Here is a 57314-nt window from a genome sequence, read left to right as displayed (position 1 = left end):
GTTTCTGGTCGCCTCGCTTCTGTGCGGGGTGGCCCAGAGCATGTGGCAGCTCATCTTCTTCCGGGGGCTTCAGGGCATAGGGGCCGGCGGGTTGATGACGCTCTCGCAAACCGTCATTGGGGATATGGTAACGCCGCAGCAGCGCGGCAGGTATCAGGGGCTTTTCACCGGCGCGTTTGCGGTCAGCAGTGTTACAGGGCCGTTTCTTGGCGGTGTGCTGACAAGCGCTCTTTCATGGCGGTGGGTCTTTCTGGTTAATCTGCCGGTGGGGCTTCTTGCCTTCACCCTGATCATGCTCAGCCTTCCCGCGGGTGGGGCGGAATCAAAGCCCCGCATTGATTATCTGGGTGCCATACTGCTCAGCATTGCAACGGCGGGTTTTCTGCTTCTGTTCAACTCGCTGGGCACGTCTCTCTCATGGACATCCCCTCTCACTTTTCTTCTGCTGGGGGGTAGTCTGGCCGTTTTCCTGCTGTTCATCCGGCAGGAACGGCGCGCACCGGAACCACTGGTCAGCCTCGGTCTGTTGCGGATTGCCGATTTCTCCGTGTGCGTTGCCGCCACGGGCGTCATGTCATTTGCCATGATGGGATCAATGATTTTCCTGCCATTGTATTATCAACTCGTTCTGGGGGAATCTCCCACCACCTCCGGCCTCATGATGTTGCCGCAGGTGGGCACAATGATGATCAGTTCAATTCTGGGCGGGTATGTTTCATCCAGAACGCAGCGTTACGAACTTCTGCTTGTCATTGGGGTGGGCATTGAATTCACGGCCCTGACCCTCATTGCGTTATGCGCTCACCATGGCGCGCCGCCTCTCCTGTTTCTGTTCAGTCTGGGGTGCCTCGGCGTGGGGATGGGTATCGGCATGCCCAATGCAACCGTCATCATTCAGAACGCGGTGCCCGGCAACATGCTGGGCATTGCCACCGCCATGATGTCTTTCATCCGGTCTTTGGGGGGATCGCTGGGCGTGGCGCTCTCCGGTGGGGTAATGGCGCTCACATTGCAGCACCGCCTGTATGCCCTGCCGGAAAAGATCGATGTGCCCGCATTCCTGGAAAAAGGCATGGTCGCCCTTCAAAGACTCTCGCCTGCCATGCATGAAGAAGTAAGGGAGGCGTATAAAGGCTCAATCAGCGCCAGCCTGAGCGTGAGCAGCAGCTTCATGTTTCTGGCGTTTCTGATGATTGTCGGGCTGATGGTGCGTAAGGCGCGGGCAGGAAAAGCGAAATGAAGCCGGAAAGGTACATTTGTTCCCGTGCAGGCTTTCAGGTTTCGCCAGCGCAAGGGCGCGCCCCTATGCCTCCCCGCGTGCTCCCTCATGGGCTATGGACGCGCCAGAAGCAGACCCAATGCGCGGGGGTGTCAGGATGACCGTCATCAGGTTCGCACCCCTCTTTTTCTCACGAGAAAAGGAAAGGAAGCGGCAGCGGGTTTTGGATGCATGCTGCAAAACGTCAAAAGAGGGCATTGGAAGATGAACGAAAGATGCCCTCCATCCGGGTATCCCTGCGGCACAGTAGGGGGGCGTCTGTGTGGCGGTTCTGGTGTTGGGTCTCTGACTGTTAGCGCTTTCTGGTGAAACGCGGCTCCACGGAGAACGCACCTTGAATTTTTGGAATTTCCTCCATCTTGAACGGAAGGCGAAACTTTGACGAATCTATCCAGACGAGACTTTGTAGCAGGTGGTGCCGTTCTGGCGGGCACCTTTTCCGCCATTGGTCTCGCAAGCCCGGAGGTCCGCGCAGCCAGCGGCGGTCAGGGTTTTATGGCAGCGTCCTCTCCCATGCCTGATGATGGACCAGGCGGACACAAAAAGCGTGTTCCGGGCCTTCAGGGTATCCTTGCCCTTTGCGAAGTGACGGGTGGTGGTCAGAAAGTTTACGGCATTGCCGTCGAATATGATGCCGCGATAGACCCAGCCAGCCTCGCCCCGGATACATATGCCACGGCTGTGTTCCCGGCCGCCAAGGGCTTTTTTGCTGGCATGCCGCAGGAACCTGACAAGAACGCCACAACAGCAGCCGCCCAACCGCGTGCTGTTCAGGCGCTTTATACTAACGCCGAACCTGCTCTCCGCCCGGATGGGAAAAGTGTGGCTGGTCGCTACGTTATTGCCGAATTCCATCATGACCCTGATCTCAGCCTGCCCACGACGGATAGTGATAAAGTCACGCTGACACAGACCAAAAATGTGCGGACAGCAAGCGGTGCTGTCTATGCTGCCAGCAAAACGGTCTGGAGCAACGCCGGGCACCGTGGCAACAGCGTGGTTATCCGTGGGGTAGATGCGTGGGAGCAAAGCCATTGGTGGTGGGATGATACCCGTTCCGCATGGCTTGAATACAGTATCTACCTGCCAAAATCATTTCTTGAAAAGGGTGGTGAAAACAAGGCTTATCCGCTTGTTCTGGCGGTCACCCATTCCGGCACCAGCTATGACGGCACCTGTGCCCAGACGCTGACAGAACAGTGCATTGCCAGTATCTGGAGCCTGCCTGAAGAGCAGGACCGGCACGAATGCGTGGTTATCACGCCGCGCTACGAACGCACGACAATGAACGATTACTGGGAACACACGCCCGATATTGAAAACACCTATAAGCTTGTTCAATCCTTTTTGCAGAACACGTGGAATTACGGAAACCCCAATCTGGATGATCGCCGGGACAAAGTTCTCAAGATCGACCCCAAAAGAGTTTATTGCACGGGCTGGTCCATGGGGGCCATGACCTCCCTGTGGTTGATGGCCAAACATCCGGGAACATTTGCCGCAGGGCTTATCATCGCGGGCCAGCAGCGACCATCCGATGTTGTGGCGCTGGCTGATCAGAAACTTCTGATCATCACCGGCTCGGAAGATAACAAAGCGACCCCATGGAATGAAAAATGCGTACCGGTATGGGAGCAGGCGGGGGCAAAAGTCACGCGCCCTGCCGAACAGCTTGATCCTGCTCTTATCTTCCCGGTTGATAAGCAGCAGAAATTGACAGATCAGGTCAACGGTTATCTGGGTAAAGGCGGCAACATTACCTTCCTGACCTTTGAAGGTGTGGACCATATGGGGTCTGCCCGAAAGTTCTTCTACATCAACGCAGCACGAGACTGGCTCTTCAATCAGGTCAAAGCGTAAGGCGCACGGCCAAACGCAAACAGGCCGGAGCCAGTCATTGAGTGAAATGCCCCGATACATCCATGTCAGGGCATTGCACTCAATATTTGCTTCGCACAGCAGAAGAGTTTCGGATTGCTCCTCTTCTGTTGTGCTTCAATAGTCCGGCTTTTCAGGCTTGCTTACATATATTAAAGAGATACGCAGCAAACTGCGGCATTGAACGGGGGAGAGCAGCCAAAAAATCCACAACGCGCGAACACTCAAAATTTGTCTTGCTTTGAGACCCAGATATCCCGGACTATTCGGCATGACGTTCCCTTTTGCAAGGATGGGACATGCCCGAAGATGTTTCAGAGGCGACGATAAAGGCTCAAGCATATTCCTACATCATGCTTTGCCTTTTGCAGAGACTGGAAAGAAGAGAGCCCGGTCTGATCAATGATCTTCTGGACGGCATAAAAGCGGATTATGAGGCATCAAAGACCCACGCCCAGAATCGACCGCCCGTTTCCCTGATTTTTGAAGAGGCGATCTCGTTTCTAGCCCGTGCCAAGCAGGGGGCAGAATCATGAGAGTGCTCTCTTCCCGTTTCAAAGCCTTCTTCAAGACAAGGAACGTGACATGACGTGGCACCTTCACTGGCTAGAGGCGAGCGGTGATCTTGCGCCGTGGCGGGAAAAGATTGCAACCGAGATAGAGGGCGCGCGAACAGCATTATCTCAGCTTCTGCCGCCACCTTCGTTGGATGTGCTGATACAGCGGCTCCCGAACGTCGTGATCCCACAGATCGGAATGCTGGGGCGTGCCTACCGTAAGAACCTGTTTGCTCTAACACTTGATCCAGACAACAGAAATTTCGAACGATGCCTGCATGATGGCACGTTGCGCCGTCAGGTTATCCATGAAGTGCATCATTGTCTGCGTATGGGGGCGGTCGGTTATGGTCGCACATTGGGCGAAGCTCTGGTGAGTGAAGGGCTGGCCGGGCGCTTTGTGTCGTACCTGTTCGGCACACCGCCAGAACCTTGGGAATGTGCGGTCGATGATGCAACACTTCGCAAGCATCGCCCTGAGGATGCTGATCTGGTTGCATCGCCCTATGATCATAAAGGATGGTTCTTTGGCGGCGGTGGGCTGCGTCCGTACTGGTATGGATACAGTCTGGGCTACCGCCTTGTTGGTGACTGGCTGGCAACTGTTCCGGAACCGACAGCACGCCTATGGGTCGATGTGTCAGCAGATAGCGTTCTTGCTGCGGGCCGCAGGGGTATTTTGTCTTCCCACCCGGATCAATGAAAATGTCAGGGCTGACGGATCGCCCGCTTCTGCTAACACAGGCACTCTGCTCCGGCGTTAGAAGAAAGATATTGCCGCGTGTCGATAAATTTTTGCGTATCGGTAAATCAATGAAAAGAAAGACACTTTTTGAGGAAAGCGACCTTCTTTTGTGTGAAGGGTGATCTGTAAGGGAGAAGCGTCTTTTCCCCCAAAGCCCTCAGGGGGCCAGCCGTCCTTTGCGGGACATCAGCACCATAAGGGCACCAAGCAGCCCCAGACCAAGCCCGGCAACGGAAACCATGGGGTATCCATACCCAAGTGACAGCACGGTTCCGCCTAGTGCTGCCCCCAAGGCATTGCCCAGATTGAACGCACCAATATTCACGGCAGAGGCCAGTGCCGGCGCATCATGGGCTGCTGTCATGGTGCGGATCTGCAAGGCCGGGGTTAAAGAGAAACTCGCAATGCCCCATAAGAACACGCCAATTAACGCGCCTGCGGGTGTTTGTGCCGCAAACGGGAAAACCAGCATGATAATCCCCAGTAGTGGGAAAACGGTTAACAATGTGCCTACCAGAGATCGGTCTGCTGCGCGCCCGCCAAGACTATTGCCAATACTGAAGCCAACACCAATCAGCATAAGGGCCGCCGTGGTTAACGCATGGCTGGCTTTGGTAATGTGCTCCATCATGGGCACAATATAGGTGTAAAGCTCAAACATGGCCCCGGCACCGACAACTGTAACACCCAGCGCCATCAGGGTGTTGGGCCGCAAAATGGCTTTCAGTTCAGCGCGAACATCTGGCCGAGGCCCGGCTTCCGCCAAAGGAAGAACCGCCACCAACGCCACGGCGGCAATCAGCCCAAGGGAAGAAATGGCGGCAAAAGCAGAACGCCAGCCCAGCGTATCCCCCAACCAGGTGGCTGCGGGCACCCCAAAAATATTGGCCACTGTCAGGCCCATGAACATGCTGGCCACAGCACTGGCCTGCCGGTTGGGTGCTACAAGACTGGCGGCTTCAACAGCGCCAAGCCCAAAAAAGGCACCATGCGCCAGACTGGTCAGCACACGCGCCAACAGAAGCTGGCCATAAGTTGTGCTCATGGCGGATGTCAGATTGCCTATGGCATAAAGTATCATCAACCCGATCAGCGCATACTTCCGTGGGTAGCGCGCCAGAAAGAGCGTGATGACAGGTGCCCCGCCCATAACCCCAAACGCATAAGCGCTGACCAGACTTCCCGCTTTGGGCACACTGACATGCACCCCTTCCGCCAGAACGGGGAGAAGCCCCATGGGTGTAAATTCCGTCACACCGATGGCAAAGGCACCACATGCCAGAGAAAGCAAAGCCAGACCGGCGGAACTTTGCCCTCGTGCCTCTGCATTGATCGTCTTTTCCACGCATATTTCCTTACTGAAGCACAGAGCGCATAGTGATAAAGCAAAACATTCTAATTTGTGAATATTTTAAAACTGTCATGGCATGACGCCGGGACATTTTCCTTACAGTCTTTCAGGCGCTGGCGCTTTTGCAAAGCAAGTTTCATATTATAGTTTGACTGAGGGAAGGGAGTGTCTTCCTGACAGACAATATCAGCCCGAAAAAAAGAAACGACCCTCTCGGTAGCCCAACTGCATGTCTGCCGAAGTACTACCAAAAGGACCGTTTTTAAAACAACCAAGATTTAAAGATTATTTTAGATACAATTTAAGAGACAGTGTCAGGTTTCAGGGGGATGCCCTGAAACCGTGTTGGATCACGCCGCCGTGCGTGCGGTTACCCCAAGGCGATACCCTTCGCCCTGTAAGACCTTGATTGATGATTCGGAATATTTTGCAACCAGTCCCGCAACATCACCGGGCACACACCAGAACCCCAGCGTTACCTGAATGTTTGCAGGCTTTGGCAAAAAGGAAACAGAAGGGCCGGGGTCTTTCAACACATGCGCGTCATTTTCAGTCAGACCAAGCAGCAGGCTCCGTGCCTTGTCCAGATCATCGTTATAATCAATCAGCAGGCTGACAGAACCCAGAAGTCTGTCTGACTCTGAACTGTTGATCACAATGTTGTTTGATAATGTCCCGTTGGGAACATAAATGATCTCATTATTGGCGTCACGCAGTACGGTGCGGAACATCTCGATTGAGGTCACGGTGCCAGAGCTTCCACCCGCTGTAATGGAATCCCCTACCTTGAAGGGGCGGAACAACAGGATCAGCACACCGCCCGCAAAGTTGGCAAGGCTACCCTGCAACGCCATGCCAACCGCCAGACCGGCAGCACCCAGAACAGCAACAAAGGATGTTGTCGCAATCCCGACCATAGAGGCCACACTGATCAGCAACAGTGCTTTCAGAAACAGGCCGACAACACTCAGCAGAAACCCGCGCAATGTTGGTTCTATATGGCTGGCCTCCATCATGCGGCCCATTGCCCGCGTTACCGCGTTGACAAGTTTCCAGCCCACAAAAAGAACAACCAGCGCCAGCGCAAACTGACTGACATATCCCAGCACAACCGGCAGCAATCCATTCAGTTGCGACCAGAATGAATGAACCTGATTTTCCATGACCATCCTTGCGTTATCTTTTGCGTCCACTACGTGGCAGTACGCACCGTCCGCTTCTGCAAGATATAATAGGATATTTTGCCCCCATCCGTCACGCCCTTGCGCTCACAAGATAACTGAAGGGGCTTTTGTTGCGGCTCTACAAAGCGGAGCGTCCTGTAAGGCCTAAGGGTGCTCTGACCAGCTCTATCTACTAAAGTTATCTCTCTGCCCCTTTTGTGTTGCGTTACAACAACGATCGTGCCACTTTTATTGTATTGAAAAAGACATATTACAGATGCGTTTTCGTGACTGAATTGTGAGAGGCTGGCTGAACACCTTACGTTGCAAATTTATGCAGAAAAATGTCAATCGGAGCGTTGATACCTTCCTCTGTAGAAAGCCAAAACAGGCAGGCGCATTCGTGGATGAGGGTGAAGTCGCCCTGCCTATCGTCCTTGCAATCCGACCATTGGTTTGAAGCGGTTATGTTTGGATAAGTATTCTCAGGCGTATAACATATTTTCAATAAGGTGCATGAGGGGAATAGCGCATGTGTTCTCTCTGGCTGGCGAGTTCGGCTGCTCTCGCCGGATGGCTTAAATTTTCAAGGAAAAAACTGGGTGTTGACGCAACCATTATAGATATGACGGCCATCCCTATATTGTTTCACCAGCAGCCAGTGCCTGAGGAGAATGCCTTTTCGATTCCGATTATGATTACAAAAATAGCCGATGTTTCGTAGGATTTCTTGGTGATCCGTTCGTGGTCAGTCATGGCCTCATTATGCCGTTGGTGGATGCTATCCGTTCGTCTGATCGGACGTTTCTTTGGTCCGCGGATAGCGTATTGGAGACAATGGCTCTGGTAAAAATTCTCTCATATATCTCAAAATATCCGGGTAATATGGACAATGTAAAAGTTACCCTGGTTCCTTATGATCGTCACGGAGAGCACCCAGATCCGCATGCAGTGCGTGTTCCCCTCTCGTTTGTGCATAATCAGAACGGTGAGCGTGGCAGTGATTTCCCTGCGGTGACTCTCATGATAGATGGCGAACCCGTTCCTCTGTTGTTTGATACGGGGGCAACAGCGTTTCCCACACCTGCCGGGCTGACTGCACAGCATATCCCCACCGTAAAAGGCGAGGGCGTAACATCATATATTATCAAAAGCGTTTTCGAAAAATGGCATGCCCATCATCCGGAATGGCGGATTGTCGAGAAGGGTGACAGCCTGATACAGGGGACGCGTCTGATTGAGGTGCCGGAAATCACATTGGGCACACAGCGCGTTGGCCCTGTGTGGTTTACGGAACGCCCTGATAGAAATTTCGGGCCGGAAAGAATGAGCCTCTGGATGGGGCAGACGGTAGTAGGGGCTGCGGGGGCAAACATCTACGGGCGCTTCCGTATTACGATTGATTACCCGCATGAGGCATTATGGATTGATCCATCTTGCCAAACCAGCGGCAGCACTTACATCTGTCAGCACGGATAACGTCTGCGTTGCTGTGCGCCAACGGTGTACCGGGTATCGCTTTTCTATTCCTCAACTGGTGTCGGGCTGAAAAATTGTCTGCGTGTCATCACGCTGCACGCTGTCACGCACCAGCGGAGGAGGGCGGCATGAGAGCATCAGCAAAAACCCGCGGTTCAAACATAGGCGCATCTCGCGCGTTCGGGGTTTCAGGGCAGGCGTTGCGGCAGTAGGGTAGAGGCTGTGCAGCCCAAGGGTGCGTGCAAGCAGGACACAACGCTGGGTGGTCAGAGTCATGAACAATTTTTCTCTCGAACAAACGTACGCCAGCCTGCCGGAGCGGTTTTACGCTCAGGTAGAACTTTCCCCCGTGGCGGCGCCACAGCTTATAAAGCTGAATGAAAAGCTGGCGGAGGCGCTGGGGCTGGATACCGCATGGTTGGCCAGCCCGGCGGGTATCGCCATGCTGGCGGGGCAGGCCATGCCCGAAGGCGTGCAGCCGGTGGCGCTGGCCTATGCGGGCCATCAGTTCGGTAACTTTGTGCCCCGGCTGGGGGATGGTCGCGCCCTGCTGCTGGGGGATGTCACGGATAGCGCAGGCAAAACATGGGAGATCCAGCTTAAAGGCTCCGGCCGCTCCCCGTTTTCCCGCCGGGGGGATGGCCGCGCGGCCTTAGGCCCCGTGCTGCGTGAATATGTGGTGAGCGAGGCCATGGCCGTGCTGGGCATTCCCACCACGCGCTCTCTTGCCGCCGTGCGCACGGGCGAGACCGTGTTGCGCGAAACACCATTGCCCGGTGCGGTGCTGACCCGTGTTGCCGCCAGCCATATCCGTGTCGGCACCTTCCAGTTTTTTTGCCGCGCGGGAGGATGAGGCCGGCCTGCGCCTGCTGGCGGATTACGCCATTGGCCGCCATTATCCGGACGCCGCGCAGGCTGAAAACCCGTATCTGGCCCTGCTGGAAAGCGTGATTGCTGCACAGGCCCGGCTTGTGGCGCAGTGGATGCTGGTGGGCTTCATTCATGGCGTGATGAACACGGACAACATGTCCATCTCCGGCGAGACGATTGATTACGGCCCCTGCGCCTTTATGGAGCAGTATGATACCTCAACCGTGTTCAGCTTTATTGATGAACGGGGCCGCTACGCTTACGGCAACCAACCCAGCATGGCGCTGTGGAACCTGACCCGTCTGGCTGAAGCCCTGTTGCCTCTTCTGGCTGAAAATGATGATACGGCGGTCGAGATAGCCCAGACCGCGCTGGGGGCTTTTGAACCGCAGTTCCAGACCGCCTATCTGGCTGGCCTGCGCGCCAAGCTGGGGCTGAAGACAGAGCGGGAAGGGGATATCGCCCTTGCGCGCACTCTGTTGGAAACCATGAAGAACGACCAGCTTGATTTCACCCAGACCTTCCGGGCACTCAGCCAGACAGAGCTTCAGGAAGGGTTGGCCAACACGCCAGATGCCGTGTTGCTGCCCGATACGCTCACTCCACTGGGCGCGTGGCTCAAACATTGGCAGGCCCGGCTGGAACAGGAACCGTCATGCACGCCAGCGCAACGCGCCGCCACCATGCGGCGGGTGAATCCCTGCTACATTCCGCGCAATCATCTGGTGGAAGAAATGATTGTGCAGGCTGTTACCGAGGACGATTACACCCTGTTTGAGACATTGCAGAGCGTGCTGGCCAATCCCTATCAGGAGCAGCCGGGCCGGGAACGCTACGCCCTGCCAGCAAAACCTGCCGAGCGCGTGCGCCATACCTTCTGTGGCACGTAGGTTGCTTTTCTCAGCCTTACGCAATGCCGTCCACGCTGACAAAGCTGCGCCCATCCGCACCGTGCTCAATCCGGGCACGGATGCGATAGGTCTCGCGCAGCAGGGCAGGGGTCAGCACATCCGCTGGCGGGCCGGAGGCCATGATGCGCCCCTCGTGCAAAACCGTTACGGTATCTGTCAGGTTCAGTGCAATATTCAGGTCATGCAGCACAATAACCGTTACAAGCTGGCGGGCGGTGGTCTCCCGCCGCAAAACGGTCATCACGGCAAACTGATGGTGCAGATCAAGCGCGCTCAGCGGTTCATCCAGTAATACCGCTTCCGGAGTACGGCTGAACGCCTGCGTCAGCCCCACCAGTTGCCTCTGCCCACCAGAAAGCTCATCCAGCGGGCGTAACGCCAGCGGGGCAATGCCAAACTGGGTCAGCCGGTCCAGCGCGTCCCGCACGGCATCATCCTGCTGTGGGGCCTGAAACCCGCCGCCGGTATGGCTGGCGGCCATCAACGCTTCCAGCACCGGCAAATGCACGGGGGCTGGCAGATCCTGCGGCAGATACAGACATTTGCGCGTGCGTGCGGTGAGGGACATGGCGGAAAGATCCTCGCCATTCAACGTCACGCAGGCAGAAGACGGCAACAGCCCAGCCATGGCGCGCAGCAGGGTGGATTTGCCACTGCCATTAGGCCCAAGCAGGGCGTGAATGGTGCCGCGTGTGAAGGGCCCTGCCGTAACATCATGCAGCACGGTGCGCCTGCCAAACCGCACGGTCACATTCCGCGCTTCAAGCCCGTTGCGGTCTGATGCCCCCGTCTCTGGTGCCCCTGCCTCTGGTCCTTCTGTGTTCGGGCACGCCATACCCACATTTGCTGTGGCAGCGTTGCCAGTGTTTGGTGAGGCGCTCGCGCTGTGTGCTGTGCCCGGCTGTGCCTTGGCAGACGTGGACGCCGCAGGGGCGGAGAGCGCGGCCTGACAGTTCTCCCCGGCCCCAGCTTCAGTTTCAGGCGAGCGGGAGGATGATTGCCTGGGCGCGGGCGGATGTTCCGGGGAAGGACGCATGATCAGGACATCCCCTGCCGCCGCAGCACAATGGCCACAAAAAACGGAATACCCACCAGTGCCGTCACAATGCCGGTAGGCACCACAACCCCCGGTGCCAACACCCGCGCCACAGTGGAAGATAGCGAGAGAATAAGGGCCCCCGCCAGCATGCTGCCCGGCAGGTAAAATCTGTGGTCTTCCCCCAGCAGACGGCGGGCGATATGCGGGGCCACCAGCCCCACAAACCCGATAATCCCCACAAACGCCACGGCTAACGCGGAAAGCAGACTGATGCGCAACAGCGCCGCCCGGCGGATCTGGGGCACGTTCACGCCAAGGCTGGCTGCCCGTTTTTCCCCCATGCGCAGGGTGGTCAGGCTCCATGCGGAGCGAAAGGAGAAGGCAGCCACCACCGCGCCCACGCCTGCCAGCAGGCCGAGTTTGGGCCATGTGGTGCGTGTCAGATTGCCCATGGTCCAGAAGACCAACTCCTGCAACGCGTCCTCATTGGCGACAAACTGAATAAGGGAGACCAGCGCCTGAAAGGTGAACACCAGCGCAATGCCAAACAGCACCACTGTGCCCGTGCTGGCGTGGCGGCGGTGGCTCACCACATCCAGTAACCCTACGGAGCCAACAGCAAACACAAACGCATTTGTGGCAATCAGCCAGCTTTCTCCAATACCGGGCAGATGCCAGCCCAGCACAATGGCCAGCGATGCACCAAACGCGGCGGCAGCCGAAACACCAAGCGTAAAGGGGCTGGCAAGGGGATTGGCCAGCACGGTCTGCATTTCCGCCCCCGCCAGCCCAAGGGCCGCGCCCACACATACCGCCATCAGTGCGTAAGGCAGCCTGATCTGCCACACAATTACCCGCTCCATGGGCGGCGCAGTCTCAGGGTGCAGCAGAATATGCAGCAGATGCCACGGGCTCAGGCCAGAAGGCCCCACCGAGAAATCCAGCGCCAGAGAGACAAGAATGGCCACCGCCAACACCGCCAGCAGCACCACGCGCCTGCGCACCATGGCGGCATAGGCCACCTGCAGGGCTTCCACCGGGTCAGGCGGGGCAACGGCACGGGCGGGGGTGGGCAGATCACTCATGCCGGGAGTGTATCCCATCAGACATGGCCCAGCCATAGCCCCCTGCCGCAAATGCTTGACGCCGCCCAAGTGAGTAGGCTTTGTGCAGGACTCCCGCTTGCTCCTTAGGACAGGATGAGTTTTTGAAGCACCCCGGCACGCCTGCTCCCACGCCAGACCAGACACCCGATAAGACAAAAGCCTCTCACGCTGCCCGGACCACGGAGCCCGCACCCGGCGGCGCACGGTCATCCCGGCGGCGCACGAACGTGCAGGCAGAGGATGATGATGCGGATGCAGGCATGCCCGGCCCCAGAAAAGCAGGCCGGAGCAGAAAAGGCGGCAAGGACGTAAAGCGCGAGGCCCCCGCCCGAGCCGAAACCAGCCAGCCAGCGTCTTCACCACAGGAAGAGGGCGCCCCGCCGCAAGGCGCGCCACCGTCACGCGCCAGCCATGCTCCCCATCCGGCGGGTGGGTCTATGCTTACATTTGTCGTGCAGCCCGAACAGGCAGGCGAGCGTGTGGACCGCTATGTGTCCGCGCAGTCCGGCACACTCTCGCGTTCTCGTGTGAAGGGGCTGATAGAAAGCGGCCATCTCCAGTGCGGCTCAAAACAGATTACGGAACCGGCGGAAAGCGTGCGGGCCGGTATGGAACTGGTGCTGCACATTCCCCCCGCTACCCCCGCCGTACCGCAGGGCGAAGCGGTGCCGTTCGAGATCTTTTACGAAGATGATGATCTCATTGTGCTCAACAAACCTGCCGGGCTGGTGGTTCATCCTGCGCCGGGCAATGAAACCGGCACATTGGTGAACGGCCTGATCGCCCATTGTGGCGAGAGCCTGAAGGGCATTGGCGGGGAGCGCAGGCCCGGCATTGTGCACCGGCTGGACAAGGATACATCCGGCCTGATGGTGGCTGCCAAAACAGAAAAGGCACATCTTGCCCTTTCGGATGATTTTGCAGCCCGCCGTATAGACCGCGCCTATCTGGCGTTCTGCTGGGGCTGCCCCAACCCTGCGGAGGGCGATTATGAAGGGGATATCGGGCGGGACAAGCGCGACCGCAAACGCATGACTATCACCACCCACGGCGGCAAGTGGGCGCTGACGCATTACCGCACCTTGCAGGCGTTTGAGATGGGGGCCGCCCTTGTCACCTGCAAACTGGCCACGGGCCGCACCCACCAGATCCGGGTGCATTTTTCAGCCAACGGGCACCCGCTGATAGGGGACCCGGTCTATCTGCGCCGCGTTCCTGCCGCTGCCAAACTGCTCACGCCGGAAGGCCGCGCCGCCGCGCTGGATTTCCCCCGGCAGGCGCTGCATGCCACCCGTCTGGGCTTTACGCACCCGCGCACAGGCGAGGCCCTGCTGTTTGAAGCCCCCATGCCGGAGGACATGCAGGCGCTGGGGGAAGCCCTGGGCATGACACCGCTGAAAAAGGCAGGGTGAAAACTCTGAAAGGCTGGTCGGGCGAGTCTGTGAATGCAGGCGGAAGGCTCGGTTTCGCAGCCTGATGGCTTTTCCTCACGCGCTCCCAAACCCGTCTTTTCAGGCCGCTCGTCCCTTGCCAGCCCCCGTAGGCTGAGGGTTCAAGCCGCCGCTGAAAAGCTGGAAGAGCGAGCAGGAAAAGAGAAGCCTTTCTGTGGCCACGAGTCCCGCGCAGTTAGGCAGGGAACGCATACCTCACATTTGCGTTAAACAGACTGAAACGTCCGATTTTCTTGACAGTGTGGTGATTCGGGCGCACCCTAGCTCACCATTCTCATGCCTCTGTGTCAGCAGATGCCGGAGCGGGCGTCTCTTCCCTCGTGCTGCCCATGATGGGGGGCGAAGGAAGAGGATGTAAGTTTCTTTTTCACTTGTTGGCCGGAACTCGCCTCTTTCCAAACGGTTCTTTAATGGGCTGCCCCCAGTCCACTGCACCGCAGGGAGCTTTCCGGTTCAAGGGAGTGCCGACCCATGGTTTCCTCAGTCATCAATGTTGGTCCTGAAAACAATCTGTCAAGATACCTTCAGGAAATCCGTAAATATCCTATCCTTACGCCGGAAGAAGAACTGCGTCTTTCCCATCTGTGGCGGGACAAGGGGGATGTAACAGCCGCGCATAAGCTGGTTACGTCCCATCTCCGTCTGGTTGCCAAGATTGCCATGGGTTACCGCGGCTACGGCCTGCCGGTGAACGAGCTAATCAGCGAAGGCAATGTGGGCATGATGCAGGCCGTGCGCCGGTTTGATCCGGACAAGGGCTTCCGTCTTGCCACCTACGCCATGTGGTGGATTCGTGCCGCCATTCAGGAATACATCCTGCATAGCTGGTCGCTGGTTAAAATGGGCACCACTGCCGCGCAGAAAAAGCTGTTCTTCAATCTGCGCCGCCTGAAAGGGCAGATGCAGGCCATTGATGATGGGGATCTTCAGCCGGAGCAGGTGAACAAGATTGCCACCACGCTGGGCGTGCCCGAGCAGGATGTGGTGAACATGAACCGCCGCATGGCGGCACCCGATCACAGCCTGAACGCCCCCATGCGCACGGATGAAAGCAGCGAGTGGCAGGACCGTCTGGTTGATGATCAGCACAATCAGGAAGAAGTCTACGCCGAGAACGAGGAGCTTTCAGGCCGCAAGGCGCTTCTGGCTTCTGCCATGGATACGCTGAATGACCGTGAAAAACATATCTTCACGGAACGCCGCCTGAAGGATGAGCCGTCTACGCTGGAAGACCTTGCGCATGAATATGGCATCTCCCGTGAACGGGTGCGCCAGATTGAAGTGCGGGCCTTTGAAAAAGTGCAGGCAGCCATGAAAAAAGAAGTGGAAGCCCGCCGCAGCGCCGCGCAGGAAGCCTGATAAAGCCGCTTTTACAAAGATGTTTGGAAGCAGGGCCGGATAACCTCCGGCCCTGTTTTTTTACAGAGGAAGGTTGTCCCCTCTTGCAGACAAGACGGATGTGTTGTCTGCGTGAGCCGTGAGCCGTGAGCCGTGAGCCGTGAGCCGTGAGCCGTGAGCCGTGAGCCGTGAGCCGTGAGCCGTGAGCCGTGAGCCGTGAGCCGTGAGCCGTGAGCCGTGAGCCGTGAGCCGTGAGCCGTGAGCCGTGAGCCGTGAGCCGTGAGCCAAATGGCTTTGGCGTGGACACGCGAACCGGGCGCCTGCTTACGCCATCACTTGATCTTGCAAGCAGAAAAAAGATGGTCCTGACCAGCCCCGTATTCTGCTTGTGGAAAACAGACAGGTTCAGTCAGGACCATGTCCTCGATTGACCAATCATGTGTGTGTTGAATGGCCAATCGCGCTTTTACCCAGAGACCCTGAGTGATCAGGCAGATTGCTCCAGCGTGGCCGTCTGCTCTGCGGGCTCCACACGGTAGGGGCCTGCGGCGTGAATGGTCAGGGAGAGCAGGGCCATTGCATCATTGGCCAACAGGTCTCCCAAAGGCAGAACCGCATTTCCGTTTGTCCAGACGCATTCCGGCGTGCCCGTTTCGGCTTCCCTATGCCAGCCTGCGGGTTTGTTTTCCTGAAAATGCGCCGTAAGAGCATGCATTTTTTTGGCTGTCAGGCAGCTTATTGCACCCACTGCCACACCCAAATGACGGCGATCATCCACAAACGGTCCGATTACATCTGCCGGACGGCTGGCGCGTGAAACAATGCGGACAGAGTGCGTGGCAGGTGGCAGCATGAAGCTGTAAGTCTGCCCCGTGTGCCGCACCGGACGAATCTGAACACCTGTTTCTGTTACCAGATGCAGATCAGGGTCATCCGTCAGCACGGCATGTTCCACGTAGGGCCGGTTGGTGTTGGCATGGTCATGCCGGGCCTTCAGCGCACGGAACAGGGGTTCTACAAAAGCGCGGTCCACACAGAGCGGTGCGTCGGCATGTTCAGCCCAGTTCTGCAGGCCATTGCTGCGCAGGCCCGCCACATTGCCTGGCTGGCGGAAGGCACGGCGGTTGCCGGTATCCAGATAGCTTTCTGTCAGCATGCCATCGGCAATGATAACCGCGTGCTGTTCAGTTTCCACATGGTAATAGGTGTAGGACGGAACGGAGGTATCGTAAAAAACGGAGGCCCCGTTTACCAACATGCGAACAGGAATGAATTTGTTCTCAAAAAACAGGCAGTGTTCGGGTGTAATCAGCATATCGCGGGACGGCACGCCATCTGCCACGGCGTTCTTCAGAACGCGCACAGGATAGCCTGCCTCGTCAACCGGCAGATCGGGGCGGGCTATGGTCTCTGCCTTGCCAACCCACACAACCGGACGCGTGATATCCTGATTGTTCTTCCAGTCCCATGTGACAATCTGGTCGCCTATCTTGATGTCTTCAACAGCAATATCACCATCTGGCGTACGGATCAGGGTGCCGGTCAGGAAGCAGGCGGTGATATAGGTGTTGTCGTCCGAATAGGTGATCTGTAACGGGTTGGAGGCCGCATCCGTAGAACTGGTGGAATAGTCGCCTGAAGGAAGGGTCACGCCATCGGCCAGATTAACAGCGTATTCCGCCACTGTTTCTCCGCTGTCATTCAGCAGCGTAATCACTTTGCTGGAGGACGATCCATCCGTGATGGTATAACTGGCGACCGCGCCAGTTGTGTCCTGAAGTTCAATGGTATCCTGGCTTGGATCATAATTGTTGATGGTTGTGGCGCTTAGTGTGCCGGAGGCCAATAGGCTGATGGCAGTGCCCCCGCCGTTCAGGATCAGTGTGCCGCCACCCGTGCCAAAATTGACGGTACCACCTTCAAGTACGCTGGCCAGTGCCGCCCCTGTGTTGAACGTTCCGCCATATTCAATATTGACAGTGGAGCCTGTCAGAAGCCCGACCAGAGAGCCGCCAGTATTGCCCGAAAGGGTTGCCGTTCCGCCAACAACATTGATGGTTGTGCCCGCAATGGCGCTGACAAGACCGGAAATAGTGTTATCACCACCAATGTAATAAGTATTTGCTTCTGCTGCGCCAACACCAATAATAATACTGCCTGTAGAGCCGGGAGCGGTGACAATAGTTTGAGCGCTGGCAGCACTGATAAGTGTTGTATAATCGTCAGTTCCAGTAAGAACATACCCTGAAGCAGCAAGTTGTAATAAAACCAGGTCAATGCCGGGGTTAAGGTCTGTACCCGTGTAAATACTTGTGCCGTCTGGTGCCGTTATAGTGACATCCCAGTCAGAGATTGCTGAGCCATAAGGCTGCGTAATATTATAAACAACGCCGGATGCGGTTGTATATTTTGTCATTTCTGTTTCCTTCACTTTCTGGGGGGACGACTGTTCAGGAATTGAATCGCAAATAAATTTAAAGAAATCACGGATACAAATTCTAAATACACAGCGAATCGAAAATAAAAAAGAAAATTAATCTGGTTGTTATGGTTAGTTTAATGAAAACTAATAAATAAAATACAAAAACAAAAAAGTAATTATAAATTTGTATTTGTGTTCTGTAAGCGTGTGCGGGGTTTTAAAAAAATAATAACGTAGAGGAAAAAATGTGAGGGTAGGTAGATGCGTTAAATTTATCCGCACTCATTCGTTAATTTCTTACTGACCGTGCAGGAGGGGTGGTGAGTTTTATTGCTGAAAGGCTTTTGAACACCTGCAAAAAAGTGAATAGCGCGCCTTGCATTCCACGCATTGCTGACACGCTGTCGCCATTTTCAGAAAAAATGAGCTGACGCCATTCGGCCTGGTTTCGCCCGGCCCATGATGCCTGCATGATCAGAGTTTGCCCGATCTGGGGCAGCCGTATGCATGACGCAGGCGCGAAGTGTCGCAAACCTGCCGAGGCCCTCAGGCAGAGGGCGGGAAGAGAGCTTTGTGAAAAACCAGCCAGCAGTGATAAACAGGTGCAGGGTGTTTGCTCCCGGAGGGGAGAGAAGGGGAGAGCAGGACGTGGAACTCTATATTTTTTATCTAGGCGGTGCCGCCCCCGGCGCGAATATCGAAGTGCATGATGTGCAGTTTGCCGTGGCGCACAAACCGGAGGATGCGTATCCATCCCTTGCCGCCCGGTGGTTTGGAACGCGGCAGTCCCTGCATCTTGATGCTTACGGCAGCATCACATGGGCGGATGGGTATGCCGTTACCCTCAGCCCGGATAAACCGGTTTCCGGCAAAAAACTCTATTTCATCAATATGGGCGGCTATCTGGAAGGAGCCCTGCGGGAGGAGCATGATTTTACTTTTCTTGTTGCTGAAACGGAGGAAGAGGCAAAAGCCCGCGCGAAGGAAGAGCTTCTGCTGGGTTACCAACACCAGCACCGCGATAACCTGATGGAAGTGGATGATTGTCTGCCTCTGGAGCAGATTGACGGCCTTTATATTCACCTTACGCCACAGGAAAACGGTCAGCCCATAAGGGCTACGTGGCAGGGATACCGCAGAATATAGAGGATATGGCAGCCACAGATTATCGGGTATATGGCATACGATTTTTTATAAAAATAATAAAGAAGGAAGACGATTTTTAAAATTATGCCCGATATGTCAACAGCCCCCGTTCTCTACAGTTTTCGACGCTGCCCTTACGCCATGCGGGCACGGCTGGCACTTGTTGCCAGCCAGACGGAGTGTGTGGTGCGGGAAATCAGGTTGGCTGCCAAACCAGAAGCCATGCTGACAGCATCGCCCAAAGGAACAGTTCCTGTTCTGGTGCTGCCAGACAACATCGTGCTTGATGAGAGTCTGGATATCATGCGCTGGGCGCTCTCTCAGGCTGATCCGTCTCACTGGCTGGACCGTGTGAAACTTCAGCTTATTGAGCAGAATGATACCACATTCAAATATCATCTGGACCGCTACAAATACGCCACCCGTTACGGCTCTGACCCTGCATACCATCAGGCAGAAGCGGTCAGCATTCTTCGTAACCTCGAAAACATCCTTTCTGTAGAAGAATTTTTACAGGGCGATCATTTTGGTCTGACAGATGCCGCTATTGCGCCCTTTGTCAGGCAGTTTGCCGCCACTGATCCTGCATGGTTTCAGGCGTTGCCTCTTCCTGCCGTGCAGAATTGGCTCAACCGCTTTCTGACATCCCGCCTTTTTGAACAGGTCATGGTCCGTTATGCTCCGTGGCACCCGGAAGATGCGCCCGTCTGGTTGTTAGCGGCTGTCTGAGCCGTGCGATGACACTTGGCGCCGCGTAAACGCCATCCCGATATCAGGCCAGATCCTGAATGTAATGCTGATAGCTGCTCGGAAACAGCACCATGCCAACAGTGGAAAATGTATTTTTGGGCAGGCCGGAGTGGCAGGGCTGGTTTTTATCACGGAACCGGCTGCATGGTGGGTTGTTCCTGACCAGCGGGCATGACAGTGCGCGACATGATGATGTTTATGGGGTAAGGCCGGTTTATGATGTTTTTCTCTCGCTCTGCCTGGTTTCTAACAGCGGCGCTGGTGCTGGCCCCAGCCTGTGCCGCCCTGGCTGACACAATTGATGTGGTGGGTGCGCGGTCTGTTCTGGTGCAGCATTATCAGAAAGTGGCCAAGCTTTACCGGCGCTTCAATGCCCTGCCTGCGGAGGACCGGGCCGGTCTTTCCCTGCATGTGGTGGGGCGGGAACAACCGGATGACAAACCCCTGCACAGCACCGGCCTGCATCTGCAAACTCAAAACGGAGCCATTCCGCTGACACATGCGGGCAGCGATGACATGGTTTTTCCGCTATCGGATGCCCTGTGGCAGGAAAACCCGCCGCTGATGGCAACCTTGCAGCCTGACCACTATATCCGCTTTATTTTCCAGATCGCCATAACGCCTCCGCAGCAGGATGGCTTTACCAATGCGCAGGCCACGCACTGGCTGAAGCAGATGGATAATTGTGTGGAGGATGTGGTGGGCTTTGTGTTTGCCTTCCTGATGCCGGATGCCCACAAGCTGACACTTACCTTGGCCCCGCATAGTCAGCTTCTGGTGACAGAGGCCGGGCAGAACCGCACCTTATTTGATAATACGGCCGGCACTGCGGCTGATTACACCATCAGGCCGCAGGATTACGCAGCGGACGCTACGTTTCACAGCACGCAGCCGCTTGAGCGGGTGGTGATCAAACTGCCAGTGCAGATTCATGCGGACATGAAACGCAAGGCAGCCTGACCCAAACCCGCGTCGGCCCTCAGGCGCTGGCGCGGCCGGTGTTGGCCTTCACCAGACCGGATACAAACTGCCAGCCGCGGCCCACATCACGGATCACCCGCGCAATGGCTGGCGCCGTGGTGGGGCGCAGCAGGCGTTTGTCATACCCTGCAAAGCGGCGGTCATCTTCTTCCAGACACAGATCCATGAAGTCCGGCAGGCTGAGCTGCACGCTGGCAATATCCTTGGCACCAGTGACGGTGAAGTTGTTGTCCTGCGTGTGGACTTCGCCTTTGTCATCCACATCCTTGGCAAGGCTCAGACGTTCATAGCCAAGGAAGGCCCACACGGCCCACACCTTCAGTTCAAACAGCGGACGGCGATACCACGGCATGACGGCCCGGTACCATGCCAGCCAGTTGGCAAACAGCAGAATGTGACGACATTCTTCCTGCATTACCGGCTCGAACGTATCAATCAGTTCAGGCGGGAAGAAGCCGGAGCGCTTGGCCAGTTCAAACAGCCCGAAAGCGAAGAAACTGTCCACACATTCTGAAAAGCCTGTGACCAGATAGGCCCACTCAACATCCTTGGGCTCAATATACGGGGGTTCCGGCGCCATGGGGATGTTGTAGGCCGCCACCATTTTGGACAGCACTTCCTTGTGGCGGTTTTCCTCCCACGCATTGCGGGAAATGGCATCCTTGATGTCCGGGTCCTGCACCAGCCGGGCATAGGCGGCCATACGCAGACGGGCCTTGCCCTCCGTCTGTACCGCAATATCCCAGATGGGCAGGGAGGTCACGCGATGCAGCGTTTCCGGGTCCAGCTTGGGCCAGTCGATTACGGACGGTTTGTAAGGGTTGAACGTATCGCGGAACATCTGGGCAATGGCGCGCTTGTGTTCAGCAGAACCGGGCGTAAGCGGCCCTTTATCCTGACTGACCCAGTGCCGGGCCCTGTAATCGGCCTCTACCACGGCTTCCTTGTTGGGGGGCGGTGGCAGGTCATCAATGCTGTCTGGCAGGCGGGAATAGATATCAGAGAGAGAACCCATGGTAGGAACCCGTTTGCTGGGAGCGCCTCCCCTTCCTCGCGCAAAGGGTGCGCAAGGCAGGAGAAAAGCCCGGTAAAACAAAACATGCTGCTCCCCACCCCGCAGGGTGAGGAGCAAAGCCGTTCCCCGATTTAGTGAAGATCAGAAAGCTGGGAAATGATCTTTGTCACTAAGCCGTATTCAATCGCTTCCTTGGCGGACATCCAGTAGTTGCGGTCCGTATCCTTGGCGATTTTTTCGTAAGACTGGCCTGTTTCACGCGCAAACAGGCGGTTCAGACGCTCACGCATCTTGATGATTTCGCGTGCTTCAATGTCGATATCGGTGGCCGGGCCACGCACACCACCCATCGGCTGATGCAGCAGGAAGCGCGTGTTGGGCAGGCAGAAGCGGCGGTTTTTCTGGCCGGCGGCAAAAATCAGCGCGCCAGCAGACGCCACCCAGCCGGTGCCAATCATGTTGACCGGTGCAATCGAATCGACAAAGCGGATCATGTCATGAATGGTGTCCCCGCTTTCAACGTGGCCACCGGGGGAGTTTACATACACATCAATCGGCTTGTCAGACTCGCCAGCCAAAGCCAGCAGGCGGCCGGTGACATCACGGGCTACCTTGTCGTTAATACCGCCAAAAATCAGCACTTTGCGCTGTTTGAACAGCTTGTGCTCAAGCTCGCCAGCCGGTGCGCCGGGGGCTTTCACATCGTCTTTTTCCGGTGTTTCCGGCGCGTCCGGGCCATCCGGCCCTTCATCATCCAGTCTGATGGCGTCGCGGGAGAAAATACCCGTCATTCGTGTCTCCGCATGGTCTGTGTCACGGTTCATGCTTCTTATCCTGCGCCGCCTGCGCGCCCCTGCCAAGGGGCAATCCTATAATGCAGGTGCAACAGGCACGCCTGATCTCGCCACAACGGCGGGAAGACGGTAAGGTGCGCGCTGTTTATCAGCCCAGCGGAGCACCCGTCCCACCATGCAGCAAATGCGTCCTGAACAGAACCGGCCCTTCTGGCGGCATGGTCGCCCCGTTTCTGGCCAGACGGACGCAGCGTGGACGGAGGATACCCCGGCACACGCACCCCTTGCCCATGCCGGGGAAGACCAGCCGCAAACCCGCCGCACCGGGCAACGGCATGCCACCGGCTTCCGTATGGGCGTGGTGCTGACAGCGGGCGTGCTGGTGCTGGCGGGGTGCCGCCATCAGGATGCGATCGACAGCACGCTAGAATGGACCCAGAACATGCGCGGGGGCGTGATCTCCCAGCAGCGGCCACCGCCGCCCGGCCGGTATGATCCCTACCCGCATGTGGGGCTGACCCCTACTCAGGCACCGGCTCTGCCCTCCGCGCAGGCACGGGCCATGCTGACGGAACGGCTGATCCGTGACCGTAACCTGACCTACCGCACGGTTGCCGCCAACGGCACGCTCACGCCCGATATTCCGCCGCCGCCCAACGCCGCAGCGGCACAATCTGCGGCAGGTAAGGGGAGTGCGGATAAAGGCGCAGGCACCCCGGCTGCTGGCGCTGGCGCGAATGCGGCCAAGGACAAAGCCGCAGCGGGGCAGCAGGCAGCCAGCCTGCCACCGGATGCCGCCGGGGCCATTATGGATGCCGCGGAAGCCCCACCCCAGCAGCCCACCACGCCACCACCTCCTGCCAAACCCGCGCCCTCCAAGCCGGCGGCAAAAGACACCAAAAAGGACGCCGCTGATGCGGAAGCCGACATGCCAGAAGTGGCCATGCCGGAAGTGAAGAACGGTGCGCAGAAGCCCCCCACGCCCGAAAGCGCCATTCCGCAGATTCCCGAGGGCCCGCCCGCGCCGCCATCCTTCCCCGGATTTGATGTGCCGTCTGACGCCCATCTGCCCGATGGCGTGCAGCCCAATTATGATCTGAGCGACGCCAAAGGCACGGCCCTGCATTTCATGCCGCAATCTGACCAGCTTTCCGCCGGGCAGGAGAGCACACTGGCCAAACTGGTGCAGAAAACGCCGCACGGGCCGTTCTTTGTCCGTGGCTTTGGCAATTCCCCCTCACTCAGCCCGCAGGATCAGGCGGATGCCGTCCAGCTTGGCCTCTTGCGGGCGCAGCGCGTGGCTCAGGAACTGATCAAGCTGAATGCGCCGTCTGATGCCATTCATATCCGGGGGGATGCGTTCGGCACGGGGGCACGAATAGCCAATTCACCCTGATGCGGAGCGGGGGGCACGGGCCTGTGGCACGCACCCCTCGGCCAGCCATGCGGCGGAAAGACGCTGGCCGCACGGCAAGAAGAGTTGCCTGATCCGTTTCTGCCATTACTATGTTTTTCCTCCGTAATCGTGCGGAATCTGAACCCCCTTATTTTCAGGGTCCTTTACGTCCATGACCGAAGATTTCCATCGCATTCGCCGCCTGCCGCCTTATGTCTTTGCCTCGGTAAACCAGGCCAAGGCGGCAGCCCGAGCGCGGGGCGAGGATATTATTGACCTTGGCATGGGCAACCCGGACAGCCCCACACCGCCCCACATTGTGGAAAAGCTGGTGGAAACGGTGCAGAATCCGCGTGCGCATGGCTATTCCGTCAGCAAGGGTATTCCGGGCCTGCGCCGGGCACTGGCGGGCTATTATGAACGCCGCTTCAACGTGAAGCTGGACCCTGAGCGGGAAGTGATCGCAACGCTGGGCTCCAAGGAAGGGCTGGCCAATCTGGCCTCCGCCATCACCAGCCCCGGTGACACCATTCTGGTGCCCAATCCGTCCTACCCCATTCACCAGTTCGGGTTCATTATTGCGGGGGCGTCTGTCCGCTCCATTCCCGCCACGCCGGATGATAACATGCTGCGCGCGCTGGAACGTGCCGTGCGTCATTCCGTGCCCAAGCCCACAGCGCTGATTGTCAATTTCCCGTCCAACCCCACCGCGTATCTGGCCGATCTGGATTTCTATAAGGAACTGGTGGCCTTTGCCCGACGGGAGGAAATTTTCATCCTCTCGGACCTCGCCTACGCGGAAATCTATTTTGGAGATCTGGTGCCCCCGTCCATTCTGGCCGTGCCGGGTGCCAAAGATATTGCGGTGGAATTCACATCGCTTTCCAAAACCTACTGTATGGCTGGCTGGCGCATGGGGTTTGCCGCGGGCAATGAACGGCTGATTGCCGCGCTGACGCGTATTAAATCCTATCTGGATTACGGGGCGTTCACCCCCATTCAGGTCGCCGCCGTGGCCGCGCTGAATGGCCCGCAGGACTGCGTGGCCGATATCCGCGCCCTGTATAAAGAACGGCGTGATGTGCTGATCCGTGGCCTGCATGCCGCCGGGTGGGATGTGCCGTCTCCCGAAGGCTCCATGTTTGCGTGGGCCCCCATTCCTGAACCGTTCCGTGAAATGGGCAGCGTTGATTTCTCCAAGCTGCTGCTGAAAGAAGCCGGTGTGGCGGTGGCCCCCGGCCTTGGCTTTGGCGAGCATGGGGAAGGTTATGTGCGCATCGGGCTGGTGGAAAACACCCAGCGCCTGCGGCAGGCCACCCGCGCCATTCGTGGTTTCCTTGCAGCCCATGGCGTCAAGCCTGCGGCTGTGTCTTCTCCTTCCTCTGCAAGCAAGCCGGAGCCTGTCCAATCGTGAGTGTCTCTTCCTCCTCTTCTCCTCTTCGTCTCGGTATTGCTGGTCTTGGCACGGTGGGGGCGGGCGTTATCCGCCTGCTGGAAACCAATGCGGACCTGATTACCGCCCGCGCTGGCCGTCCGCTGAAAGTTGTGGCTGTCAGCGCGCGGGACCGCACGCGGGACCGTGGGGTGAACGTCTCCGGGCTGCGGTGGTATGACAACGCAGTTGATCTGGTGACAGACCCCGAAGTGGATGTGGTGGTGGAACTGATTGGCGGGGCCGAAGGGCCGGCCCGGGCTCTGGTTGAAGCCGCACTGCAGGCAGGCAAGCCAGTGGTTACGGCCAACAAGGCGCTGCTGGCCATTCATGGCCCGGCGCTGGCGCAGGTCAGTGCGGAAAAATCTGCCCCGCTGCTGTTTGAAGCGGCGGTTGCGGGCGGTATTCCTGCCATCAAGACCGTGCGTGAAGGGCTGGCGGCAGATCGCCTGCTGCGCATTGGCGGCATTCTGAACGGCACCTGCAACTATATCCTGACCGTCATGCGCGAAACGGGGAAGGATTTCGGCTCCGTTCTGGCAGACGCCCAGCAGCTTGGTTACGCCGAAGCTGATCCCTCCACGGATATTGACGGGCTGGATGCCGCCCACAAACTGACTATTCTGGCCGGGCTGGCCTTTGGCCGCCCCGTGGCGTTTGACAGTGTGCATGTGGAAGGCATTCGCCGGATTGGCGCGGCGGATCTGAGCTTTGCCCGCAAGCTGGGCTACCGCATCAAACTGCTGGGGCTGGCCCGCGTGGGCGATGCAGGGCTTGAAGCCCGCGTTACCCCCTGCCTTGTGCCGGAAGATGCCCCCATTGCGCAGGTGGATGGCGTGTTCAATGCCGTGGTGGCCGAAGGCGCATTTGCAGGCCGCCTGATGATTGAAGGCCGTGGCGCGGGCGCAGGCCCCACTGCCAGCGCCGTGACGGCCGACCTGATTGATATTGCCCGTGGCAGCCACATCCCGGTGTGGGGCGTTCAGGTATCTGATATGCAACCTGTGCGGGCCTGCCCTCTTTCTGCCGGAAAGGGCGCGTTTTATCTGCGCCTGCGGGTGGAGGACCGACCCGGCGTGATTGCGGATATTACCGCCGTGCTGCGTGACTGTGGCGTTTCGCTGCGCAGCATGCTTCAGCCCACGCCGGAGAAGAACGACACCGCCCCGCATGTGCCCCTGGTGCTGGTGACGCATCAGACATCCGAGGCGGCCATGCAGGACGCCGTGACACGCATTGACCAGCTTGATGTGGTGACGGACACCCCGGTGATGATCCGGATTGAAACGGACTGAGCCTTCCGTGCGGAGCCAGTTCAAGCCTTAAGAAAGAGGATTTCCCCCTGATGTCTGACACTCGTGAGCCTAAACAGTTTGTGGTTTCTGACCGCAATCTGGCGCTTGAACTGGTGCGTGTTACTGAAGCCGCCGCCCTTGCATCCTCTCACTGGACGGGCCGTGGCAAAAAGAACGATGCCGATGGCGCGGCTGTGGAAGCCATGCGCATTGCGTTTGACACCGTGGCCATTGACGGCACCGTGGTGATTGGCGAAGGCGAGATGGACGAAGCACCAATGCTCTACATTGGTGAAAAGGTGGGCGCTGGCGGCCCCGCCATGGACATCGCGGTGGACCCGCTTGAAGGCACCAATCTGTGCGCCAAGGACATGCCCAACGCCATTACCGTGGTTGCGCTGGCGGAAAAGGGCAACTTCCTGCACGCGCCAGACGTGTATATGGACAAGATTGTGGTTGGCCCCAACCTGCCCGATGGCGTGGTGGACCTTGAAGCCTCCATTGAGAACAATCTGCGCAATGTGGCCCGCGCCAAGAACAAGCCGATTGAAGACATTGTTCTGTGTACGCTCGACCGCGAACGTCATGAAGAACTGATTGCCAAAACGCGCGAAGCCGGTGCCCGCGTGCGCCTGCTGAGCGATGGTGACGTTGCCGCCGCCATTGCCGCCTGCATGGATAACAGCCAGGTGGATATTTATGCCGGTTCTGGCGGCGCGCCAGAAGGCGTGCTGGCCGCGGCTGCCGTGCGCTGCGTGGAAGGCCAGATGCAGGGCCGTCTGCTGTTTGAAGATGACGCCCAGCGTGAACGCGCCCAGAAAATGAACCCCGGCAAGGACCCGGACCGCAAGCTCGGCCTGCATGATATGGCGGCTGGCTCCGTGCTGTTCTCCGCCACGGGTGTCACCTCTGGCACGCTGCTGCGCGGTATCCGCCGTCTGCCCACACATGCCGTGACGCATTCACTGGTCATGCGCTCCAAATCCGGCACGGTGCGGTTTATTGAAGGGCACCACAACTTCTCCACCAAAACGTGGACGCCGCAATAATCCTGTGTGCCTTACCCCGCTTTGCCAGAAATGACTGCTTTTTCAGAGACAACCATGCTTCTGCCCCCTGATGACGCCGCGCCCCCGCAGGCCCGCGCCGCGCTGGGGGTGGAGGCCAGCCTGACAGGCCGCCGCTGGATGTGGCGGCCGGGGGCTGACAGCCCGGACCTGATGCGGCTGGGCGCAGCCATTGCCCAACGGGCCGGGCTGCCTGAAATTGTAGGCCGCCTTCTGGCATTGCGGGGCCTTTCTCTTGAAACCGCCGCAGATTTTCTGGACCCGAAGCTACGGGCACTGATGCCCAATCCGTCCGAACTGCGGGATATGGATGTGGCAGCCGCCCGCATGGCTCAGGCCGTGCAAAAAGGCGAGACCATCGGTATTTTTGGCGATTATGACGTAGATGGCGCCTGCGCCTCCGGCATTCTGGCTTCTTTTTTTGAAGAACTGGGCTGTGCGGTGCACACCCATATTCCTGACCGCATGACCGAAGGCTACGGCCCCAATGTGCCCGCCCTTGAAGGGCTGGTGGCGCAGGGGGCCTCGCTGCTTGTGTGCGTGGATTGCGGCACTGCGGCCTCTGATATTCTGAACCAGATGGCGGGCAAGGCAGATCTGGTGGTGCTGGACCACCATAAATCCGAAGATGCGCTGCCTGCCATTCTGGCGACCGTAAACCCCAACCGGCCGGACTGCACATCTGGCCTTGGGCATGTGTGCGCTGCCGCACTGGCCTTTCTGGCCGCCGTTGCCACTGCACGCGATCTGCGCGGCGCAGGCTGGTTTGAAGCGCACCCCGCGCCAGACCTGATGCGCCAGCTTGATCTGGTGGCGCTTGCAACGGTGTGTGATGTCATGCCCCTGCAAGGGCTGAATCGGGCTTTTGTGGCGCAGGGCCTCAAGATCATGGCGCGTCGCCAGCGCACCGGCTTGGCCGCGCTGATGGAAATTGCGGGTGTCACCAAAGCGCCAGATGCGTTTTCCTGCGGGTTCGCCATCGGGCCACGCATCAACGCCGGGGGCCGCATTGCCGAGGCAGCACTGGGCCTGCGCCTGCTACGCAGTGAAGATGCGCATGAAGCCAAAATCATGGCCGAACGGCTGGATGCCGTAAACCGCCGCCGCCAGGGGGTGGAAGCGGACATTCTTGATCTGGCCATGCAGCAGGCCGCCGCCCAGCGTGAAGCCGGGCATCCTGTCATTCTGCTCACAGGCAAGGACTGGCACCCCGGTGTGGTGGGCATTGTGGCAGGCCGCATCAAGGAACAGTTCAACCGCCCGGCTCTTGTGGGCGCTGCGCAGGATGATGGCTCCATCAAAGGCTCTGGCCGTTCCGTGCCGGGGCTTGATCTGGGCACGGTGATTATTGCCGCACGTCAGGCCGGACTGCTGACAACAGGTGGCGGCCACGCCATGGCAGCCGGTTTCTCCCTGCCTGCCGAGAAAGTGGACGCCTTCCACACTTTTCTGGATGAACGGCTGGCTGGTGCCGCGCAACTGCCGGATGCCGTTGATCTGGAAATTGACGCCGCTCTCTCCGTTGCCGGTGCCACGGTGGAACTGGCACAGAACATGGCCTCTCTCGCCCCGTTTGGCGCGGGCAATGCCGAGCCTCTGGTCGCTCTCTCGCATGTGCAGATTATCAAAGCCGACCGCATTGGCCGAGATGGCAACACGCTGCGTCTGCTGCTGAAAGGCGCTGATGGCGGCCGCCTGAAAGCCCTGCTGTTCCGTGCCGGAGACAGCCCACTGGCCGCCACGCTGGAAGACACCACACGCCCCCCCATCCATCTGGCAGGCTATCTACGCGCCGAAAGCTGGAATGGCCGCACGGATGTCACCTTCTTCATTCAGGATGCTGCGTTGGTGTGAGGCGCTTGGATCAAGACATCTCAAGATGCAGCGAGACCAAGAATAAATCTTTGTGAGATGTTGGAAATTGCTTCTCTGCAAAAGATATTTTCATGTTGGCACAGATTCTTTCTGCCTAATGCGATAGAGGTCCCGCGTCCTCGCCGATCGGGTTTCCCATTGAGCGCATGTGACCAGAGGCGCTCTTTTTCCCTTGGATATTCTTCATGACCGCACAACCGATTGTTCTTTTTCCTGACCAGCGCCTGCGGCAGGTGGCAAAGCCTGTCAGTGTTTTTGATGAGGCGCTGCACAGTCTGGCGGGTGATCTGTTAGATACCGTTCGGGCAGCACCGGGTATTGGCATTACCGGGCCGCATATTGGCGTGGGGCTGCGTGTGGTTGTGCTTGACCTGCCGGATGGCTCGGGGCCGCAGACCTATATCAACCCGGAAATTGTTCAGGCTTCTGAAAACACCATCCAGCATGAGGAAGGCAGCATCTCCATGCCCGGTGTGGTTGAAACCCTGACACGAGCGGCAAAAGTGACCGTGCGCTATATGGACCTGAAAGGTCAGCCCCAAACCGAAGAAGCTGAAGGTCTGCGTGCTGTATGCCACCAGCACGAGATTGATCAGCTTGACGGCATTTTCTGGATAAAGAGGCTCTCGGCCCTACGCCGTAGCCGCGTGCTGGCACGTTATGAAAAGCTCAGACGCAGCCAGCGGTAGAATACTCTATAAAGCGCCAGCACAAAGCACGCGGCCCTTTATTGAATAAGAGAGCCGCTGAAACATAGGGGGGCGTGGAAAAATCCCCGTACTGCCCAGCGCAACTTGCATGGCTGCCTTTTACAACAGCCCCTCAGAAAACGGTATTGATGGCAACCTGCGGGGCAATCTTCACGCTGGTGTTGTGCCCGGCGTAATAAACGGATGCCCCCGCAATAACACCCCACCGGGCGTTCCAGTTATATTCCAGGGCAGGGGCCACCTGCCAGTCTCCGGAGGAGGAGCCTGTGCGGTCCATATACTGCCCGGTCCTGGTGTGCCCCCACACGCGGGAGCCGTTGGCCCAGTCCCGCGCAACGTCAATGGCCAGCACCCACTGGCGGTTGACGCCATATTCAAGGGAAAACCCGGTCTGGCCGCTCATGCCGGGGCGGCCCTTGCCGCGAAACCCTGCCGTTGTGCCGTAGGAGGTGACATCCCGCAGCGTAGCGCCGTTCAGGGCGCGGCGGAACCAGTTCCAGACGCGCAGGCGCAGGGCATGATGGCCCGGCAACTGATAGGTGGACTGGCTCAGCAAGGCTGTGCGGAACACGTAGGACCCCGCGCCAACGCCATCCTGCCCATGGCCCAACTGGTTGTAATCTCCGGTGGGGAACACAACCCCGGCAAACAGATTGAGGCCCGGAATATACCGCTTGGGGTTGGGGTTCACGAAGCGCCAGATCAGGTCAACCGGAAAATCTCCAAACTTGGGGCCGGTGGAATGACCATCATTCTTTTTCCAGCCGTAACTGACAACGGTGTGCGCCTGAATGCTCAGATAATCGGTAAGCCCATACTTCCACATGGTTGAGTTACTGAACAGTTGCTGGCGTGGATGCTGGGGGTGGCTGATGCCATGCGCATCATAATACCCAATGGGCTGGCTGTAGGTGTAATAGGGCTCAATCCCGGCATCTCCGGCATGGTCCTTGGCGCTGGCGGGGGAGACGAGGGAGCCTGTATACCATTGCTGCTGGGCCTGCGCCTGATGGCTAAAAGCAAGGAGAAGGCCAGTCATTCCAAAGTATAAAAAAGACCATTTTTTTGTTTTTTGTAGAATAACCGTCATGATCTGGTGAAAAAGCCCGCAATTTCATAAATAAGAAACAAAACAGTACAGACTCCCAGACAGAACGATACGATTATGTATCGTAATTGTCGGAAAGTGTTCGGCTTTTTACAGACAGAATCGAAAATCTTGCAATCGGATAAAGGAACAAAATTTCTAATTTTGACCTGATCGTCCGTTTTCTTTATACCCTCGCTCTTTGTTCCACTGGCTCATTGACCATAAGGATAAAGGGGGAAGCGCATGGGCTCAGCCGCTCAGCCAGCCAACACCCGCAAACGCACATATGCCATTCTGGTGGCGCTTGTGCTTGGCGTTGTTTCAGGGTTGGCCGTTCACTCGTTCCTGCCGGCTTATGTTCATGATGCTGAACAGATCGCGTCTTTGCTGACAGGCCTGTTCCTGCGGCTGATCCGTATGGTCATTGCGCCGCTGGTGTTTGCAACGCTTGTCAGCGGTATTGGCAAGCTGGGGGATGATACACTGGTGCTGCGCGTGGGTGGGCGCGTGCTGCTGTGGTTTATCTGCATGTCCTTCCTCTCGCTTATCATCGGGCTGGTGGCGGCCAACGTGCTGCGGCCCGGTGCTGGCTTTTCCGCGCCGCTTCCGTCCGATATTTCCAGCCTGAAGCACCCGTTCCAGCCCATTGATTTCATTCTGCACATCGTGCCCACCAGCATTCTGGATTCCATGGCCCGGAATGACATCCTGCAGATTGTGGTGTTTTCCGTGCTGTTTGGCCTGTCTCTCCCCGCTGCGGGCAAGGCCGGTAAAACCATGCTGGCGTGGTCTGAAGAACTGTCTCACATCATGCTGCGCATGACGGACATGGTCATGGTGCTGGCCCCGCTTGCGGTGTTTGGCTCCATCATGGGCAGTCTGGCCCATAGCGGCATAGATATGCTGATACAGTTTGGCCGGTTTCTGCTGGAATTCTACAGCACCATCATGGCGCAATGGGTGGTGCTGACGGGCCTTGCGTTCTGTGTGCTTGGTCCGCGCCTCAAACCGTTGATCAAAAATCTGGTGCAGCCGGTTCTGCTGGGCTTTTCAACTGCCAGCAGTGAATCCGCCTATCCCCTCCTGCTTGAAAAGCTGGAGGAATCTGGCGTGCCCGCCCGGATTGCAGGCTTTGTGCTGCCGTTGGGGTACAGCTTCAATCTTGATGGCTCCATCATGTTCCAGTCCTTCGGGGCCATTTTTATCGCGCAGGCTTATGGCATCCATCTGCCATGGAGCCAGCAGATCCTGATGGTGCTGGTCATGATGCTCAGCAGCAAGGGCATTGCCGGGGTGCCTCGGGCCTCACTGGTTACGCTGGTGGCTGTTCTGCCGCAGTTCGGCCTGCCTGAAAGCGGCATTGCGCTTATTCTGGGCATTGATCATTTTCTGGATATGGCCCGCACCGCCACCAACGTTCTGGGCAACGGTTACGCTGCCGCTGTCTCCGCCAAGTGGGAGGGTGTCCTCTCCGATGGTCCTGCCGAGGACACGGTCTAAGGAGAGATCCGCAAACCGGCCCTTACTCTATTTTAGAAGGCGAGGGACCGGTTGCGAGGCAGTAAGGAATGTCATCACGCCTGCACGCTTTCCTTTCCGGAGGGAAAGAAAAGCGTTGGAGATATGAAAAAAGAGCCCCTTACTTCTTTGTGATGTCGTTCTTATAGACATTCCGCCAGAAGGCTTCCGTGCTCATGTCCAGATAGCGGGCCTGATAGTCGCTCTGAAGTGCTGCGTAGCGTGCCTTGAATTCCTTTTTCACACGATGGAAAAATTTGGTTTCCTTCAGCAGGCGCGCAGTATCGCGGTGCACGACATACCCTTCCTGTGTGGGCTCATAATAGTACAACACATTTTTATACCGGAAAGTCTCGCGCGGATCGCCAGCAAAGTTCTTGCGTTGCAGAAGAATGCTGTTCTTGCGCAGCTTTTCTGGCAACAGCAGCCCATTGAGGGAGAGTTTACGCACAACCCGCCGCCGTATCCGTTCCTGCCACTGGCCCGGAATCTGGTCCACCGGCGCAGGAAGGTCAGGAAGTGCCACTTTGCGCATTTTTTCCTGCTGGACAAGCGGCGCGAATTTCTTGCGGATCTGGGACATATCAATGTTCTCCACCCAGAAATCCGGCCCTTTCATCACGTCCATCACGGCAATGGAAATCGCGCATGCGGTCGCATAGTTGTAAGACTGCGTGGCGTCTCTAAAGAAGTCGTTCAGCAGATGAATGCAGTCGGCAGCGCTGGCATTCATATGGGTCAGTTTCTGGACAAGATGGTTCCGCACATCCAGATAAATCTGGAAAGGCCCGCTCTTGTACCCAAAATCATCCCCGTAGGAAGCAATGCCATTCTGCGTGATGATGCGGAACTTATTCATCATGCCGAACATGATGTCATCGCCGCGCACAAAGAACGGAAAGGCGTAGTGCTGTACGTCCGCCAGAGCAAAGGCGAAGAACCACCATCCACCAAAATCCGGTCTCCGAACCTCCACTTCGCTCAGCAGAAGATCATGCACGCTGCGCATGTCCAGACCATGTTTCAGCGGGCGGCATTTGCCATCAAACTGCGCCCCTTTTTCAAACAGGAAGTGGGGAGCCAGTTCTCTCAGAAGAGCCCCGGCAACCGCTACCTTTTCAACACTGGCGTAGGAGAGAAGGGTATAGGTCCGAAAGATGGCCTCAAGTTCACAGGACGCATCATCATCCATAAACAGGCAGTGGGTGACCGTCCCGTTGTCTTTCAATGCCAGAAGGCCGCGGGTAAAGCCGCCTGAACCACCCAGATTGCGGTTGGGAATAAGGGTGGCACCATGCACATCTGTGTCGGTCAACGTGCAGGAATTATCCACGACGGTAAGCTGAATCTTGTCAGCAATTTCCGGAACGGCAGCAAGACCGGACTGGATACGGCGCGTGGCCTTGCGTACCGCATTTTCCCGTTTGAAATGGGTGATGACAATACCGAGCTTGATGTCTCTTTCAGGGGGCGTAGAGGTGGCGAACCACCCGCCCGTTATGGAGGCTTCATCCAGCGCTTCGATCTGGGCATACAGCATGCCGTTTATCAATGTGGGCCATTCTTCCACATTGATCTGCACGGGCGTTTGTGGGTCAAGCGTGACTTTTTGTTCCACCAGGAACCGTTGATCACACCCCAGACGATGCACGCCCAGCCGGATCACAACCTTTCCCGTGCCGGTCAGGAAAAAGGCCAGATCCTGTATGGCGCAGTTTTCCTTCCAGGACTGGATGGTCAAGCCATTATAGAATGTATCAAATGAACAACGGCCGAATTTTTCAAGAATAATCGTGTTTTCAGAAAACAGGATGGTGCCTTCTCTGTCATGCACCCGGGCGTACATTGTGGCAGGGGTACCAAACTCAAGATTAGGCATCAGCAAATGGTGAATGGGGTAGTGCGGTAATGGAGTCTGGCTGTTCATGTTCAGAAAATTCTTTCAAATAAGGACGAGCGTGCCGTCATACCCTTGATCAGGATAGCGCCTTAATATGTCGTCTGGGGGTGTGGTTGAGCGGTATGGCACGCCAGATCCGGCAGAAGAGTTGCGTGCCGAATGGTGTGGCTTCCCGGCAGGGCCGTGGGGTATCGCGTTTTCAAATTCGCCTCTTCAGCCACCAAAAGATCTCCCTGTTTTTGCCGCAGAAGTCTTAAACAGTTTTTTACAAGCGAGGACATTAGCGCATACAGGTCAAGGGCCATAGAATCTGAGCGGCTGCTGATAAAATTAAAATCAGTTAATGAAGCGCAAGATCGTCTCGCTGCGTCAGCACGCGATCAGTGTCTTGTCTGGGCGAAAGACGAAAGTCGTCAAGAACTGGCGATAGGTCGATATTTTCATTTTATGAATGGGATAACAGAAGAAAATCAGAAATGAGCACTCTGTTTTCGTCTTGAAAAGGAGGGACGACCAGTCTCCCAGAACCGTGGGGACGTCCCTCTCGCAAGCACTGTGAAAGAAATATGATCGTTCTTCAGGGCGCTTGCTGCGGGACGATCTGTTTTGGGGCAGAGAAGCCGTTTCTAACCATTCTGCGCGTTGCCATACCGGCGATAACGGAACGCAGGCGGCACGGCGGGCCGCTCCGAAATGGCTTTTTCAATCAGCCCATGGCCGGGAGCCCGATGGCAGACAGGATCGGTTGCTCCGGCATCACCAGCCAGCGCCAGCGCCTGACAGCGGCATCCGCCCCAATCATCTTCCTTGAAGGCGCAACTGCGGCAGGGGTCTGGCATCCAGTCCGTGCCCCGATACAGGGTGAACAATGGTGAATCCTGCCAGATGGCGGCAAGCCCTTCCTCCCGCACGGTGGGAAAGGTGAGGCCCGGAATACTCTCCGCCGCATGGCATGGCAGAACCTTGCCGGTGGGCGAAATATTGATGAACCGCTGCCCCCAACCGCCCATGCAGGGCTTGGGCTGATCGGCATAGTAGTCGGGCGTTACAAAATCGATTGCAATGCGTGTGCCAAAATGCGCGCGGGCGGCGGTCACGGCGCGTTCGGTTTCTTCAAGCTGCGCGCGGGAGGGCAGCAGCGCATCACGGTTCAGCAACCCCCAGCCGTAATATTGGGTGTGCGCAATTTCCACCCGGCGTGCGCCAAGTTGGTCCGCCATGGCCAGCATGGCGGGCACCCGCTCGGCGTTCTGGCGGTGAATGACAAAGTTCAGCGTTAGGGGCAGGCCGTCTTCCACAATCAGACGGGCGGTTTCCAGCTTTTTCGCCTGCGCCCCCGCCATGCCGCCAATACGCTCGGCCTGCTGCGCATCTGCGTCCTGAAAGGAAAGCTGCACATGGTCCAGCCCGGCATCAGCCAACGCTTTCAGGCTGGTGGCGTTTATCAGCACGCCAGACGTGATCAGGTTGGTGTAAAGCCCCAGCCCAACTGCATGCGCCACCAACTCCGGCAGATCAGGCCGGGCCATGGGTTCCCCGCCGGAGAAATGCACCTGCAACACGCCCATGGCGGCGGCTTCTTCCAGCACACGCTTCCATTCTGCCGTTTCAAGCTCCCCCGCACGCACATCCAGCTTCAGCGGGTTGGAACAATAGGGGCATTGCAGCGGGCAGCGGTGCGTCAGTTCCGCCAGCAGACTCATGGGGGGCGGGGCAGTGGTCATGCCGTCTGCAATACCTGTTTGTCCGCCAGTTCCTGCACCATGCGCAGCACATCTTGCGCAATGGTCTCACGCGGGGCGGCAAATTTCTGGCACAACTGGTTGATAATGGCCCCCACGGTGCGCTTGCCATTCACCAGTTGCAGAATTTCCGCTGCAATCGGGTCAGCAAAAAAAGCCCGTTCCGGTGCCTGAATAAACCATTGCTCCCGCACACGGTCATATTGCAGCCGCGTGCCACGGCGGAAACGCAGCACTATCTGCTCCGTCATTCCCTCCGTGGCAGGCGGCCCCTCGGTCCCGGCGCTGCCGTTCGCGGGGCTTGCCGTTGCGGCCTCTTGCTGTGCCGCTCCAGTGCCAGTGCCAGTGCCAGTGCCAGTGCCAGTGCCAGTGCCGTTTTCTACAGGCGCGGCCTTTTGTTCCGGGGCGGCCGTGGCCGGTACGGCGGCGTGGGGCGGTTCAGGGGACGCGGCGGAGGCCGCTCCTGCTCCAGTTTCTGGTGCGTGCGCGGTGTGTGCTGTCATGCATCCTCCTGCGGGCGGAACGCACCCGGCGGAATGTTGCCGGGAGAGACATAGGCATAATCAAGCTCATCCAGCATGGACCATAGCACGCCGCACTTGAATTTAAGCGCGTTCAATACCGCCTGCTGCTGCTCAACCGTGCGGGCATGTTCTTTCACATAAGCCAGCGCAAAGGCGGAGTCCTGCGGGGCCTGCGTCAGGCGCGGCGTGAAGTAGGCCAGCGTTTCTTCCGTCACAAAATCATAGTTGCGCAACATGCCGGACACACGTTCGCTAATGATGGTGGGGGAGAACAGTTCCGTCAGGGAGGAGGCAATGGCTTCCAGAATGGAGCGCTCGCGCACAAAATGCACATAGGCTTCCACCGCAAAGCGGGTGCCGGGCAGCAACCCATCGAGCGATTCCACATAGGCACGGTCCAGCCCCAACCCATCCGTCAGCTTCAGCCAGCGGGCCACGCCGCCGGTGCCGGGTTCCGTGCCATCATGGTCAATCAGCCGCCGCCGCCATTCGCGCCGCAGTTCCGCCGTGGGCAGGCGGGCCAGCAGGGTCGCATCCTTGGCGGGAATGCTGGCCTGATAATAATAGCGGTTCAGCGCCCACGCCTGCACCTGCCCCTTGGTCAGCTTTCCATCATGCAGCGCCCGGTGAAAGGGGTGCAGGTTGTGGTAGCGTTCCGCACCAATGGCACGCAGGGCGGCTTCCAGTTCAGCGGGGGAAAGCAGGCGGTTGGTCATAATGTTACCCTCATGCCGTCAAAGGCGACGTCCCATCCCGCCCGTTCCACCTCTTTGCGTTCTGGTGAGTCAGACAGAAGAATGGGGTTGGAATTGTTGATATGGATCAGAATCTTGCGGCCAATATGCAGGGGGCGGAAAGCAGCCATGGTGCCATCAGGCTCATCCGCAACGGACATATGGCCCATGCGCTTGCCGGTTTTAACCCCAAGCCCGGCGCGCACCATCTCATCATCCGTCCAGAGGGTGCCGTCAAAGAACACCGCATCAGCGCCGTCCATGCGGGTGCGCAGGGTGTCTGTCATCACCGCGCAACCGGGAATGAACAGGGCGCGGTGCGTGCCGTCAGACAGTTCCAGCCCAATGGTCTCGCCATCCGTCTTCACTTCCGCCGGGTTGGCACCCTGTTCCGCATACAGGGGCACTTTGCCGGGCACGGCAAACGGCGTGATGGTAAAGCCAGCGGGTTTCAGGGCCAGGGGCTGATCCAGCACCATGGCGTGGCGGGGCACCAATGTGCGGTCCAGCGCTTCAAAAATGGGGTTGGCGTCAAGCTGTGCCAGCACCGGGGCGGCGGCATACAGGTCAAACGCCTGTTTTTCCCGCAGGGTCAGAAGCCCGGTTATGGTGTCAATTTCACCACTGGTCAGCACCACACCGGCAATGGGGGTGGAGCGTAATCCCGTTTTGGGGTGCAGGGCAGGGGTCTGGTTGATTTGGGCCCGTAGGTCGGGCGAGGCATTGAGCACGTACCATTGTGCGCCATCCCCGCTTACCGCGATGGAGGCCTGGGTACGGGCCGGGGCTGTAGGGTCACCTGCGCGGGCGCGGTTGCAACCCGGTGCGTTTGAATTCCATTGCGGGAAGCCCCCGCCAGCGGCAGCGCCAAGAACGATGATATCAAGCATGGGCTGCTTTTAGAGAAAAAAGACCGCCAGCGCGAGTAAGGAACCCGCAATGCTGGCGGTGGAGAGACTTATTTCTTCTGGCCGCAAACGTAGCTGTTGATTTCAGCGCCCAGAGGAATTTCGGTGATTTTCGGTGCGGTCCAGGCCATGATGGCTCTCCCTGTCTGCGTCATGGATAGAGTTTAATGCAGCCCCCGCACGGACAGGCCGCCCAGCAGGCTGCATACAGGCGGAGTGTGAGGAAAAACGGGCACAGTGCAACCTTTTTCCGCCCGGAATCTGGCTTTCAACCGAGTCTTCACGGAACTGTGATTATCGCCCCGGCCCGGCTGTGCCGCTGGGCGTGGGCTCTTTTTTCGGCACGCAGGGTTTGCCACGGCTGGCTCTGGCTTTTAAACCCATGCCAACACAGCACGGAGCCTGTCGGTTTCTCCCCTGGTGCAGAACACACTGGACACAGGCGGAGGCAAGGCACCATGCAGGCTATGGCGCGGCGTGTCAGACGCGAGGATGGATGAATAATCGGGTCAGAGCGCTTTTTGCTCGGGTTTTCCGCAATACGGGGTACCTGCTCACCGGCAAGGGGGCCACGGCGGCACTTGCGCTGGGCAGTACGGCGCTGGCCGTGCGCGCCCTTGGGCTGGAAGAATACGGCATTCTGCTGCTGATCAATTCCTTCACCAGCTCCTGCTCCGTGGGGACGCGGTTTCAGTCCTGGCAGCCGCTGCTGCAATACGGCAACGCCCTGTTCAAACGGGCGGATAAAACCGCGTTCCAAACCCTCATGCGCCATTGCGCCGTGCTGGATGGAATGGGGGCGCTCATTGCCCTGACTGTCGCGCTGTTATGCAGCCTCTGGCTGGGGCATGCTTTTGGCTGGCCGGAATCCTATGGCCGCATGCCGCTGTGGTATCTGACAGTCGTGCTGTTCATGAACACCGGCTCCGCGCTGGGTGTCATGCGGCTGACCAACCGGTACGAGCTTTCCGTGCTGGCGGATGCGCTCAGCGGTATCGTCCGTTTTCTGGGGTGTATTGCCGGGTTCGTTCTGCACTGGACCCTCCAGGATTTTCTGGCCCTCTGGTATGCCTCCTTTGTGGCGGCCTTCACGCTGGATGGGGTGATTGCCCTGTGGGTGCTGGGCCATACGGATGCGCTCAAGGGGTTCAGCCTGTGGGGTGTGCCCTGGCTCAGTCCCATCAAGGGGCTGTGGCGCTTTACATTCTCCGTCAGTGTCGATCAGGCGCTCTCCCGGCTGTCCACACGGCTTACGGTGCTGGTGGTGGGCATTGTGCTGGGGCCGCAAAGCGCTGCCATTTATAATGTCACCTGGCAGATATCGGACGGCATGGCCCGCCCCGCGCAAATGATGACCCCCGCTTTGTATCCAGAACTCGTCGCCCTGCGGGACAAGCGGGATTGGGCGTCCATCCGGCAGGTCACAAACCGCATCCTGCAAGCGCTGGGGGCGTTCTCTGTGGTGGTTATTCTGGCGGCGGCCTTTGTGGGGCCGTGGCTTTTGCATGTGCTGCTTACGGTGCCGTGGTCCGGCACCCGCACCCTGCTGCTGCTTATGACCACCACCGCCATTCTTGATCTGTGGGATGTTCCGCTGGAACCCATTTTGGTCTCCCTCAACCGCGCGCATCAGCTTCTGCTGGGCCGCGTGGCGACCATGTGCTTCTCCCTCCCGTTTCTCTACTGGCTGGCTTCCATATGGGGCATGACAGGAGCGGGCTTGGCTACGTTATTAAGTGAACTCGGTATCTTCCTCTCGCGTCTGGGTCCGTATCTTGTCATGAGCCGCCATAAAAACTTCCAAAACGCCCAGGAAGATCCCGCTCCTTCCTCCTCAATCAGCGAGTCTGAAGAGTGACCTCTTTCAATCCTGAAGCGCCTGTCTGGATTCTTGATACTGCCCGGCTGGGAGAAATGGCTCAGTGCCGCGTTCTGGCGGAAACACTGGGTGTCCCATTTACCTTCCTGCCGCTGGGGGAGGGGTTTTCCCTGCCTCCCTCCGTGCCGGATCTGTCGGCTCTTCGGCTTATTCTCTCTTTTGGGAACACGGCAAAAGCTGCTCTGGCCCTGCGTGAGCGCTGCATGGCGTATCTTCAGGCAGGGGGCACGGGCCTGCGTCCGCTTATCGTGCATCTGGGTCGCCCCAGCCATATTCCCGCCGCCGCGTTTGATCTGATAATCGTCCTGCCACAGGATGATTATCCCCTTGCGCCCAACATGCTGCGTCTGGCCTTGCCGCTGAACGGCGCCTCCCTCTCGCGCCCCAGTTTTCCTGATCCCGGCGCACGGCAGGGCGGCACGGTGGCGCTGTATGGGGCCGCCAGCAAACATTTTACCCATACGCTGGCCGCCACACGCAGCCTTGTGCTGTTCACCCAGCGTCTGGCCGCCGCTAATGGAGAGCGTGCACAGATCATCACCGGCCCGCGCACCACGGCGGAGGAAGCAGGCTGGCTCAAAACCCTCACAGCGGGGACAGATGTGGCCCTGCACCTGTTCAGCCCGCAAACGCCCCAGTTTCAGAACGCGCTGGCAACCGGCAGCCGCTTTGTGGTCACGGCGGATAGCGCCTCCATGGTGGCTGATGCCTGCCGCACCGGCGCGCCTGTGTGGCTCTTTCCGTTACCGGCACGCCATACCGCCTCCACCCGCCTGCAAGGGATGATGGATGCCGCCGGGCTGCGCGGTATGCGGCATACACTGGTGCGGCAGGGGAAACTGGGCAGCGGGGCGGATTTTACGCGCTGGCATGCGTGGCTGCAACGCATGGGGTATGTGCGGCTGGCCCGCCCCGGCCTTTCCACAGGCGATCTGATATGGCACCCCGCCGCCGGGCGAGCGGATCGGGATCTGGCCCTGTGCCGCGACCGTATTCTCGCCATGCCCGGCTTTGCCAGATCCATACGCAACACCCCCTCCGCCCCCAAAGAGCCCGAGCCCGCTGCCGTGGAACAAGCCGCACCCTGCCCAGCCCTGTGAAACCCTTTTACGCACGGGCGACAGTTTGAAACAGGAGGCTCTCTTGTGAGCACTGCCACGTCAGAACAGCAGGCCGATCAGGCAACCCTGAGCCAGACCTGCGCGGTTACCGTCACGTATGGCAGCCGCCTTGCGCTGGTGGAGCAGGTTGTGCAGGGCGCGCTGGCCTGCGGGGCCGGGCATGTGGTGGTGGTGGATAACGGCACGGCATCTGCCGTTGCCGCCGGGCTGTCCGCCTTGCCCGCACAGTTCGGCGCAGAGCGTGTGAGCGTGGTGCGCCTGCCAGAAAACATGGGCTCTGCCGGAGGGTTCCGCGCCGGGGTGGAGGCCGCAGCTGCCCGCCCGGAAACAGGCCATATCTGGCTTCTGGATGATGACAACCTGCCCGCGCCGGATGCCCTGACTGTTCTGGCAAAAATCTGGCGGCTGATGGACGCACGGCCAGATGTGGCGCTGGTCAGCTTTCGGCCGGACAAACGCACCTATCAAAAGCTGATTACGCGGGATAAACCCAACAGCCTCCTGCCCAACAGCTTCTTTGGTTTTTCCGTGCAAAGCCCATGGCAGAAACAGACCGTGGCCCACTGGCGGCAGGAAGGACTGGCCTGCTGGTCCATGGACATGGCGGGTTACGGGGGCCTGTGGTTCCACAAGGACGGATTGCAGAAAACCGGCCTGCCAGACGCCCGCTTCTACCTTTATTTCGATGATTATGATTTCACCCTGCGCATGACAGAAGGCGGAGGCCAGATCTGGCTGTGCCAGCACAGCACGCTGACAGACCTTGAGCCATCATGGACCGAGGGTAAGGCCATTCTCCACCCGTGGCTGCAACCGGAAAACGGCCTCATCCGGCCCTATTTTTCCATCAGGAACCGCATCATTCTTGAAAAACGGGCCGTGCATAGCCGCGCCATTTACCGGCTGAACAGAACCCTGTTCCTGCTGATCAAGGTGTTCTGCGCCACCCCGCGCAGCGTGGGGTATCACCTGCGCCACCCTGTGCGCATGTTCCGCCGCTGGCAGCTGATCCGCAAAGCCATTCGGGATGGTGAGGCAGAACGGTTCGACAACAGCCTTGCTCATCCCGCAAGTGTCAGACCGCCCGCAGGCTGAGCCCTGATATCAGGGCGTGGCAGCAGTAGCCGGGCGTGCGGCCAATGTGCCAGGAATGGTGACAGATGTTACGGATGGGGCGTTTTGTGGAACCACTGTCTGCGTTGGGGCAGCCGTTGCCGCCCCAGTGGTGACACCATCTGCCATGGCGGCACCCTGCGCATTTGTCATGGCGGAGGCATGCAGGAGCGTCTGCCGCTTGATCTGCGGTTGCCTGAAGCCGGAAACCGGACCCAACGGACTGTTGGAGACTTTCTGCATATCCGGCATGGGGCGGCGCACACACCCGCGGGTAATGACGGAACACACGCCATCCGCGCCAAGAATTTCATCGTTATCGCCACTGTAATGCAGGTCCACCACCTCACCATTGGCAATGCGGATATCGGCAATGCAGGTCTTGCCCGCGCCGCCCAGTGTGGTTTCCACAATATTCACCATGGATTGCAGCGGGATAAAGGTGGAATCATTGGTGGCGGGAATGTTCAGCGTGCGCGAATATTCCAGAACCTCCGTGCCGTCCTCCAGCTTTTTCACCTTGTCCGGCACGCCCACGCAACCCTGCACATCACTGCTGCTCATGCCAATAAGGGAAAGCTGGGCCCGGTGCGCCGTGCGGGAATCAAAATATCCGCAGCCCGTCAGCCCCAGTGCGGGCAACAATAATCCCGCCGTAAGGGTTCTCCTGCTCACAACAGCAGCGCACAGGGCGGAAAACAGGGTAGGGGCAAAGGCGGGCTGGGCACGGCGGAGGCGGAACGTCATGGAGGGTCAAAAAAATCCGGCTGAAGAAAACACGCCCTTCACTGTAGCAGCTTGTCTCCAGAAAGGAATGTCACACACAGGGTTGCATGCCGCCGGACACTCGTGTCGCGCTCTTCCAGAGCAACAGAGCAACAGAGCAACAGAGCAACAGAGCAACAGAGCAACAGAGCAACAGAGCAACAGAGCAACAGAGCAACAGAGCAACAGAGCAACAGAGCAACAGAGCAACAGAGCAACAGAGCAACAGAGCAACAGAGCAACAGAGCAACAGAGCAACAGAGCAACAGAGCAACAGAGCAACAGAGCAACAGAGCAACAGAGCAACAGAGCAACAGAGCACCCAACCGGGAACGGGGGTGGCGGCCGAGGAAGGTGTGGGCGGTGCGTTAGTCCGGGTCGTGCGCGCGTTCAGCGTGCGCAAGATCGGCATAGAGGATGGCCAGAAGTGGCAGCGGCCACAAAAAGGGCAGGGGCGCGTGCAGTCGTAATGCTGCGGTTGCGGCCATGGCCCCCAGAAAAAACGCAGCCCATGCCAGCCCCGGCAGCAGAATGGTGCCATGGGCCGGGCGTGCACTGGTGCTGCCGGGCAACAGGCTGACCAGCCACCCCGCAACGGCGGAGGCGCATTTCAGCAGGTTGCTGGTAATCACAATGGTCTGGATGGCGTTGCCGGAAAAACGGGAAATCGTCTCGCCCTGCACAGCCATGAAGGCGGGCAGAAACAGCAGTTCACACACACGCTGGGCGGGGTGGCCCTGCACGGCCTGCGTCACCACCAGAAGCCCCGCCATAATAAGGAACCCACGCGCTGGCAGCCACAGCCGCCGCACCACGCCAGCCAGCACGGCGCTGATAAAAAATACCGCCACAATGGCAGCCACCTTCAACCCGTGCGGCCAGTCCCCACTGGCCAGTGCGGCCCCCATGTCCGTGGTGTTGCCAGTCATGGCGCCGACAAACACACCGCCCAGTTCCACAAACCCCAGCGCATTACCGTAACCCGCAATCATGCCCAGCAGGGCAATGCGTCGGGCAGAGCGGGAAACAGGGGCAGAGGACTGGGCCGGTGTCTGGGCCATGGTGGGTCTTTCGTGTCTGTTGCGCGTCAGGGACGGCTCAACCGTGCGGGCGGCTGAGGGTGGAGAGCAGAATACCGGGCAGAAGCCGCTGGTTATCATGCGGTGGGGCCGCACGTTCCAGCACCAGATAGGCGTCACCCGCTGGCAAAGGGCCGGTGCAATAGGGGGCAGGTGTGCCAGCATGCACGGCCCATTGGGCTATGGCCGTTCCATCCCGCAACAGTGTGACAGGCTGCGGCGGAGCAGAAGACCGCCCGCTTGCACGCATTGTCAGACACAGTGGGGCAGAGGGGCCGGCCAGCCGCACCATGATGCCAGCCAGTTGCGCGCCGCTCCACGCACCATCCGGCCCCACACTGGCCCACCCCCGCCACAGCATGGCTGGCGCGGTTGCCGGGGTGAGCAGAAGGGACTGGTCTTCCGTCGGGTTGGCGGAAAATTCCGGCGCGCGTTGCAGGGTGTCAGGCATGGGGGCAGAGGGAAACAGTGTCTTGTGCCAGACCATGACCGGCACTGTGCCCCAGAGCAGAGTCTCATCCGGCGGCCCGAAATTATGCTGCGCAAGCGCTACGCAGGCGGCTGTATCCGGGCAGAGTTCGTCATCTTGCTGTGCAATGAAAAACTGGCGCGTTTCAGAAGGCACTGTGTCCTGGGGCCTGTACCACGCATCAAACACTTGTTGCTCTCGTGGGTACAGCACGCCGGCTCCTCGCACCGCCACGGGCCGAATGGTCACATGCCCGCCGCTCAGCAGATGGCTGGCATTGGCGTGTGTGGACCAATATCCCCCATATCCGTGGCTCAGGTGATGATCTTGCAGAAACGCAAGAAGCTGTAGGGTGTTTGCCAATGCCTTCTGGGGCGTGGCGTGGTTGCCGCCGGGTGGCAACAGGCCAGCCAGAACCCCACCCATAGCGGCCAGCACCAGTCCGCCGGTTAACAAAGGCCGCGCCTGTCCAATGCACCCGCACAGGCAAAGGGCAAGCGGAAGCAGAAACGCAAAATTTCCCAAAAGACGTGTCAGATCCAGCCCGGTCACAAAATCTGAGAGCGAGAAAGCCGCGAACGTCACACTCAGGGAAAGGGCGCAAAACAGCAGAAGAAACCGGCGTGGTCCGTCTTTCTGATCGTGCAAGCTGTTGCTTACGGCAGGGGCGGCAAGGCCACACAATGCAAGCAGAATTATTCCGCTGATCCATCGAGCCCATGGGTGCGTGAGCGCGTTCGTGCCCGGCACCAGATGCTGCAAAACCGCAATGCCGGAAAAGCCAAGTGCGGCATGGTGCGGAATGTCGGCCAGCGCTCCTTTGGTAAACTGCGTGCCCGGTATACCGGGGAAAAGTCCAAACCCGTGCGCTCCGGCCAGCCAGACAGGCAGTGTGCTCGCAATAAGGCAAAGTGCCGTCTTTTTTTGGCGTGCATCGGAGGGCAGGAGGCACACCCCCACACCTGCAAGCGTAAGCGGCAGAACAAACGCCGCCCGCGCCCATGGGTCGGAGATCGAGGCAACCAGCAGCAAAACCGTTGTCAGCGCCAGCAGCCACCTTGAACGCCTCTTGAGCACCAGCACGCAGGGCACAAGTGCTGCCAGCCCCCAGAAACATGTCACCCCATGGCTGACCGGATGCGCCAGAAACCCGATGGGCCCCAGCGCCAGCGGGTTGAGGAACAGCAGCACGCCAAACAGCCCCATTCCCACCAGCCAGGCAGATGGCCGAGGGGCGGCGGCCAGCGCCACCAGAACACCACACAGCGCGCAACTGGCCACAAACCCCAGCCAGCCACACAGGGCAGGAATCCACGCTTGCTGGCCCAACAGGGCATAAAAGGGAAATTGCGGAAGAATGGCGGAGAGCAGCCAGTTATCCTGCGTGCTGTGCCATGCGTTCAGTGCGTCCAGACCATGGGCCAGCATGGCTTCCGCCACCACGGCAGGCGTGGCGCGGTCAGCATCCAGCGGCAGAAACGCGGCCACCTGAAAACTGCGGTACAGCCCTGCGGCAATCAGCCCTGCAAGCAGACAGAACAGAAGGCCCGTAAACCGGTTTTTCGCACCCTTCTTTGGGCCTGAACCCTGTCTTGCCGTTTTCAAGTGCAAAAGCTGCGCCCTCCGAAACATCTTGTCCGTCTGTGCCAACCCCCCATGCGGGCGTCAACCAGAAGGCAGGCGGGGCGGCTTTGCGTTCAGGCGGAGGGATGCTCTATTCCCTTCAGGCTCTCACAGAAAACTTAGGCTCTCACGGAGATTACTGAAAAAATCAGATTGAAGGCTCGGCTGGCATTGGTGCGCAGCAGAGACTATCCCTGCAAGCGAGACCCCATCATGAAACAGACCCCCATGAGAAAGTCTTCGCGCAGACAGGTGCCGTTTTCCAGACAGGAAAGCTTGCATGGTGGAAAATGGACATGACGTGCGGCTTTTATGGCCTCATGTCCACGGAGCCTGCGGTGCGCGGGTACGTTCCGACACCTTGCGCGCAGATATGGCGGCTACAGTCACGCAGATGGCGGGACCGCGTCACCGTGTGCGTGTTGGCGTGAGGGCCTGACCAGCAGGATCGGCACAAGCATCATCAGAAACTGGCACGCAATGCCGGGCAGACTGAACATGACACCGTTCTCGCCCCCATTGATCAAAGCGGAACCGGAGGTTTCAAGATAGACAATCTGCATGGGGCTGTTTGCCATATCATGGCCCGGCACCCCCAGAATAATGCCCGCAAGGTCTGCCGTAGCGTGTGCGCCAATGCCAAGCCACAGTGATCCAGACAGACGCCGCAGCCCACACAGCAGCATGCCCGAGAGAAAAATCAGAACGAGCTCACTATAGTTTTCACCCTGATTGTGCAGGTGGCACAGGGAGAACACCAGAGACGTTGTTATGGCCGCACACCACCAGCCCATACCGCCTTCCAGTTTTGCCAGAGCATAACCCCGAAACCATAACTCCTCAGTCAGGGCAACAAGAAGCACCCAGAAGGCTGAAAGCAGTGTTATCAGGAGCGTTATGGCTGGCGGCCATATCCAGCCTGTTATGTGAAAGCCACCGAACGCATATTCAAAAACACCCAGAAGCAACATGCTAATAGTGGAAAGAGCGCACCCGTAAAGAAAGCGCGGGCCTCCTGCTTTTTGTAAAGGCAGGCCACAGAACGCGGCATCTTTCCGGTCAAGCCATGCAAACACGACTGTCACAGCAAGCACCGTCAGGAACATAAGGGTTTCCGTCAGTATGAAGTCCAGAAGAACAAGAACCTTCTGATACCCTTCGGAAACAGGCGTTGTGAAAAAATGGGCCAGAACATGGGGGTTATGGATGGATAACACCAAAGGGACTATTATCAGAAAATACAGCGCGGCAGGCCAGACAGATCCTATTTTCCCGCGCACGCTCTTGTCCCTTACTGTCCGGCACGCTGCATGGGGTCTTTCCCTTACGCAGCAGAAACCTTCGCATCATAACTGTATCGGAATGGTATGGCGGGTATCAGCCCTCGTCAATCCCGGCTCGGTCTTCTACCCGGAGCAGTTCTGCGCCCTACAGAAACAGCATACTCTTCACGCATGAAGACCGAGCATAACGCTATGCCAACGGCTTTCTCCGTCAAACCATACGCTGTACGCCGGAAAAAAAGCGGATGATATACGTTACAAGAAAACTGGAACACAGGGTTATGCTCGCCACACACGCCGCTTTCGGGATGGCCCCCCATGATGCAGGTAGCAGAGCAAACTGGGCCCATGTCACAAACGCATAGTGAATCAGGTAAACGCTGTAAGTGTCTCCCGTAAGTGTGTTAACCCGCGCGGATACGGTGCTGACAAAGCGCAGGCAAACGCCCATCAGGGCCAGACAGAACAGAACGCTGCAAAAAACAAAAAGAACGGGCCGGATTTTTTCAAATGGTGCAGGCAATGCAATAAACCATCCAAAAGCACTCATACCAAGGCAGAGCGCCCCGGCCCAGTGCCGCGCCAACGCGCCATTGCGCTGAAACAGGGTATGTTGACTGCCCGCAGCCCCAGCCGCACAGCCCAGACCAAAGAAAAAGCCATACAGGCCCATCCGGCTTCCCTGAATGGAAAATGGCCCCCAACTCAGCCAGCGTTCTGCGCCAAACAGCAGAACAAACGGCACATAAGCCACAAGAGCCGCCCCCAGAACGCCACACACGGCCAACACCGGGCGACGGTTCAGGCCATCTGGCACGCGGGCTGCCAGATAGCTTGGCAGAGAAGGTGCAAGGAGCACTGTCAGAACACACAGCACATCAAGCACAAAAAGAAACCAGATGAACCACGCAGGCCCACCCGGCCAGTGAAACCTGCCGAAATACCCTTGCCAGAAGGAGAAGAAGGACACACGGGCACCCGCTTCCAGAATGGAGGGATAATAGGCCACAGGCATCACAATGCTGACGCACACCGCAAAAGGAAGCCCCAGCCGCAAAAGCCGATCTTTCAAATAACGGCGCGGCCCTTTGCGGTGCAGGCTGGGCAGAACAAACACCCCGGAGATGAAAAACATCAGCGCCATGAAATAGGTATCATTCCACCGCACCAGCAGATCGAACCCGCCCCAGCGTTGCCGGTCAATAATGGGTGCGCTTGAAAGCAGGTAGGCATGGTGGTCAAAGTGGCCAAAGACACAATACGCCAGCACGCTATGGTGCAGCACAACAGCCACGATCAGACACAGCCGAAGAAACCCGATGGCGTGATTGTTCTTGCGCATCCCCAAAGCCCACCGTGTTTTCTGAGTACAGAAAGAGCGCGTACCTGCCGACTACCTGAACGATAGAAGCCTCACCCTCAGGTGGGAAGATCATTTGATGGCCCCATCAAGGGGGAGGCCATACGGAGCATTGCACAATACAGGCTGAGGCACGTGCCTGTTCGGCTGTCAGGCTGCCGTGTGGCCGGATGAAACAGGTGATGCACCTGCCGCTCACATCATGGATGGTGTCAACCGGCCAGATACAGACCAGATACAGAAACGCTCACGCCTGTCGCACTCTCCACGCGCCAGAATCCCTGCCATCTCTCCTCGGCTCTTGCTGGCTGCGCGTATCTGCCGCACTCTGGCGCCTCTTGAATTACGCGTTTCCCTTTTGCGTTAGGAGCATGTTCATGTCGGCATTTCGTCCGGTTTTCAAAGCAGCGGCCGCTCTGGCTCTTTCTGGCTGCGCGACGCTGGTGGCACTCGCCCCGCTGGCACCGCAGCAGGCCCATGCCGCCAAAACCCTGAAAGTGCCAGCCGTTCCCCCGCCGATGACAGCCGCCACCGCCGCCCCCGGTGTGCTTGATTATGATGGCATTCCGAACGTTGAACACGCCTCTCCCGCCAATGTGGCTGGCCTTATGGCGTATTGCTACAGCCACAAGCTGGTAACGGATACCACCGTGCGCTCCCTTGGCCGCAAGCTGGCTGCCAGGCCGGGCGTTGCCACCAACCCGGCTTATGCCTGGGGCGGCAAGGGCCGGTTGGAACTGGGCGGCAAAACCATGTTTGATGTCACAACCCTCAACCGCGACCAGCGCGCCGCCGTGTGCAGCCGCTCCGCCCTGCGCGGCCCGGACCTGCTGAAAAGCAAATAAACCCGGCCCAGACGCCACTCCCGCCCTGATGCATCCGGCGGGTGTGGTTTACACTGTTTTTCTCTTTCCGGTTCTCTTCGCCCACTCTCTGCGTTCCCATCAGAAGGCCCAATTCATGAGCGCACCTACCCACCGCCTGACTCCGGATGATCTGCTGCCTGCCGTGCAGGGCGTGCTGGAGACGGAGAGGGATCTCATTGCCAATCTGGCCAACATCTCGGCTCTGGTGTTTGAAGCCCTGCCAGACCTCAACTGGGCCGGGTTCTATCTGCTGCGGCAGGGGGAACTGGTGCTGGGGCCGTTTCAGGGGCGCGTGGCCTGCACCCGTATCCCGCTCGGCAAAGGCGTGTGCGGCACTGTGGCGCAAAGCCGCACAACGCTGGTGGTGCCAGATGTTCACCTCTTCCCCGGCCATATCGCGTGTGATGCCGCCTCCGCGTCGGAAATTGTGGTGCCGCTTCTGGCCCACGGGCAGCTTGTGGGCGTGCTTGATCTCGATAGCCCCCGGCCCAACCGCTTCACTCCGGCAGATCAGCACCTTCTGGAGCAAGTGGTCGCCCTGCTGGCCGCCACACTGCCACCATCGCCATTGGGCTGAGGGGCCGGAAACCAGACGTCTCTAAAAAACCGTTGGGCAACGTCCCTGCGCGTGCGGCGTTCAGAAGCCATACTCCCGCCAACTCCTGAATATGGCGTTTTCTCCGCTTTCCATTGGCCTCCTCTCTGTCGCTCCTTTGCCGCGGCAAAGGAGCATGAACCACAAGGGGCAGAAGACGGGGCCATAAAAAGGGCAGGCGGGTTGATACGCCCTGATCTGGAGATTTTCATGCTGCCTCGCGTTTTTTCTCTCCCCGCTTTTCTGCTTCTGGCCCTGCCTCTGGCGGCCTGCCATAGCGGACCTTATGATGGGGGAAGCACTACATGCCGAGGCGTTCCCCCACACGGAACAATGTCCCCCGGTCCGGGCATGACAGGCCCCAACGGCATGGGTGGCCTTGGTGGTTCCGGCAGCACGGAGCACGGCCCACGTCCCCGCACAGATAGAAACTGCCGCGTGAATCAGGGGTAAGCAGGAGGCATAACCAAGGCCCATCTGGCGGTTTTCGTCGAGGCTGAATAGTTTGGATTTTGGGCCCGCTGAGTCGGCGTTCTACCTTCAAATCCGTCCATTCCAGTCTCAAAAACCCCTTGTCATCCTCCGCCTGATGGCGTTGCCACCAGCACCAGCACCAGCACCAGCACCAGCACCAGCACCAGCAGTCATCGTTTTTCCTTAATTTTCTGCTTTCATACCCCCAGTTACCCGCTTTTCCTGGTTGTTTCCCACAACCTCACAAGGTGGGAGAGGCACAGGCGGCGGAGAAAACCATGCAGGTCTGCATGGTGGGTATGGGGTCTGCGCACGGGCTGGGGTTTGGCGTTCTCCCGCCCTGCGGGTAACATACGGATCAGTTCTGCCAGTTTGTATGGCAGTTTGAAGGATGTGAGACACAATGCGTCGAATGACAACTCTGGCGGCAGTAGCCGTTGTGGCCCTTGGTTCCGGCATTGTCGGCACGGGTGCGCCAGGTATGGGCTCCGTGGCGCAGGCCGAACCGGGCGGCTGCCTCAAATATGGTGCTGCGGGGGCCGTGGGCGGCCACGTTGTGCATCATGGCGTTATTGGCGCGCTGGGCGGATGCGTTACCGGCATGTACCGCCGCCACGTTTATCGCAAGGAAGCCAAACAGAAGGCCGCCCTGTATGATAAGGAACACCCCGGCGCAAAAGGCACGTATGAGGAAAAAGCCACGGCGTATGACGTGGAACATTCCACAGAGCCCGGCAAAATGAACGCTGGCGCGCCCTTGGGCAACGCATCCGGCCAACCCAACACGCCAGCGCAGGGCCAGTCCCCCGCCGCCGGGCAGGATGAAACCCACTTCTAAGCCTCTGTTTGAGCAAGCGGCAGGTGAGGGCTAGTGTTTTTCCCGCCCCACCTGATCCAGCTTTTTCAGCCAGATTTTCCTAATCACTGCTGCGAACTTATCCCACAATCTGTTGTCTCGGGGCGCGCGTTTTGTAGGGAGCACTCAAAAGGCGTAGCTGGCACACACCCTTGGGGCAGGGGCATGCATTACGCGAACTATGTTTTGCACAGCACCTTTCAGATGCGGAGAGGTGCTGTGCACTGTAGCAGGCTCCAAGCGCACTCGCCCTGCAAAAGGTAAAGGGTTTCCCTCGTGTTTTTCTGGCTGAAAGCGTTTTTATCTGGCCTGATTATTGCTGCCGTGTCCTCACTGGCGCGGCGTTATCCGGGGTTTGGGGCGCTGGTGGCCTCCCTGCCGCTCATTTCCATTCTGGGCATGATCTGGCTGTGGCAGGAAACAAAAGATCCGGCCCGGATGGAGGCGCATGTTAGCGCAACATTGTGGTACGTGCTGCCGTCTCTGCCCATGTTTCTGCTTATTCCATGGGCCATGCGCCACGGTGTGCCATTTTATGCGGCCCTGCTGGCGGGATGCGTGGTGACAACTTTCCTGTATCTGGTGGCTGTATGGCTGGCCTCCCGCTTCGGTATTTCTCCCTGATACGCGCTTAGCCCTGTTTTGCGGAAGATGACGGCAGGGTAATGATGGTTTCCGTTTTCACCATCGGGTCAACGGAATGGAGCAGCGTGCTCAGGCCCCACTGGCGCTGATCAAACGTGGCCGAACTGGCAATGGTGGTCAGTGTGTTGCCGGTAAAGCGCATCTGCACGGCAAAGGTTAACGGATGCGTCTGCCCGCGCATGGTCAGATTACCGACAAGCTGGGTGTAAAGTTTACCTTTTACAATCTTGGGCACACAATGCCCTGCATAATGCATGGTGGGGTGCGTATCACTATCCATCATCAGGCCAGAGAGCATCACGCTGCGTAACACGGCGCTTCCAACCTTCAGGGAATTGACATCCATGGTCAGGTCTACCTGGCATGTCTGTGCTTCCAGATCATAGGCCAGCGTGCCGCTGACAGTTTCAAATGCGCCATCAATATCCGTCAGGGCAGAGCGGGCATGCAGCAGAGCCTGCGTATTCGTGGGTGTCAGCTTCAGGTGCTGTGTGGCGGCCGCCGCAGGGTGTGCGCCCAGTGTCATGGTGCCTGCGGTAAGCAGAAAAGCTGATGCCAGAATGGCGGTAAGCCGCATGTGTTTCACATCCCTTTTTGTATCAGATCCCCAAAAAAACGGCTGATGCCGTAGCAGAGTTTCCTCTCTGCCTGTGCATCAGCCGATATGCTGCCATGCCCGGTGGCGGGGCGGTGAAGGGAGGGGGGAAGGATAAGCCTGTTGCACGCCGCAAGGGCGGCCGCATTACGGCGCCAGTTGGGCGCGGGCTTCTCCGTTGGGGTGGGCGCTGGTGTGCAGGTTCACATACAGCGTTCCGTTGTGCAGCATGTCTTCCTGGTCCTGATCCAGGCTTACACTACCCGTCAGCGGGCTTTGATAAGGCCCGGTAATCAGCACAACGGGCGGCGCATCATGCCCCTTTCTGGCCGGACCATGAAAATGGGCCACGGTCACAGGGCCGCTCAGTTTGTTCCACGTCATGGAATAGCGCAGAACATGCGCCGCCGGGTAGAACAGGGCGTCTATGGTGCCTGTTGGTTTGGTGGCTGTTCCGTGTTCGCCATAAAATGTGCCGGAAAATCGTTCGCTACGTTCGGCAAAAGCGGGGGCGTGGCCTGCCAGTAAGCAGCCCCCCAATAAGGCTGCAAGAAAAAGAGATCTGCGCTGAAAAGGCATGAATACGGTTTCCTTCAGCAGGAAATGGAGTCCCTTGCGGGTTTTTCCTTTCTAACGTCAGGTTGGCCGCACCGTTCCCGGTTTGTTATTCAAAATCCCGCAAAATGCCTTCGTCGTCCACGGGGCGTTGCGGCATGCGCTGAAAATGCACACGCGGCTGGACGGCAGTTTTCCTCATGGTCTGCCGAATAGTCTTGAGCCAGCGTTCTGTTGCCGCATCATGGCGGCAGCGGCGCTGTTCGTTTTCTTCGGTGGAGCAGGGGGAAGGTGTCATGCTCTTGCTCATGTCAAAAAAGAGAACCGCCTTCTCTTTAAGTGGTTTTTTCTTGCACGCATGTGACGTTTTTTTGAAATCTTCCGTTTTTTTCGGGTAAGCTGATTGCACTTGACCTTCATGTACCAAATGGTACAAAGTTCCTGTTATATCAAATCGGGCCGTTCCCTCTTTGCAGGAGTTTCCATGTCAAACCGTCGCCCGCCTCTGCCGCCGTTCACGTTTGAAACTGCCGTCCAGAAGGTGCGCGCGGCAGAAGATGCCTGGAACAGCCGAGACCCGGCCCGCGTGGCGTTGGCCTATTCTCCTGACAGCACATGGCGCAATCGCAGCAGCTTTATAAAAGGCCGCGCGCAAATAGAGGCTTTTCTGGTCGCCAAATGGGAGCAGGAACATGATTACCGCCTGATCAAGGAACTCTGGGCCTTCACGCAGGAGCGGCTGGCCGTGCGCTTCGCCTATGAATGGCGCAATAATGCGGGCCACTGGTTCCGCTCCTACGGGAATGAAAACTGGGCCTTTGATGCCAACGGCCTGATGCACACCCGCCACGCCAGCATTAACGATGTGCCCATAAAAGAAGCACAACGCCTGTTTTTCTGGAACCGCACCGCTCCCCGTCCGGTTGATCACCCCAGTCTGTCAGATCTGGGGCTATAACGGATGGGAGAAAAAGCCGCCGTTCGCTCCCGCCTGCTTCCCGTGTTGGGGGAAGTGTTTCGCTCTTATGGGTACGAGGGCACAAGCGTTGCCCGCATGACCGCCGCAACCGGGGCAGGCAAGGGCAGCCTGTATAATGCGTTTCCCGGCGGAAAGGAGGAAATGGCCCAGGCCGTTCTGGCCTCCATTGACCGCTGGTTTGAAACCGCCATTTTTCTCCCCCTGCGTGATGAACCCTCAGCACCGCAGGCTATCCGGCACATGCTGGCGCAGGTGGAAACCTATTTTCAGTCCGGCCAGCGCATCTGCCTCGTGGGCCTGTTCGCGCTGGGGGATGAACGGGACCGTTTTGCAATCCGTATCCGGCATTATTTCGCCGGATGGCAATCCGCGCTGACACAGGCGCTGGTGCGCGCAGGCCATTCCCATACCGCGGCCTCCACTCTGGCAGAGGAAGCCATCGCCTCCATTCAGGGGGCCTTGGTGCAGGCGCGCGCCATGCAGGATACAACGCTCTTCCCGCGCGCCCTCAGCCGTCTGGCTGCCCGCCTGCTCCCCGTTTCCTTATCCGAACAACCAGCGGCTACCCTTCCTCACAAGGGTGAGTGAACGCTCTCCCTTGTAAAAGGAATACGGCTCTTACGCGGGCTCCTGTGAAGCAGGATGTGCCTTCGGGCGAGTATGAGACCGCGTGCTTCTGCTGGCTTTCTTCACCACAACCGCGCTTGGCGCTTGTCCGCTCTCAGCCTTCTTGCGGCTGGCGTGGCTATCCTTGCCGCTGGCAATGCGTGAAACCGTTCCATCACTAATGTCATAGGATTTGGCTATGGAGTGCAGGGTCTCTCCATTTGATCGCCTTTGGATAATTTCCTGCCGCTGAGCCTCTGTAATACGCGGTGGCCGGCCCATCCGCTTCCCTTGCCTGATCGCCCGTGCGCGCCCTTCAGACGTACGGGTCCGAATCAGGTCCCGCTCCACATCCGCCAAGCCACCCAGCACCGCAAGCATAAGCCGTCCAGTGCTAGTACTGGTGTCAGTCCAGGGTTCTGCCAGAGAGTAAAATTGTGCTTTTTTGTCAGTAATACTCTTCACAATGGCAAAAAGATCAAACGTGCTCCGTGCCAGCCGGTCCAGCCGCGTGACCACCACAGACTGCCCTTCCTTCAGGCTTGCAATCAGTTTGCGCAGTTCCGCCCGTTCAGCATCTGCCCCACTCGCTTTTTCGCGATAGATTTTGCGGCATCCATATTCTTGGAGTGTTTTTATTTGAAGTTCCAGAGTCTGCCCAACCGTGCTGACACGGGCATACCCCACTTTTCGTCGAGATGAGAGTGTATTCATTCGCGCCTAAACACCCGAAAACACACAGAAGTTTCTTGTTTAACTCTTGAGTTGCGCAAGGTGAAGTTTCTCTCCCCTCGCAGTTACTGAGGTGGCAGGTCTACTACGATATTCAAATAGTTAACGCAATAGAAACATGAATAAGATTGGGAAAAATTAACAAAAAAAAGTGCGCAACTTAAGAATTTGGAAAGGATATTTGTAAGTGACAGTTAAGTGGTCTGCGGGCGGTCAGAATACAGACTGGTGGAACCGTGATAACTGGGACGATACTAACGGAGGCCAGTGGATCAACGGTGTCTACGTCAGCCACTATGTTCCGCAAGACATCAATTACGCTTTCGTGCAGCTTGTTGGAACGGAAGAAAATCCTGTCACCGTAGACTATGACGCCAGCAAAAGTCAGGAAGCAGCCAATCAGATCGGTAGTCTGGAAATTGGTGATAATGCTACTCTGAACGTTTTTGGCGTTCAGCAAAGCGGGCAGTACGCGTTTAACGTCAACAATCTCACTATTGATCAAGGTGGTGAGCTTGATATTGACACCACCAGTCAGGTTTTTCTGGGCACCAACCCGGTAGTGTATGGTCTTTTAAAAATTTCCAATGCCTCGGTTCTTATAGACAGTCACAGCGTCGTTGGTAATGGCACGGTTATTCTTGATAACGCCAGTCTGGGCAGCACGTCTTCCTATATGGCTCTCGATTGCAACCTGACAACGGTTCTGGAAAACGGATCTACATTATACATCAACAACGCTTCCGCCGGGAAGAAAATAGAAGTTGATGATACCAAAAACTACATTGTTCTTCAGGATTACAACCAGACCGTTACAACAGAGATATCCGGTTATAACGATAATACGGTTATCCGTATTGAAGCGGGCAGCCAGACGCCTATCTCCGGATCATGGCAAAGCAATGGAGATGGCACCTATACAATTTTCATCGCGTTTGACAATTATGGGAACGGTATCACATTCACAGATGTTGTTCTGGATACGGATCCTGTTTTTACCATTGGTGAGTTTAAAATAACTCAGAACAGTGATGGAAGCTGGGATGTAATTGACCCGACCACCACAGATGGAACAGCAGTCACTTTCAGCGCAACAGATGAAGCGATCACCTGTTACCTTGCCGGTAGTATGGTCCGTACTCTCAATGGGGATATTGCTGTAGAAAATATCCAGATTGGGGAAAAGATTGTCGCGTTTGACTGGAAAAACAACAGGGATATCATTCGTCCGGTTGTCTGGGTCGGAAAAGGCC

General features: G+C 58.0%; 53 protein-coding genes and 1 pseudogene (2 of these 54 cut by a window edge). 30 read left to right on the top strand and 24 right to left on the bottom strand.

The window, feature by feature from the left end; translation table 11 throughout:
• The 4 genes from ASN_RS04400 to ASN_RS04385 all read left to right on the top strand — a co-directional run.
• Positions 1-1240, top strand: the 3' portion of a protein-coding gene (locus tag ASN_RS04400; protein ID WP_058987341.1) for an MDR family MFS transporter. The gene continues 275 nt to the left of window position 1, outside the view; only the last 1240 of its 1515 coding nucleotides appear in the window; its start codon lies off the left edge, out of view; the stop codon is at positions 1238-1240.
• A 417-nt stretch (positions 1241-1657) separates the two neighbouring features.
• On the top strand, positions 1658-3139 hold the full coding sequence (locus ASN_RS04395; protein ID WP_058987340.1) for an alpha/beta hydrolase-fold protein: 1482 nt from the start codon (positions 1658-1660) through the stop codon (positions 3137-3139).
• A gap of 317 nt (positions 3140-3456) precedes the next feature.
• A complete protein-coding gene (locus ASN_RS04390; RefSeq protein WP_058987339.1) occupies positions 3457-3693 on the top strand; it encodes a hypothetical protein in 237 nt (78 codons plus the stop codon).
• A 49-nt stretch (positions 3694-3742) separates the two neighbouring features.
• Complete coding sequence (locus ASN_RS04385) at positions 3743-4417, top strand: DUF2268 domain-containing putative Zn-dependent protease (RefSeq protein ID WP_058987338.1); 675 nt, start codon at positions 3743-3745, stop codon at positions 4415-4417.
• A gap of 199 nt (positions 4418-4616) precedes the next feature.
• On the opposite strand, the gene ASN_RS04380 is transcribed toward ASN_RS04385, so the two are convergent.
• Together ASN_RS04380 and ASN_RS04375 are read right to left on the bottom strand one after the other, a co-directional pair.
• Positions 4617-5804 carry an MFS transporter gene (locus ASN_RS04380; RefSeq protein ID WP_058987337.1) on the bottom strand — a complete coding sequence of 396 codons (1188 nt, stop codon included), beginning with the start codon at positions 5802-5804 and terminating at the stop codon, positions 4617-4619.
• 356 nt (positions 5805-6160) lie between these two features.
• Complete coding sequence (locus tag ASN_RS04375; protein ID WP_197603331.1) at positions 6161-6979, bottom strand: mechanosensitive ion channel family protein; 819 nt, start codon at positions 6977-6979, stop codon at positions 6161-6163.
• A gap of 879 nt (positions 6980-7858) precedes the next feature.
• Between ASN_RS04375 and ASN_RS04365 the strand changes: the two genes are divergently transcribed.
• Positions 7859-8452, top strand: coding sequence for a hypothetical protein (locus ASN_RS04365; RefSeq protein ID WP_197603330.1), 594 nt, complete (start codon positions 7859-7861; stop codon positions 8450-8452).
• Positions 8453-8503: 51 nt separating this feature from the next.
• Here ASN_RS04365 and ASN_RS04360 read toward each other — a convergent pair whose 3' ends face one another.
• Positions 8504-8728, bottom strand: coding sequence for a hypothetical protein (locus ASN_RS04360; RefSeq protein ID WP_058987334.1), 225 nt, complete (start codon positions 8726-8728; stop codon positions 8504-8506).
• On the opposite strand from ASN_RS04360, the pseudogene ASN_RS04355 reads away from it, so the two are divergent.
• Positions 8727-10212, top strand: a pseudogene (locus ASN_RS04355) (protein adenylyltransferase SelO). The gene ASN_RS04360 and the pseudogene ASN_RS04355 overlap by 2 nt on opposite strands.
• Before the next feature lie 16 nt (positions 10213-10228).
• On the opposite strand, the gene ASN_RS04350 reads toward ASN_RS04355, so the two are convergent.
• Together ASN_RS04350 and ASN_RS04345 are read right to left on the bottom strand one after the other, a co-directional pair.
• Positions 10229-10984 carry an ABC transporter ATP-binding protein gene (locus ASN_RS04350; RefSeq protein WP_058989115.1) on the bottom strand — a complete coding sequence of 252 codons (756 nt, stop codon included), beginning with the start codon at positions 10982-10984 and terminating at the stop codon, positions 10229-10231.
• A gap of 287 nt (positions 10985-11271) precedes the next feature.
• Complete coding sequence (locus ASN_RS04345) at positions 11272-12279, bottom strand: FecCD family ABC transporter permease (protein ID WP_407922298.1); 1008 nt, start codon at positions 12277-12279, stop codon at positions 11272-11274.
• A 536-nt stretch (positions 12280-12815) separates the two neighbouring features.
• Between ASN_RS04345 and ASN_RS04340 the strand changes: the two genes are divergently transcribed.
• Entirely contained in the window at positions 12816-13790 is a 975-nt protein-coding gene (locus ASN_RS04340; protein WP_058989113.1) for an RluA family pseudouridine synthase, read from the top strand.
• Between the two features lie 510 nt (positions 13791-14300).
• A complete protein-coding gene (gene rpoH / locus ASN_RS04335; RefSeq protein ID WP_006558871.1) occupies positions 14301-15188 on the top strand; it encodes an RNA polymerase sigma factor RpoH in 888 nt (295 codons plus the stop codon).
• Positions 15189-15654: 466 nt separating this feature from the next.
• Here the strand turns inward: rpoH and ASN_RS04330 are convergent, their stop codons facing one another.
• A complete protein-coding gene (locus ASN_RS04330; protein ID WP_058987333.1) occupies positions 15655-17583 on the bottom strand; it encodes a Hint domain-containing protein in 1929 nt (642 codons plus the stop codon).
• A 654-nt stretch (positions 17584-18237) separates the two neighbouring features.
• Between ASN_RS04330 and ASN_RS04325 the strand changes: the two genes are divergently transcribed.
• From ASN_RS04325 to ASN_RS04315, 3 genes are all read left to right on the top strand, one after another.
• Entirely contained in the window at positions 18238-18735 is a 498-nt protein-coding gene (locus ASN_RS04325; RefSeq protein ID WP_058987332.1) for a DUF1543 domain-containing protein, read from the top strand.
• A gap of 84 nt (positions 18736-18819) precedes the next feature.
• On the top strand, positions 18820-19464 hold the full coding sequence (locus ASN_RS04320; RefSeq protein WP_330937317.1) for a glutathione S-transferase: 645 nt from the start codon (positions 18820-18822) through the stop codon (positions 19462-19464).
• A gap of 237 nt (positions 19465-19701) precedes the next feature.
• Positions 19702-20445: a DUF2987 domain-containing protein gene (locus ASN_RS04315; protein ID WP_058987331.1), complete on the top strand. Its 744-nt coding sequence runs from the start codon at positions 19702-19704 to the stop codon at positions 20443-20445.
• A gap of 19 nt (positions 20446-20464) precedes the next feature.
• On the opposite strand, the gene ASN_RS04310 is transcribed toward ASN_RS04315, so the two are convergent.
• Complete coding sequence (locus ASN_RS04310; RefSeq protein ID WP_058987330.1) at positions 20465-21481, bottom strand: ferritin family protein; 1017 nt, start codon at positions 21479-21481, stop codon at positions 20465-20467.
• 131 nt (positions 21482-21612) lie between these two features.
• On the bottom strand, positions 21613-22305 hold the full coding sequence (locus ASN_RS04305; protein WP_176364872.1) for an ATP-dependent Clp protease proteolytic subunit: 693 nt from the start codon (positions 22303-22305) through the stop codon (positions 21613-21615).
• A 145-nt stretch (positions 22306-22450) separates the two neighbouring features.
• On the opposite strand from ASN_RS04305, the gene ASN_RS04300 reads away from it, so the two are divergent.
• The 6 genes from ASN_RS04300 to ASN_RS04275 all read left to right on the top strand — a co-directional run bounded on the left by ASN_RS04300 (position 22451) and on the right by ASN_RS04275 (position 30029).
• Positions 22451-23671, top strand: coding sequence for a hypothetical protein (locus tag ASN_RS04300; RefSeq protein ID WP_231948376.1), 1221 nt, complete (start codon positions 22451-22453; stop codon positions 23669-23671).
• A gap of 172 nt (positions 23672-23843) precedes the next feature.
• Positions 23844-25085 carry an LL-diaminopimelate aminotransferase gene (locus ASN_RS04295; RefSeq protein WP_006559331.1) on the top strand — a complete coding sequence of 414 codons (1242 nt, stop codon included), beginning with the start codon at positions 23844-23846 and terminating at the stop codon, positions 25083-25085.
• Positions 25082-26398 (top strand): homoserine dehydrogenase, encoded by a 1317-nt coding sequence (locus tag ASN_RS04290; protein ID WP_006559332.1) that lies wholly within the window; start codon positions 25082-25084, stop codon positions 26396-26398. The genes ASN_RS04295 and ASN_RS04290 overlap by 4 nt, the downstream gene beginning before the upstream one ends.
• Positions 26399-26448: 50 nt before the next feature.
• On the top strand, positions 26449-27447 hold the full coding sequence (gene glpX / locus ASN_RS04285; protein WP_058987328.1) for a class II fructose-bisphosphatase: 999 nt from the start codon (positions 26449-26451) through the stop codon (positions 27445-27447).
• Between the two features lie 54 nt (positions 27448-27501).
• Complete coding sequence (gene recJ / locus ASN_RS04280; protein ID WP_058987327.1) at positions 27502-29319, top strand: single-stranded-DNA-specific exonuclease RecJ; 1818 nt, start codon at positions 27502-27504, stop codon at positions 29317-29319.
• Positions 29320-29525: 206 nt separating this feature from the next.
• Positions 29526-30029: a peptide deformylase gene (locus ASN_RS04275; RefSeq protein WP_058987326.1), complete on the top strand. Its 504-nt coding sequence runs from the start codon at positions 29526-29528 to the stop codon at positions 30027-30029.
• Between the two features lie 133 nt (positions 30030-30162).
• Here the strand turns inward: ASN_RS04275 and ASN_RS04270 are convergent, their stop codons facing one another.
• Entirely contained in the window at positions 30163-31089 is a 927-nt protein-coding gene (locus ASN_RS04270; RefSeq protein ID WP_058989111.1) for a hypothetical protein, read from the bottom strand.
• A 294-nt stretch (positions 31090-31383) separates the two neighbouring features.
• On the opposite strand from ASN_RS04270, the gene ASN_RS04265 reads away from it, so the two are divergent.
• Positions 31384-32640 (top strand): dicarboxylate/amino acid:cation symporter, encoded by a 1257-nt coding sequence (locus ASN_RS04265; protein ID WP_006560026.1) that lies wholly within the window; start codon positions 31384-31386, stop codon positions 32638-32640.
• A 139-nt stretch (positions 32641-32779) separates the two neighbouring features.
• Here ASN_RS04265 and ASN_RS04260 read toward each other — a convergent pair whose 3' ends face one another.
• The 6 genes from ASN_RS04260 to pqqA form a co-directional block, all read right to left on the bottom strand.
• Entirely contained in the window at positions 32780-34585 is a 1806-nt protein-coding gene (locus ASN_RS04260) for a hypothetical protein (protein ID WP_058987325.1), read from the bottom strand.
• A 599-nt stretch (positions 34586-35184) separates the two neighbouring features.
• Entirely contained in the window at positions 35185-36282 is a 1098-nt protein-coding gene (gene pqqE, locus ASN_RS04255; protein WP_058987324.1) for a pyrroloquinoline quinone biosynthesis protein PqqE, read from the bottom strand.
• The gene (gene pqqD / locus ASN_RS04250) at positions 36279-36551 is read right to left on the bottom strand and encodes a pyrroloquinoline quinone biosynthesis peptide chaperone PqqD (protein WP_006560022.1); all 273 of its coding nucleotides are present in this window, start codon (positions 36549-36551) and stop codon (positions 36279-36281) included. Before pqqD ends, pqqE begins: the two co-directional genes overlap by 4 nt.
• 248 nt (positions 36552-36799) lie before the next feature.
• Positions 36800-37540: a pyrroloquinoline-quinone synthase PqqC gene (pqqC, locus tag ASN_RS04245; RefSeq protein ID WP_006560047.1), complete on the bottom strand. Its 741-nt coding sequence runs from the start codon at positions 37538-37540 to the stop codon at positions 36800-36802.
• Positions 37537-38448 carry a pyrroloquinoline quinone biosynthesis protein PqqB gene (gene pqqB / locus ASN_RS04240; protein WP_058987323.1) on the bottom strand — a complete coding sequence of 304 codons (912 nt, stop codon included), beginning with the start codon at positions 38446-38448 and terminating at the stop codon, positions 37537-37539. The genes pqqC and pqqB overlap by 4 nt, the downstream gene beginning before the upstream one ends.
• 68 nt (positions 38449-38516) lie before the next feature.
• On the bottom strand, positions 38517-38597 hold the full coding sequence (gene pqqA, locus ASN_RS04235) for a pyrroloquinoline quinone precursor peptide PqqA (protein WP_035378309.1): 81 nt from the start codon (positions 38595-38597) through the stop codon (positions 38517-38519).
• 365 nt (positions 38598-38962) lie between these two features.
• On the opposite strand from pqqA, the gene ASN_RS04230 reads away from it, so the two are divergent.
• From ASN_RS04230 to ASN_RS04220, 3 genes are read left to right on the top strand one after another with little or no spacing between them, the layout of a single operon-like run.
• Complete coding sequence (locus ASN_RS04230; protein ID WP_050942415.1) at positions 38963-40324, top strand: lipopolysaccharide biosynthesis protein; 1362 nt, start codon at positions 38963-38965, stop codon at positions 40322-40324.
• Positions 40321-41445: an ELM1/GtrOC1 family putative glycosyltransferase gene (locus ASN_RS04225; RefSeq protein ID WP_231948374.1), complete on the top strand. Its 1125-nt coding sequence runs from the start codon at positions 40321-40323 to the stop codon at positions 41443-41445. Before ASN_RS04230 ends, ASN_RS04225 begins: the two co-directional genes overlap by 4 nt.
• 45 nt (positions 41446-41490) lie before the next feature.
• On the top strand, positions 41491-42561 hold the full coding sequence (locus ASN_RS04220; protein ID WP_058987322.1) for a glycosyltransferase: 1071 nt from the start codon (positions 41491-41493) through the stop codon (positions 42559-42561).
• A 9-nt stretch (positions 42562-42570) separates the two neighbouring features.
• Here ASN_RS04220 and ASN_RS04215 read toward each other — a convergent pair whose 3' ends face one another.
• The 4 genes from ASN_RS04215 to ASN_RS04200 form a co-directional block, all read right to left on the bottom strand.
• On the bottom strand, positions 42571-43326 hold the full coding sequence (locus tag ASN_RS04215) for a hypothetical protein (protein WP_058987321.1): 756 nt from the start codon (positions 43324-43326) through the stop codon (positions 42571-42573).
• A gap of 386 nt (positions 43327-43712) precedes the next feature.
• The gene (locus ASN_RS04210; protein WP_058987320.1) at positions 43713-44405 is read right to left on the bottom strand and encodes a YoaK family protein; all 693 of its coding nucleotides are present in this window, start codon (positions 44403-44405) and stop codon (positions 43713-43715) included.
• A 37-nt stretch (positions 44406-44442) separates the two neighbouring features.
• Positions 44443-46497, bottom strand: a complete 2055-nt coding sequence (locus ASN_RS04205; protein WP_157765112.1) for a hypothetical protein — start codon at positions 46495-46497, stop codon at positions 44443-44445.
• A 404-nt stretch (positions 46498-46901) separates the two neighbouring features.
• A complete protein-coding gene (locus ASN_RS04200) occupies positions 46902-47732 on the bottom strand; it encodes a CPBP family intramembrane glutamic endopeptidase (protein ID WP_231948486.1) in 831 nt (276 codons plus the stop codon).
• Here ASN_RS04200 and ASN_RS19870 point away from each other — a divergent pair.
• Positions 47722-47973 carry a hypothetical protein gene (locus ASN_RS19870; protein WP_167541287.1) on the top strand — a complete coding sequence of 84 codons (252 nt, stop codon included), beginning with the start codon at positions 47722-47724 and terminating at the stop codon, positions 47971-47973. The genes ASN_RS04200 and ASN_RS19870 overlap by 11 nt on opposite strands.
• 36 nt (positions 47974-48009) lie before the next feature.
• Here the strand turns inward: ASN_RS19870 and ASN_RS04195 are convergent, their stop codons facing one another.
• Entirely contained in the window at positions 48010-49140 is a 1131-nt protein-coding gene (locus tag ASN_RS04195; RefSeq protein ID WP_058987317.1) for an acyltransferase family protein, read from the bottom strand.
• A 395-nt stretch (positions 49141-49535) separates the two neighbouring features.
• On the opposite strand from ASN_RS04195, the gene ASN_RS04185 reads away from it, so the two are divergent.
• From ASN_RS04185 to ASN_RS04165, 5 genes are all read left to right on the top strand, one after another.
• Entirely contained in the window at positions 49536-50003 is a 468-nt protein-coding gene (locus tag ASN_RS04185; RefSeq protein ID WP_039905555.1) for a hypothetical protein, read from the top strand.
• Between the two features lie 115 nt (positions 50004-50118).
• Positions 50119-50601 carry a GAF domain-containing protein gene (locus ASN_RS04180; RefSeq protein WP_058989110.1) on the top strand — a complete coding sequence of 161 codons (483 nt, stop codon included), beginning with the start codon at positions 50119-50121 and terminating at the stop codon, positions 50599-50601.
• A 228-nt stretch (positions 50602-50829) separates the two neighbouring features.
• Positions 50830-51072, top strand: a complete 243-nt coding sequence (locus tag ASN_RS19530; RefSeq protein WP_157765111.1) for a hypothetical protein — start codon at positions 50830-50832, stop codon at positions 51070-51072.
• A gap of 424 nt (positions 51073-51496) precedes the next feature.
• A complete protein-coding gene (locus tag ASN_RS04170; RefSeq protein WP_082666570.1) occupies positions 51497-51931 on the top strand; it encodes a hypothetical protein in 435 nt (144 codons plus the stop codon).
• Positions 51932-52225: 294 nt separating this feature from the next.
• Entirely contained in the window at positions 52226-52573 is a 348-nt protein-coding gene (locus ASN_RS04165) for a DUF3147 family protein (protein WP_006560352.1), read from the top strand.
• A 7-nt stretch (positions 52574-52580) separates the two neighbouring features.
• Here ASN_RS04165 and ASN_RS04160 read toward each other — a convergent pair whose 3' ends face one another.
• The 3 genes from ASN_RS04160 to ASN_RS19525 form a co-directional block, all read right to left on the bottom strand.
• On the bottom strand, positions 52581-53171 hold the full coding sequence (locus tag ASN_RS04160; RefSeq protein ID WP_082666569.1) for a YceI family protein: 591 nt from the start codon (positions 53169-53171) through the stop codon (positions 52581-52583).
• A 165-nt stretch (positions 53172-53336) separates the two neighbouring features.
• On the bottom strand, positions 53337-53768 hold the full coding sequence (locus ASN_RS04155; protein WP_006560354.1) for a CHRD domain-containing protein: 432 nt from the start codon (positions 53766-53768) through the stop codon (positions 53337-53339).
• A gap of 85 nt (positions 53769-53853) precedes the next feature.
• Positions 53854-54042: a hypothetical protein gene (locus ASN_RS19525; RefSeq protein WP_086896815.1), complete on the bottom strand. Its 189-nt coding sequence runs from the start codon at positions 54040-54042 to the stop codon at positions 53854-53856.
• Between the two features lie 186 nt (positions 54043-54228).
• On the opposite strand from ASN_RS19525, the gene ASN_RS04145 reads away from it, so the two are divergent.
• Together ASN_RS04145 and ASN_RS04140 are read left to right on the top strand one after the other, a co-directional pair.
• Entirely contained in the window at positions 54229-54702 is a 474-nt protein-coding gene (locus tag ASN_RS04145) for a nuclear transport factor 2 family protein (protein ID WP_006559931.1), read from the top strand.
• A 3-nt stretch (positions 54703-54705) separates the two neighbouring features.
• Complete coding sequence (locus ASN_RS04140) at positions 54706-55311, top strand: TetR/AcrR family transcriptional regulator (RefSeq protein ID WP_058987313.1); 606 nt, start codon at positions 54706-54708, stop codon at positions 55309-55311.
• A gap of 30 nt (positions 55312-55341) precedes the next feature.
• On the opposite strand, the gene ASN_RS04135 is transcribed toward ASN_RS04140, so the two are convergent.
• Positions 55342-56043, bottom strand: coding sequence for a recombinase family protein (locus tag ASN_RS04135; RefSeq protein ID WP_231948372.1), 702 nt, complete (start codon positions 56041-56043; stop codon positions 55342-55344).
• A gap of 205 nt (positions 56044-56248) precedes the next feature.
• On the opposite strand from ASN_RS04135, the gene ASN_RS04130 reads away from it, so the two are divergent.
• Positions 56249-57314, top strand: the 5' portion of a protein-coding gene (locus tag ASN_RS04130; RefSeq protein ID WP_058987312.1) for a Hint domain-containing protein. It continues 914 nt past the right edge of the window; 1066 of the gene's 1980 nt are visible here — the first part of the coding sequence; it begins with the start codon at positions 56249-56251; the stop codon falls past the right edge of the window.

Source organism: Acetobacter senegalensis (genome assembly GCF_001499615.1).
Classification (GTDB): domain Bacteria; phylum Pseudomonadota; class Alphaproteobacteria; order Acetobacterales; family Acetobacteraceae; genus Acetobacter; species Acetobacter senegalensis.
This window is presented reverse-complemented; position numbering and strand designations above follow the sequence as displayed.

Bases quoted from the DNA above. Each gene is read 5' to 3' on its own strand.
- ASN_RS04390 (WP_058987339.1), top strand. From the start codon at position 3,457: ATGCCCGAAGATGTTTCAGAGGCGACGATAAAGGCTCAAGCATATTCC.
- ASN_RS04385 (WP_058987338.1), top strand. From the start codon at position 3,743: ATGACGTGGCACCTTCACTGGCTAGAGGCGAGCGGTGATCTTGCGCCG.
- ASN_RS04375 (WP_197603331.1), bottom strand. From the start codon at position 6,979: ATGGTCATGGAAAATCAGGTTCATTCATTCTGGTCGCAACTGAATGGA.
- ASN_RS04365 (WP_197603330.1), top strand. From the start codon at position 7,859: ATGGACAATGTAAAAGTTACCCTGGTTCCTTATGATCGTCACGGAGAG.
- ASN_RS04360 (WP_058987334.1), bottom strand. From the start codon at position 8,728: ATGACTCTGACCACCCAGCGTTGTGTCCTGCTTGCACGCACCCTTGGG.
- ASN_RS04345 (WP_407922298.1), bottom strand. From the start codon at position 12,279: ATGGTGCGCAGGCGCGTGGTGCTGCTGGCGGTGTTGGCGGTGGCCATT.
- ASN_RS04340 (WP_058989113.1), top strand. From the start codon at position 12,816: ATGCTTACATTTGTCGTGCAGCCCGAACAGGCAGGCGAGCGTGTGGAC.
- rpoH (WP_006558871.1), top strand. From the start codon at position 14,301: ATGGTTTCCTCAGTCATCAATGTTGGTCCTGAAAACAATCTGTCAAGA.
- ASN_RS04330 (WP_058987333.1), bottom strand. From the start codon at position 17,583: ATGACAAAATATACAACCGCATCCGGCGTTGTTTATAATATTACGCAG.
- ASN_RS04320 (WP_330937317.1), top strand. From the start codon at position 18,820: ATGCCCGATATGTCAACAGCCCCCGTTCTCTACAGTTTTCGACGCTGC.
- ASN_RS04315 (WP_058987331.1), top strand. From the start codon at position 19,702: ATGATGTTTTTCTCTCGCTCTGCCTGGTTTCTAACAGCGGCGCTGGTG.
- ASN_RS04310 (WP_058987330.1), bottom strand. From the start codon at position 21,481: ATGGGTTCTCTCTCTGATATCTATTCCCGCCTGCCAGACAGCATTGAT.
- ASN_RS04305 (WP_176364872.1), bottom strand. From the start codon at position 22,305: ATGAACCGTGACACAGACCATGCGGAGACACGAATGACGGGTATTTTC.
- ASN_RS04300 (WP_231948376.1), top strand. From the start codon at position 22,451: ATGCAGCAAATGCGTCCTGAACAGAACCGGCCCTTCTGGCGGCATGGT.
- ASN_RS04295 (WP_006559331.1), top strand. From the start codon at position 23,844: ATGACCGAAGATTTCCATCGCATTCGCCGCCTGCCGCCTTATGTCTTT.
- glpX (WP_058987328.1), top strand. From the start codon at position 26,449: ATGTCTGACACTCGTGAGCCTAAACAGTTTGTGGTTTCTGACCGCAAT.
- recJ (WP_058987327.1), top strand. From the start codon at position 27,502: ATGCTTCTGCCCCCTGATGACGCCGCGCCCCCGCAGGCCCGCGCCGCG.
- ASN_RS04275 (WP_058987326.1), top strand. From the start codon at position 29,526: ATGACCGCACAACCGATTGTTCTTTTTCCTGACCAGCGCCTGCGGCAG.
- ASN_RS04270 (WP_058989111.1), bottom strand. From the start codon at position 31,089: ATGACTGGCCTTCTCCTTGCTTTTAGCCATCAGGCGCAGGCCCAGCAG.
- ASN_RS04265 (WP_006560026.1), top strand. From the start codon at position 31,384: ATGGGCTCAGCCGCTCAGCCAGCCAACACCCGCAAACGCACATATGCC.
- ASN_RS04260 (WP_058987325.1), bottom strand. From the start codon at position 34,585: ATGAACAGCCAGACTCCATTACCGCACTACCCCATTCACCATTTGCTG.
- pqqE (WP_058987324.1), bottom strand. From the start codon at position 36,282: ATGACCACTGCCCCGCCCCCCATGAGTCTGCTGGCGGAACTGACGCAC.
- pqqD (WP_006560022.1), bottom strand. From the start codon at position 36,551: ATGACGGAGCAGATAGTGCTGCGTTTCCGCCGTGGCACGCGGCTGCAA.
- pqqC (WP_006560047.1), bottom strand. From the start codon at position 37,540: ATGACCAACCGCCTGCTTTCCCCCGCTGAACTGGAAGCCGCCCTGCGT.
- pqqB (WP_058987323.1), bottom strand. From the start codon at position 38,448: ATGCTTGATATCATCGTTCTTGGCGCTGCCGCTGGCGGGGGCTTCCCG.
- pqqA (WP_035378309.1), bottom strand. From the start codon at position 38,597: ATGGCCTGGACCGCACCGAAAATCACCGAAATTCCTCTGGGCGCTGAA.
- ASN_RS04230 (WP_050942415.1), top strand. From the start codon at position 38,963: ATGAATAATCGGGTCAGAGCGCTTTTTGCTCGGGTTTTCCGCAATACG.
- ASN_RS04215 (WP_058987321.1), bottom strand. From the start codon at position 43,326: ATGACGTTCCGCCTCCGCCGTGCCCAGCCCGCCTTTGCCCCTACCCTG.
- ASN_RS04210 (WP_058987320.1), bottom strand. From the start codon at position 44,405: ATGGCCCAGACACCGGCCCAGTCCTCTGCCCCTGTTTCCCGCTCTGCC.
- ASN_RS19870 (WP_167541287.1), top strand. From the start codon at position 47,722: ATGGATAACACCAAAGGGACTATTATCAGAAAATACAGCGCGGCAGGC.
- ASN_RS04195 (WP_058987317.1), bottom strand. From the start codon at position 49,140: ATGCGCAAGAACAATCACGCCATCGGGTTTCTTCGGCTGTGTCTGATC.
- ASN_RS04185 (WP_039905555.1), top strand. From the start codon at position 49,536: ATGTCGGCATTTCGTCCGGTTTTCAAAGCAGCGGCCGCTCTGGCTCTT.
- ASN_RS04180 (WP_058989110.1), top strand. From the start codon at position 50,119: ATGAGCGCACCTACCCACCGCCTGACTCCGGATGATCTGCTGCCTGCC.
- ASN_RS19530 (WP_157765111.1), top strand. From the start codon at position 50,830: ATGCTGCCTCGCGTTTTTTCTCTCCCCGCTTTTCTGCTTCTGGCCCTG.
- ASN_RS04170 (WP_082666570.1), top strand. From the start codon at position 51,497: ATGCGTCGAATGACAACTCTGGCGGCAGTAGCCGTTGTGGCCCTTGGT.
- ASN_RS04160 (WP_082666569.1), bottom strand. From the start codon at position 53,171: ATGCGGCTTACCGCCATTCTGGCATCAGCTTTTCTGCTTACCGCAGGC.
- ASN_RS04155 (WP_006560354.1), bottom strand. From the start codon at position 53,768: ATGCCTTTTCAGCGCAGATCTCTTTTTCTTGCAGCCTTATTGGGGGGC.
- ASN_RS19525 (WP_086896815.1), bottom strand. From the start codon at position 54,042: ATGACACCTTCCCCCTGCTCCACCGAAGAAAACGAACAGCGCCGCTGC.
- ASN_RS04145 (WP_006559931.1), top strand. From the start codon at position 54,229: ATGTCAAACCGTCGCCCGCCTCTGCCGCCGTTCACGTTTGAAACTGCC.
- ASN_RS04140 (WP_058987313.1), top strand. From the start codon at position 54,706: ATGGGAGAAAAAGCCGCCGTTCGCTCCCGCCTGCTTCCCGTGTTGGGG.
- ASN_RS04135 (WP_231948372.1), bottom strand. From the start codon at position 56,043: ATGAATACACTCTCATCTCGACGAAAAGTGGGGTATGCCCGTGTCAGC.